This window comes from Mesorhizobium captivum (assembly GCF_033977165.1).
In the GTDB taxonomy this organism is placed as follows: domain Bacteria; phylum Pseudomonadota; class Alphaproteobacteria; order Rhizobiales; family Rhizobiaceae; genus Mesorhizobium; species Mesorhizobium captivum.
In genome coordinates, this window is sequence record NZ_JAVIJB010000020.1 from 1 (window position 1) to 57,209 (window position 57,209).

Sequence of the window (57,209 nt, forward strand, 5' to 3'; positions counted from 1 at the left end):
AAAGCGGCCCGCATCTGACCCTGCCTCTGTCAACCAAGGACAGCCGTGCGGTGCTCGTGACGCTTACGCACGATCTCGCCGCCCGACTGGGCATTTCAGAAGCGGAACTGATCGCTGCGCATTGCGGTCTGGGCGCGATTCGTGTCGAGCCGCGCGTCAATGATCTGCTGACCGGCCTCAAAGCGGTCGGCGAAGTGGTGGCGCATACTCGCAATGAAAGTGCGGTGCACGAAAAGATCGGCGTCTACGACAAGGTGGTCACCGGCAACAAGCATGCTCTGGTACTTGGCGACGAGATCGACTTGCGCATCTTCCCGAAAGTTTGGGCGCATGGCTTTGCTGTCGAGAAGCGCGATGGCAAGGACATTAGCCATAGCCTGCAATTCTTTGATGCCGCCGGCAAGGCGATGCACAAGGTGCAACTCGGGCCCGCCTCAAATCTCGATGCTTATCAGAAGCTGGTGGCTGAGCTGGAATCCTCGAACCAGGAGCCGATCGTAGTATTCAAGGCGAGCGGAGCCAACGACGACGCAGAGGTTCCTGAACAAGCCGCCACGGTGGAGGATCTACGCGAGTGCTGGAGCCAGCTGACGGACGTGCATCAGTTCTTCGACATGTTGAAGAGACTGAAGCTCAGCCGCCGCGAGGCGGTGCGTATGGTCGGCGAGGTTTACGCTTGGGCGCTCGAAAAGGACGCCATCGGCGCCATGTTTCAACAGGCGGCCGAAGACGAAATGCCGATCATGTGCTTTGTAGGCAATCGTGGCTGCATCCAGATCCATTCCGGTCCGATCAAGTGGGTCAAAACAATCGGCCCGTGGATTAATGTGCTCGACGAGACCTTCCACCTGCATCTCGGGACCCACCACATCCGCGAGGTCTGGGCCGTTCGCAAGCCGACCAAGGACGGTCACGTCACCTCGCTCGAAGCCTACGGCGCCGATGGCAAGATGATCATCCAGTTCTTTGGCAAGCGTCGCGAAGGCGAGGGCGAGCGCGAGGACTGGCGGTTTCTGGCCGAGACCCTGCCACGCATTCCCGGTCCGACCGCTGCATGAGGCGAGACCAATTGCATGTTGTTTTCCGGTTTCGCTCGGCACCCGTCGCCGGGGCTCGGCATTCTGCTGGCCATCGCTTTGCCTGCGGAGCGAGTGAGCGCCTAGCTATTGCTTCCCGTGCTGTCACGGATCGCTCGATCGTCGCAATCGCCTGCGCGCTTGGCGAGGAAAGACATCTCACCGCTCGAAATTCGACGAGCTACTACCCGAATTCCGCTGAAGGTTGACCGATGTCGGCCACATGCGTCAGCTGTCGGCGAAGGTTGTTTTGTCGGTCAGTCAGTCCAACTTTGCGGCCGTGCTCCAAAACGAGGCCCATGCTTCCTTCAAGTAGCCGTCCTCAAAGTACTAAGATCCTTCGTTGGGCATTGCTTGCTTGTGATCTGATCCGCAGACGGAACAACTCTTAATCTGGCGACAGCACCCGTGGGCAGATGGAGGTGACCTCTGCCGCGAATCGAAATGCCCCGGCCGCTTGCCGCGCGCTCAGGAGTGCCGCGCCGGATTGCTTTGCTCAGGCATTCAACCACCTTGCGTCAAACAAACGGCAAGCAAGGACCAACGATCATTCTGCCCCTGCTTCCACCGCGGGAGGCTCCGGCTTCAATATGGTCCTACTCAATGACCGTATTCCTGGAAAGCAATTTTCCAATCACGTTTCTCCGATATCAAAGCGTTAGACATCCACTCGCGACCGGGAGAGCAGGACGCCCGCAGGCCGCGCGTGTTCTTCCGGCATCCGCGCCTCCCGTCATTGCGCGCACGACCCGGAGGCGCTCATGGCGCACCCGAGGATGACACACATCCATCGCGTAAATATGTTGAATCGGAACAATCAATTTTGCCAATAATCTGAAGAGAGATATGAAAAGGTTCAGGTGGCGTGGGGACGCAGGATAAGGAGTGTCTCTGATGGCTATCCATGGTAGTCCGCGCGACAACGCCCTCTTCGGCACCAACGGTGAGAATGTGATCACAGATCCCGACGGTAATGACTGGATTGACGCTCTTGCCGGTAACGATTCCATTTCGGCGGGGCCCGGCAATGACCGAGTCTTCGGTGGCACAGGTAATGATCATGTCTTTGGCGAGGAGGGCAATGACTACCTCTACGGCGACAGCGGGCGAGACGGACCGCGCATCGCTGCTGAGGATAATGACAAGCTCTATGGGGGTCCGGGTAACGACACCCTCTTTGTTGGTGACGGCAGGGATTATCTGACCGGGGGGACAGGCAACGACACGTTCGTGTTCCAATTCCACAACCCGATCCCTGGATATGACCCGCGTTTCGGGCCGGACCCGGATAATACCTCGATCTTGGATTTCAACCCGGCGGATGACACTTTGGCCTTCGATGCGGTTGGCCTCGGTAGCGACGGCTTTGGCGCCAACTTCGTCAACCACGCCAGCTCGCGGTCTGGCCATCCAGTTGACACCTTCTACAGCGGCGACGCCGCGGGCGCGAACGGCGAGCATGTCGTCGTGCTCACCAACTCGTTCAGCAACGGCTCCCAGGCTGCGGATGCGATCTCCAATGAGCGTATCGGCGACGTTATCGTTTACTATAACCCGTTAACCCATTCAGGGAATCTGGCCTATGTCACCTCCGATAACCATGCCGACGATTTTGCTCATCTCGGTAATGTCCACAGCGTCGCGGATCTGGCCGGGCTTGGGTTGAGCGCGTGGGACTTTACCTTCGTCTGATCCGCGGGAACCTTGGATCGGATAGGACGAGATGCGCTACCGCGTAGATACACCGCCGCTTTCGCCGAGGGCGATACTCACCGCGACCGAGACGCGTCGGAGACGACAAGCTTGACGTCTCTGAAGCCGCGGCGCGTCAGTTTGCGCAGGAGCTCCGTCCAGGTCGGCTTGGCCACGGAGATGCCGACCTCATGCCAAGCACCTCGCGGCAATGGTCGACGCCGACGGCGATAATCACCGCGACCGAGACGACGCGGCCGCTGCGGCGCACCTTCAGATAGTTCGCGCACATCCACACCTATAGCCAATCGTCCTCGATCGGCCATTCAATCAAGGCCTTGAGCATCCCGTCGGTCTGCGAGGGAGAAAGCCGAATGGCTGCGGTACTCGGCGACGACCGCAATGCTTGGCGCATCGGCCACCAAAGACTCTCAACATTATGCCAAGTTGGCAGAAAAGCCTCAGAAAGAGTGTCCTGCATACTGTTAAATTGGTCTGAACCAAGGTTTGGCAGGAGCCAAGCCGAACAGTCCCCGTGTCGCGGACGCGACAAAGCTGACCGCAGGTGTCGGTTGTCGGACGTTTTGCCGGGACGACATGTGGTCATCCAATGAGCGGCGGTCCCGGTGGTGGCTGAGCATAGATCGGTTCAGCACCATCGATACGGTCGATCCGGCACGCAACTTGCTTAGAAGATTTCGGGGCGCCAGCAGCAGTGCGTCACGGAGCTCAGCGATGATTGACCAGTCTCACAAACTTCAATGGGGATAACCAGTGGGTTACGCTTTAGAACCGCAGCACGAAGCAGATGCCTCTGCTGCTTGAATGCGCGACCGATCTCTTGCGCTGGTGCGCAGTTTGGCTGCATCGCGCAACACAATCACGACGCGCTAGAGCTGGGACTTACCGGGTGCTGGCCAATCGACCTTGAGATCGGCCGGCAATCTCAATCGAGCGCATGAACGCCTGGCGTTCAGGAGAAGAGGCCAAATGGCGACAAATCCGGTTCCAGATCATGTCCCGCCCGAAATGGTGAGGGAGTTCAGCCTGTTCACTTCGCCCGGCATGTCACCGACTCCCAACGGGGATCCCCACGCGGCAGTCGCTTGCGTCCATTCCGGCCCGCCTATCTTTTATTCACCCCTCAACACACGCGACGGCAGGGGCACCTGGGTGATCACCCGCGCCAGCGACCAGCGCCGGGTGCTGCAGGACAGCGAAACTTTTTCCAGCCATCGCAGCATCTTTGCCTCCGCCCTGGGCGAAAGCTGGCCGATGATCCCACTTGAACTGGATCCTCCTGCCCATGGCGCCTTTCGCTCACTGCTCAATCCGCTGTTTTCGCCAAAGCGGGTGGCGGCATTGGAGCCGGCTGTCCGCGAGCGGGCAATCAGGCTCATCGACGGGATCGCCGCATCGGGCACAAGCTGCGACGTCATGAAGGATTTCGCATTTCCGTTCACGGTAAACATCTTCCTTCATCTCCTAGGGCTACCGGATGACCGAATCGACACATTTGTTGGATGGGGGAGAGATCTGCTCCACGGCGACGATGTGAAACGGCCGGCCGCGGCCCGGACGATCGTATCGTTCATTGATGAACTTGCAGCCGTCCGCCGCAAGGACCTGGTTGATGATTTCATGACTTTCGTCGTGCAGGCACAGGTCGAGGGCCGCCGCCTGACGAAACAGGAAGTACGCGGCGTCGGCGTGCTTGTCTTTGTTGCCGGGCTAGACACTGTTGCAGCAGCCATAGGCTTTGACCTGGCCTATCTCGCACGCAACCTCAAGGATCAGGAATTGCTGCGCGGCGAACCAGGCCGGATCGTGGCCGCGGCCGAAGAATTGCTGCGCGCCTATCCGACCGTTCAGTTGATCCGCGTGGCAACGAAAGATATCGACTTCGAAGGCGCGCCGATCCGCAAGGGAGATTATGTTTCCTGCGCCACGATGATCGCCAACCGGGACCCGGCGGAATTCGAATGCCCCAACACGGTCGATCTGGCGCGAGAGGACAACCGCCATGCCACCTTTGGCTATGGTCCCCACCGTTGCCTTGGCTCACACCTTGCCCGGCGCGAGATCGTCATTGGCCTGGAGGAGTGGTTGGCGCGCATCCCCGCCTTCAGGATCAAGAAGGGTACGGCACCCATCACCTCTGGCGGCCATGTGTTCGGGATCGAAAATCTGATTCTAGACTGGTCCTGACCAAGCCCCGCCCCCGAGCCGAGGTGCAAAGACAATGGAGGCAGCGCCATGCGCATCATCGTCCAAAATGCCAAATGCCAGGGTCACGCGCGATGCGCGGCGCACGCGCCACACATCTTCAAGCTCGATGACGCCGGTTACATCCTGGCCGGTAACATCGAAGTTGCGGAAGGGGAGGAACTGACTGCATCGCGAGGTGCGCGATCCTGTCCCGAACGTGCACTTAAACTCGACCGTGAACCCTGCAGCACGAGTTGAACCGGACGTCATTCACCGAGAGTCCGGCGGGCATGAAAGGGATCGACCAAGTGGCCCATACGGGAACTGAGGCACGCGCCTTCTGTTCCACCACCGTCCTCGTCCAACTGCGCAGGGGCACCTGCGGCATCGAGAAGCCCCCCTGATGCACAAACGCCAAGGTGCGGTTCGCGAAACACCTCTTCCGATCACAGAATTTGTGGCAGAGCCGATGGAACAGACGAAAATTGCCCAACTAATCGACCGTGAGGCGATCCGGGACTGCCTCTATCGGTACTGCCGCGGGATCGACCGCGCCGATGAAGCGGCGCTACGCAGCGCGTACTGGCCCGATGCGCATGACAATCACGGCGCCTATTGCGGCCCTGCAGAGGGGTTCATCGAGTTTGCACTCGGTGTCTTCAAGACCGGACCCCGTAACATCCACCAGATCACCAACATCCTGATCGAGTTCATCAGCTCGGCAGAGGCTGCGGTCGAGAGCTATTTCACCGCGCTGCAACGCGCACCGGACAAAGACGGAGACGTACGCCAGACGCTCCTGTGCGGCCGTTACTGCGATCTGTTTCACAAGAGGGAAGGGGAGTGGCGGATTGCCGAACGGACAGTTGTCTACGATTGGATAGAGGAGCAGATCCCACCAGCGATCGTTGAGGCAGAACGGTTCGGCCCGCGCCGGCCGATCGGAGCACCGCATCCGGACGATCCGGTCTACAAGCTCGGAAAGCGTTGCATTCCTTCTCGCCATGACTCTTCGGAGGCTTCGAACGACACAGCCGCATCGGCCGAGGAGAATCAAGGCCATGACAACTTTGCGATGCTACAGCGATCCCGGCGAAAGACAGCCCGGTGAAGGTGCGCCAAATTGGATTGCCTTTCTGCCCGCGACGGCGTGAGCGATCGGCTCTGTCCCACGAGCCCGCCGACGACACTGGTTGTGCCCAAATGTACGGGTCCTTGGCAGCGCCGATCATCACGGCAAGCTCCTGTCCTTGGCCGGTCCCTCAGCAGCCTCGGCTACCAAATCGGAAGTTGGATCGCTGCCGGATCGCTGCGTCGTCTTTCCGGGTCCGCAACTGGCCATCGCCAGGACGCGCTGCTTTAGCGCGACGCATCTTTTGCCGCTCAAAATTGATTGGATGAAATCGCCGAAGGAAGTCCTCAACATGCAGACAGGACGCATCGTCATCATTACGGGCGCCGCGGGTGGGATCGGCCGTGCGCTGGTCGAGGTTCTTGCCAGCGATGGTGACACTGTCGTTGCGGTAGACCTTCCTGGCAGTGGCGTCATTGAACTGGCCCGTGGTCTCGGCCAGCCGCATCTCGGCCTCGAGTGCGACGTCTCGCGGGAGGAGGATGTGCTCGCGCTTTACGGTCGCGTCGAAGCACAGTTCGCCCAGATCAGCGTCCTCATCAACAACGCCGGGATGGGCCCCACCATGGCTGCGAGCGTCGATACTGGTGTCGACGCCTTCCGCCTCGCCCTGGCGGTAAACTTGATTGGACCGTTCGTCATGGCCCGCGAAGCGGCGAGGCGCATGAGGCGGGGCGGTGCCATCGTCAACGTCGCTTCGATGGCAGGCGTCGTAGGCAATCCCAAGCGCAACGCCTATGCGGCCTCGAAGGCGGGCCTGATCTCGTTGACGAAGTCGCTTGCATGTGAGTGGGCTTCTCGCGGCATTCGCGTGACGGCGGTAGCGCCCGGCTATGTGCGCACGCCGATGGTGGCAGAACTGGAACGCGCGGGCAAAGTGGACTTAGCGGCCGTGCGCCGCCGCGTGCCGCTGGGGCGTTTGGCGCATCCGGACGAGATCGCTCTCGCCGTGCGTTTTCTGACCAGCTCGCAGGCGCGCTACATCACCGGTTCAGTGCTGGCGGTCGACGGAGGCTGGATGTCATTCAACCAGCCGGGGGATGCGCACCCGCAGGTGGATGGGATACCCCAAGCCGAACTCTGCTGTCCGGCCGAACGCACCGACGCGCGTATCGTGCTCGTCACCGGCGGCGCGAACGGCATAGGCGCGGCCGTGGTTCGCCGCTTTGCAGCAAACGGCGATACCGTTGTGATTGCTGATAGAGATGGCGCTGCAGCGGCAGAACTCGCTGCGTGGCTCCGCGGCAAGAACCCGGCCAAATGCGTGGATGTGGCCGTCGAGAGCGAGGTGGTTGCGCTATTCGAGGAGATGCGGGCGAGCTTCGGGCGCATCGATGTGCTCGTCAACAGTGCTGGTGCCGCCGACATTTTGTCGTTGGGAATCGAACAAATACCGGAACACATCCAACACGTCCTGGATGTCAATCTTACCGGGGCCTTCACCTGCGCTCGCGAAGCGATCAAGACGATGCGCGCTGGCGGCGTGATCCTCAACGTCGGATCGATCAACAGCTTTCTGCCGTTCGCGCCGCGCCATGCCTACGGTGCCTCCCAGGCGGGGCTGGACATTCTGACCCGATGCCTGGCGGCCGAACTCGGACCGGTCGGCATACGGACGGCCACCGTCGCTCCTGGCTTCATTTGCACGCCTGGCGTTGCTCAGTTGGCGAAGGTCGGCCGCATCGATATGAAAACGATCGCACGACGCATCCCGATGGGCAGGCTGGGACAGCCGAAAGACGTGGCTGACGCAGCGTTCTTCCTGGCTTCATCCGCCGCCTCGTACGTCAACGGCTCCATCCTGTACGTGGACGGCGGCTGGACCTCTTTCGGTGATGCGGGAAACGCCAGTGAACTCGATAACGAGTATTTTGCGGAGGCCGCGTGTTGATCGTCGACTATTCGCCAGGCGACAGGCCGCTGCTCATCGAGGCCGAGTTCGTCCAAGGGGTTCATGGTCCGGTCGGGCGCCGCGTCCGCACTGCTGTGACCGAAGACGTCATCCTCGGCGAGACGAAACGTCCGTCCTCATCGCTGTCGAAGCAGTTGCAACCGCTCGGTGCGCCTGCAACCGCCGAACGGCTTGCGGCCTGACCACGCCGCCGCCAAGGGCGAGATCGAGGCCGCGGCCAAGGCGCCTCGCGCGCACCCAGAACATCTCCCGATGGCTAGCTCCGTTCTGTAAACAGGGAAACACCATGGAATTCGCAACCTTTATCCTGGCCGCCCAGCGCGGATATCACCAATCGTGCGAGAGCGTTATCCTCAACTCCATCGAACAGGCCGTCGTTTCGGAGCAGGCCGGCTTCGATACCGCGTGGTTCGCGGAGCACCACTTCAACAATTATAGCCTCATTCCCTCGCCCTTGATGATGGTGGCGCACTGCGCCGGCGTGACGAGTACCATTCGCCTTGGCACTGCCGTGTGCGTGCTGCCGCTCTATCAACCGCAGCGCCTGCTTTCCGAGATCGGCTTCGCCGACATTGTTGCGAATGGCCGCCTCGAGCTTGGCGTCGGCTCGGGATACCAGCAATTCGAGTTCGAGCGCTTCGGCGTCAATATCGATGAGGCGCCAGCGGTCTTTTCGGAATACTTGGACATCCTTCAAAAGGGCCTCAACCAGAACATCTTCGAGCACGACGGTCAGTATGAGAACATACCCCCCACGGCGATTTCGGTGCGCACCGTCCAGAAGCCGACCCCGCCGATCTGGATCGCCGCCGGGACGGCCCGCCTGGGCCGGGCCTATCGTGAGGGACACAATCTTTTTGTGACGGCATTCCATAACGGATTAGAAACTTTGCGCGTCCTGCGCGAAGCCATCGAGAAGGCCGCGGCTGCCGAAGGCAAGAATGTCACGGACGCCAAGATATCTTTGCTACGTTGCTGCTATGCCAGCGACGACGAGGCAGAGATCAATAGCTATCTCGACAACGCCCGCTTCCAGCGCCGGCTGTCTGAAGCACTGCATCAGCGTCGCCAGCAGAGCCTGGACGGCTATCTGCTAAAAGAAACGCCAACGCAGCAAGATTTGTCATTCGCGACGATGCGCCGGAACCTGCCGATCGGCAGCGTGAATCGAGTGGTCGATCGCCTGTTGGAAGAGATCGATATCTTAAAACCCAACCAGATCGCAATTCAGACCCAGTTGGGGGATTTCGACCAAAAGACGATGCTGCGCCAGATCGAGCTCTGGGGAGACAAGATCATCCCGGCGGTGAACAAGTCGCTCGCTCATCAGGGCGGTTGATGGGACAAAACATCGCCCACCACTGTGGCTGCCTCTGCGCCGGCCAATCGCCGCGGTTCAAGCTGGAGTTTGATCAGCATGTGCTTGCCTGCGTGCTTTCGTGTGCACTCGAGGAAGTCGAGGCCGGCGAGGCGACGGCGACGGAGGCAACCGGTCTTTCGCGCGCCGAGCTGCGCGATGTCCTGGCCAGCAGCTTCCCCACTTTCCCCTTCAAGGCCTTCGCCCTGGAAGAGATGGGCGAGCCCGAGCCGGACCCGGAGGAGGAACTTTTGCGCGAGCTGCTCCTGGCCCATGCCCTGCCGGGCGACCCGGCAAGCGCCCAGTTTGCCAAGATCATCGCCCGGCGCGCCATGCGCAATGACCATCTCTGGCAGGACCTTGGCCTTTTCAATCGCACCGAGCTCAGCCGCCTGCTTGCCATGCATTTTCCGACGCTGGCGGCCGGCAACACCCAAAACATGAAATGGAAGAAGTACTTTTACCGCAAGCTCTGTGAGGCCGAAGGGTTTTCGCTATGCACCGCGCCCAGTTGCCGGGAATGCAATGATTTCGCAGGCTGCTTCGGTCCGGAGGAAGGCGAAAATCGCCTTGCACGAATCAAAAATGGATTTGCATTGGATTAAGAGCCGCTTTCGTCAGTGTTATGAGGCAGCCAACCTTGATCGCCATCGAGCCGTAGGCACTTTTCCCGGCGACGTTACACGGGAGGAGGGGACCTTCATCGCATGATCGCGGTGAGCGATGGTCGATTCGACTCGGGTCGAGATCTTCTTGTTTCGGAAGCAGGGGCGATCATATTTGACTAACCAAACGAACGGGCGCATGACCTGTTCCTAGCACTATCGGGTCACATCTAGTCTCTTAGAGACATTAGCACCCCATAGAATCACAGACCTAAGGACGGCCTGTCTCCACAAGGAGCCGGCCGCGACGCCGAGCATGACGACAACGTGCGCAGCCTGCCACAACGGGACGTGCCGTTGGTGCTGGGCGCCTGCCCATCGCAAATTACACGAAGGGGGCGCAAATCCGGACTTGGCGGGACTTGCAGCCGTTGCGGACAGGGCGCGGCCGACTATTGGGGTCAGCCCAGGCGCCTGGCAGGAGGCGGCGGAGGTCATGGGTTCACAGAATGCGTCGATTACCCTGGCTGCGATCCTGCAACGGGCCGAACGCATCCGCAGTTGTGGCGGCTATCTGCAGGATCTCACGGAAAAAGCGCGGGCGCAGAAATTCTCTGTGTGGCCCATGGTCACCGCGTTGCTCAACGCCAGAGTCGGGGCGCTGGAGAAGGCTGCTGCCGGAAAAGGTGCGGAGGAATCCTCAGCAGCGCAGGAGCGCGGCGGGTGCCGTGGGGCAGCTCGCTGGATATCAGCGACGCGCTGCGCGACAGCATGAAGAAAAAGGGCTGGTGATGATGTCCCGGGCTGGATCGCCGATGCCGCCATTGGCAATGAGCTCGGAACGGAGAGCGTGCGGTCGATCAGGTCCTTGACCCAGAATGGCCGCTCGGCCGGCCTGTTCGACCTTTCAGCCGGTTCGTCTGAGGCCTTGCTGATATACGACTATGACTGTTCGCCTAGCAGCGATGCCAGTTGTGTGAGCCCGACAGCTTCTATTTTCGGGGCCATCGGATAGGACTCGGTTCCGGCGTACACGACGAAAGTGCGGTCGGGCTGAACATCTTCCAAGGCCATATGCAGACCCTTTCCCAGCGAAGGAGACAGGCTGCGTTTTATTTCGATTGCCCAGACGCCGCGATTGGCTGGAAGCTGGAGGACAAGATCGATCTCGGCTCCGGCCGCGGTGCGGAAGAAGCTTGCGAGGGTCCCTTCGGGCGCCACCGATACAAGATTCTCCAGAACGAAGCCTTCCCAACTCGCGCCGACGACCGGGTGGCCGGCGAGGCTGTCGGCCGTCTCTATGCCAAGCAGGGCATGTACGAGCCCGCTGTCGCGGACGTACACTTTCGGTGTTTTGACGAGGCGTTTGCCCGTATTGGCGTGCAACGGCGGCAGCCGACGGATCAACAGCAGGTCCACAAGCAGATCAACATAGGACGAAATGGTCGGCGCGCTGACCGAAAGGTTGGCCGCCAGGCGTGACGCATTCAGCAGGCCCGCCTGATTGTGGGCAAGCATGGTCCACAGCCGTTCGAGGGTTTGCGCCGGAATCCGCGGGCCGAATTGCGGCACGTCGCGCTCGAGATAAGTGCGGATGAAATTGCGTCGATACGCGAAGCTGTTGGCTTCCGAATGTGCAAGAAAACTGTCCGGGAACCCGCCACGCAGCCAGAGACTTTCAACCGACAGCTTTTCAGAAGCGATCTCGAGCGCGTCCAGCGGTGTCATCTCGACATATTCGATGCGGCCGGCCAGGCTTTCGCCCGATTGACGCAGCAGATCCATCGAGGCTGATCCCAGAAGCAGGAAACGACCGGTGCGGCGTCCGCGCCGGCGTCCGGCGTCGATCAACCCTCGAAGCTCCTGGAACAACTCTGGCATTCGATGGATCTCGTCCAGGATGACCAGACGGTCCTCGTAGGCGCGCAGGAACAGTGCTGGATCCGACAACTTGTTCCTGTCCTCGCGGGACTCCAGATCGAGATAGAGTGCATCCAGGTCTTCACCAATCTGCAAGGCGAGCGTTGTCTTGCCGACCTGGCGTGGGCCGATGAGGGCCACAGCAGCTTGACGGGCAAGCGCCTGACGAACTTGAGGTAGCACACGGCGGCCTATCATCCATGCAAATTAAAAGGCGCGTTTTAAGATTGCAAGGATAAAGAGCTGGATACCGCACAACGGAGGCGCGCAGCAAGCCGTGTTCCGATCACTCCGCACGGTCACGCCGGAAATGGGACCGGATGGCGCGCGCGATCGATACGTCGGCGGCAGTCAGACATTGACTTTCATCCTTTCCGCTTCCATGTAGTAACCCATTGGGTTATATGACTGCATCCAGACAGTTGCCGAGACACCATTGTTCATCAAGCAGGCAGCTGAGCTGTTCAGTGAGGATGAGCGAAAGGAACTGATCGACTTTCTGGCCGCCAATCCGAAGGTTGGTGATGAGATTCCCGGAACCGGCGGTGTGCGAAAGGTGCGGTTCGGCGCCAAAGGCAAGGGCAAGCGCGGCGCGGCACGCGTCATCTATTATTGGTACAGCGATGACGCGCCGATCTACGCGCTGTTGGCGTACGGAAAGAACGAGAAAGTCGATCTAGAGCCCGACGAAGCCAAGGCGGTCGCGGCATTCGCCAAAGCGATCAAGGCAGCTAACAAGGAGCAGGACATGAGCGAGATGACGAAGTTCGGCGCCGATCTGATCCAGGCGATGTCGGAAGCTTTGGCTCACGCGCAAGGCAAGGACGTTCCCGGCATCAAGGTCCACAGCGTGGACGTTGGCGTTGTGGACGCAAAAGCAATCCGCAAGAAGCTCGATCTTACACAGGACGAGATGGCAACCGTCCTGGGGACCAGCCCATCCGGCTACAAGAAATGGGAGCAGGGGAAAAGGCAGCCGAGTGGCGCTGCGCGCACCTTGCTTCGCATCATGAAGAAAGAGCCCGAGGCCGTGTTGCGAGCCCTGTCGTCCGAGAAGGAGACGACCAAAGAACTTCATGGTGCATCGCACTGAGCAGGGGAGGGGCTTTTTCTACAGCCCGGACGCCTTGGTTAGTTGGTCGCGCCGCCGCTGATACTTTCGCGTCATTTCGGCTGAGGCACAGCCGAGCTGTTTTTGCACATGCGGTTCACGCAGCTCTGCCAATTGATTATCCGTCCAGATTGCGATCTGTATGTCGGGATGCGACGGGGCCGTAGGATAGCGAGTGCCATCAGGGTAGGCCCCGAAATCCCCTCGGTAATCTCTCCCATGCGTTTGACAAGAAGCAGTCGCGGCACACTCTTGCATTGGACGTCGCGTGACATACGTGATATGAGTGTGCTCATACGCAATCTCACGTGATGTCTTGTCCGACGCTCTCTTCTCATCTTTCCTCATGGTCGATCGACCGCATGCGCCGATCGGCGGACGGCGCACGTCGGGCGGCGCTAGGGCGCAGGAGCGCCCTAGCCGCACCGTCTCCGACGATCGCGAGCTTCTTGTCGGGGCGATCCGTCGCGCGCTTCAAGAAACAGCGCCCGCGTTGGCGGCGCCAGCAACTGCGACCTCGACAGGATTCGTGGATCTCGCTGCCGCGGCCGCCGACATCGCCCTGGGGCACTCCGTCGTCCTTCAACTCAAGCCCGACCTAGACCAAGGACGCCGAAGCGCGGTTCGCTCCTTCCTTGAAATAGTCGTCCGCGTGAGTGCCACGCTTGACGAAACACGCCTCGAGTCGGCGATCAGCAAGCTCGCGGAGGTCCTCCTGCCCGATGAGCTCGCCGACGCGCGCGGAGCATTGGCCTCGGACAACCTCGAGCTCCGTGATCGATTCGTCTCGGAGGTTCCTCAGCTCACGAGCGCCGAGATCGGAGCGCAGGCGGGGCTGAGGACCAAGAACCCCTATGCGACCGCAGCGCGCTGGAAAAAGGCTGGCAACATCTTCTCGGTCCAGCACCGAGGCAAAGAGTATTTCCCGGCTTTCCAGTTCCGCGAGGGACGGCCGCACCCGACGATCAAGAAGGCGCTCGGGGCACTCCCTCCCCGGCTGTCTGCGTGGCAACGTGCCTTCTGGTTCATGTCGACGAATGGCTGGCTGGCCGACAAGGCACCCGCCGATATGCTCGACAGTCCGCAGTCAATCCTCGCAGCCGCTGAACGAGAGGGCCAAGAGGTGGTTGGGTGAGCGTTTCAAGCGTACGCCCGCCGCCTTCTTCCTTTCCGAGCATTAACACCCAAAAGGTCACGAAAGGCATTGTCCTCCATCGCACGCACGGCTCCAGCTTCCGGCCGGCGCAGTTCAACCCATGCATGGGTCAGCCGACGCGTTCGCTCCTTTTCCAGACTCCGCAGGCGCATGCGTACCGACGCTCTACGCGGCGACATCGCGGGAGGCAGCGGCTTTCGAGTCGATCTTTCACGACATCGAGCCTACTGCCGTCTTCAAGACAGTCCGCCTCGACGTCATCGAATCGCGCAGCGTAAGCCGCATTGCACCGAAGCGCGATCTGCTCCTGGCCGGCCTGTTCGCGCCGGATCTCAAGGTGTGGGGCATAAGCCGCAGCGATCTCATCGAGACGCCGAAATCGACCTACCGTCAGACTGTTCTTTGGGCTCAAGCGATTCACAGCGCCAGAGCGGACGTTGACGGCCTGCTTTGGACATCTCGACAGTGCGACCCGGACCGATGCGTAATACTATTCGAGGATCGTGTCAGCGAGGGAGATTTCGAGGTTCACGACAGCATCGAGGTCGGCGCCGACGCGGACCTGTTGCTCGAGATCCGAGCTTTCGGCATGCGCGCCGGCATTACCATCGTTTCTTAGGCATGCGTTGATGTCGAGAACACATGCTCCGCGGCCGGTTGGCCCTCCCCACGAGACGTATGTTTCTCGATACCGAAGTCCATAGACGAGCTAGGGGGCGCGGGCATCCCGAAAAATGCCTACGCTCGATCAGGGCGAGATCGATAACCTTGCTTGGGGAGCTTTTGTCGAGCAGCTCGTTAGCGAATTGAAGGGGGCATTCAATCGCTGCCTGGAAGTCCCCGCTGGCAGGTGTTTAAGGTGATTTCGCGGGTCGCGCGCCGTTTGGCGCGCGCAACGGCAAAGAATTCCCGACGAGTCGAGGACGAGGAATTTCCCACCGCTGTCACCACGATTCTCTGCCATTCGTTCCAGCGGTCGTCGTGTTTCGTGCTGACGGCTTCGAGTTGTTTTGCCAGCGGTCGGGAGTCTCCTTCGGAATGCCGGCTTTGCGGCCCAGGCTCTTGAAGGGTTCGCCTGAGGTCTCGGCTCGTCGCATAGGGATCACGCCGCGGGTCCCGTTGCCGTCACACGGAGAAAAACGCCGTGACTGACCGAGTTTCAACAAGTCCTTTGGAGACGCGAAGAAACGCCCATAGTCATTCGGTGATGGACTCGTCGTTTTGGCCGCAACCGGCTCGGAGGAAGGCAAATGCAGCCTCGCAAGGATCAAGAACGGGATCGCGTTGGACTAAGATCCGTCTTCGTCACCAGTATGAGGCGGCCAATCTTGATCGCCATCGAGCCGTAGGCGATTTTCCCGGCGTCACACGGGAGGAGGGGATGTGCACCGCCCTGATCTGGTGAGCGGTCAATGACGCGCCCGGCCGGCAACAGGGGTTGACCGGGTGACGGAGGACTGTAGCAATGATGCGGTCGGGCGAAGAGCGGCAACTCCCAATAGTCGAGCGGAACGCGTCTCAACCATGGCGGATCGGTCCCGGAACAGAAGTGCCGTGGCGACGCATTCGCGACGATATTGCAAAGAAGGATATCCAGTGGTTAGAAAGCGAGGCCCAAAGCAAGTGAGAGCCTCTGCAGAGCCTGGTTGATTGAACCGCGCCCTGCTGCCCGGCTGACAATTCTAGCTTGTCGCTGATCAAAGATGGATGGCGCTTTTGAAGAGCTGACACGTGCGACCGAAGACTCAAGCGACCGCCCATCCGTGCCAACCTTTTTGGTGGCCAGCACCATTTCCTTCCCCTGAGATGACATGAGCAGATACAAGGATTACCGCAAGCCCCGTCGGCGTCGAGATGACGACGGCCCGTTTCCTTTTCCAGAAGAGGACCTCGTCCCAAGCTTCTTTCATCAAACGTCACCTGCGACGGCAAAGCCGGTAGAAGCAGAGGTCAAGTGGTTCAACGCAAGCAAAGGTTTTGGCTTCGTCAGAATCTCGGACGGAAGGGATGCCTACCTGCATATTCGGGCATTGGAAGCGGTTGGAAGGAGCAGTGTCCCAGAGGGAGTGCGGCTCAAGGTCACCTTGGAGGAGACGCGAAAAGGCCATCAGGTCGCGCAAGTCCTGGAGATTGCACGGGAGACGGCCAACACTTCGACATCCGCGCCGGAAAGCGCCGGCACCGTCAAATGGTATAACGCCGAGAAAGGCTTTGGCTTCATTGCTCCTGAAGCCGGCGGAAAGGACGTATTCGTCCACGCCTCAACGTTGGCCCGCTGTGGAGTGAGCGAGCTCGTGGAGGGACAAAAGGTTTTTATCGAGTGCGCGCAGGGCAAGAAAGGTTTGGAGGTGCAAAGCATTCGTGCAGTTCCTTGACGACGGCCCAGCCCTTTTGTTGAACGCGCAATGGTGAGCCATTCACTGCGCATAAGCACATCAGAAAGGCGCGTTTGTCGCGGTGCTCGATCCTCATTTTTGACGAGGGCCGATATGGTTCACATCGTGCTCACCGTCCTTGGCATGGTCGTTCAAATTGAGGCTGCGGTTCATCACGGAACGCAGCCGCGACGGAAATCGAACAACGTAACAGCACCTATAAGGTGGCAAACAGCGGCTTGACAGGGATTATCATGGTACTGCTTGCCGACGGCCTCGGCCCAGCAGGAATTGCCAAACTGGTCGGCTGCTGCAAATGCAGTTTTATCGGATCATTCAAGCCTTCAATGAATCTTCTGCTGCGATAGCCAGAAGTGGTGGACTAACGCCGACATAAGCAGATCATGCTGGCCTTCCCCGACAAAGCCGGTAAAAGAGTTCCCCGTGTTGTCACGGAATAGGAGTAATTGAATGCACGAGGACACCGCAAATAGCCGAGGCCTGTTGATTGAACTTACGGCAGATATTGTATCTGCCTATGTCAGCAAAAACGCCGTTCCCCCCGCGTCACTGCCAGAGCTTATCGCAAGCGTGAATTCGTCATTGTCGAATCTTGGGCAGGCGGTCGAGCCAGAGAAGCCAGCCCAAGCGCCTGCGGTTAATCCGAAGCGGTCGGTGTTTCCCGACCACATCATCTGCCTAGAGGACGGCAAGAAATTCAAATCGCTTAAGCGTCATCTCAACGTCCACTACGGCCTGACGCCCAACGAATATCGCGAGAAATGGGGATTGAAGTCCGACTACCCCATGGTGGCGCCGAACTATGCGGCCCATCGGTCGGCGCTGGCGAAGTCGAGCGGTCTCGGCCACAAGGCTGTCAGCAATCCCGAAAGGAAGTCGGCGGCACGCAAATCTAGGTAGTGGGCGCAATGCCTCCCCCAGGTCGATGCGCCATACGGTGGAATTGACCGGCCAAACCTGTAAGGCCTTCAAATCCGACATAGCCCTGCGCACAGCCGAAGCAAACTCGGAGGCGACAAGGACGCCGGCAATCCTTTCGTAGCAAGTCCTGCTACGGCTAAGTGATCGCCGGCTGGTCCTGTGCAATCGCGGCCGATCGCGTCACAGCGGCTGCCTGGCTGCTTGAGCTGCGCGGCCAGATCGCTAGGCTCGACTGAGACGCGAACTCTCTCGCAGGGGTTCCTTGGAAGGTCTGCGCGGCCTTGAAGACCGCTTCGATTTCGCAGGCGAAGTCCAGATAAAATTGCCGGGGAGGGCTTTCAAGACGAAGCCGAGGCGGTATTGCGGCAGCGGCTCCGGTCCTCGCCGCCATCGACGTCATAACCGAGTGTACAGATAACTCCGCAGCCCCAGGCGGCAGACTTAGAGTTCGACGCGGCTGATGAATAGACACCCGCGCCCGCCGTGATTAGGAGCGCCGGTCGCCGCACAAACTCCCGACTTTTCCGCTGTCGATTTTGTCGGATTGGCGACAACTGTAGCTCGACCGAGACAGGGTCTTCGAGCGTAACCCCGCTGCAAGTTTGAGAAAAAATCTCGGTTGGCCTGAAATGGCATGATCCTTGTTGTTTTCCATTCGATGTGATCGCCGCGGGCAAGAAGCGCGACGGGTCCGCTCGCAAAACCCAAATGGAGAAAAAGGATGATACGACCGGAAGAGACTCAATCTTTGGTCAGCCTCAGATTCGCCTTAAGGGGCGCGAGGGCTTCGCCCGGAGGGTCCCCGTCTTGGGCATTCATGCAATTCAGGAATGACTTCCAACTCTAGTTGCGAAGACGCGGTCCGGGCGCTGCGGTAGTTCGCTTGAATCCCTAGAAAGCTTCATCAAAGCAATAGTGGGTACTTACGTCGATGGGCTTCGTGAAGACATTTATTGTCTCCTTCTTCCGCTTGGCGGCGGGATTGGCGTTTCTATGTGCTGCACTCACAGGCTGCCTGCTTGCCTCCGCAGCCATGGGGCAGGACAACCTGCTGGATGTTGCGAGATCGCTGTTTAGCCCCATTCCCAAGCGTGCTGCAGACCTGGACGGCAATCCGGCGACCTTAGAGAAGCTCGAGTTGGGCAAGATGCTCTATTTCGAACCGCGGCTCTCGCAAGCTCACAACATCAGCTGCAACACCTGCCATCAAATCGGCCGTGCTGGCGGCGATGGCCGTTCCACCTCTATTGGCCATAACTGGCAGCGCGGCGGCCGCAATGCGCCAACTGTATTCAACGCTGTGTTCAACATCGCTCAGTTTTGGGACGGACGGGCAGCGGATCTGACGGAGCAGGCCGGCGGCCCGATCTCCAACCCGACGGAGATGGGGACCACTCCCGGGCACGCCGTCGAAGAGCTCAAGGGCATTCCTGGGTACGTTGAGGCGTTCGGCAAAGCGTTCCCTGATGAAGTCGATCCCCTCAGATATGACAACATCGCGAGAGCCATCGCCGTGTTCGAGGCGACGCTGATCACGCCTAACGCACCCTTCGACAGGTATCTCGAGGGTAACGAAAACGCACTCACCACTGAACAGAAGGAGGGGCTCAGGCTTTTCACCGACAAAGGATGCTCGTCTTGCCACAACGGCATCAACCTCGGTGGGAGCATGTACGCTCCTTTTGGGGTGGTCGAAAAGCCCGGCTGGGACTTCCTGCCGCCTGACGACAAGGGACGCGTCGAGGTGACACGGAAGGTGGATGACGACTATGTCTTCAAGGTCCCTACCTTGAGGAACGTCGCACTCACCGCCCCCTATTTTCACAGCGGCCATGCATGGGATCTAGAGCAAGCCGTGGCGGTGATGGGCACGACCCAGCTTGGTACGCAGCTGAGCCCTGAGGAAGTCGACAAGATCACCGCTTTCCTACAGGCGCTCACCGGGGACCAGCCGAAGGTAACCTATCCAACCTTGCCGCCGAGCGTCGCGACGACACCTCGGCCGGCGCCGTGACCGCATAATCCTGCGAGGGCGGCTAATAGACGCCGAGAAGGGGCCGGACGCCTGCTTCAACTTTGATCGCCAATGAGCCATAGCCGCTTTTCCCGGCGCCGTCGTACGGAGGAGGGGATGTTCATCGCCTCGCGATATTTTGTGACGGTGCGGCGCGCAACATTGATGCCGGTTTCCTTCAGCCGGACGGCGATGTCGTCGTCGGAAAGCACGTCATCGGGCGATTCTTGAGCAATTATCGCTTTGATCCGATGGCGGACAGCTTCGGCGGAGTGCGCGTCACCGCCTTGGCAGGAGGCAATCGCGACGGTGAAAAAATACTTCAGTTCGAAAACCCCGCGTGGGGTAAGCATATACTTGTTCGAGGTCACCCGGCTCACCGTCGATTCATGCACGTTGATCGCCTCAGCGACAGTCCTGAGATTGAGAGGCCGCAGATGGGCCACGCCATGTTGGAAAAAGGCATCCTGTTGGCGCACGATTTCAGTCGCAACCTTGAGAATCGTCTTGGCCCGCTGATCCAGGCTGCGGATTAACCAATTCGCGTTTTGCAGACATTCGTTCAGAAATGCCTGATCTTTCGAATTCTGGACGGCGTGTCGCGAAACTTCTGCGAAATAGGTTTGGTTGATCAAAACTTTGGGCAATGCGTCCGGATCAAGTTCGATCTGCCATCCACCTCCGGGTGAGGGCGTGACCCAGACGTCGGGTATGATGGATTCGGGCGCTCCGGATTGGAATCGGTTGCCAGGCTTGGGATCGAGCGCACGGATTTCATGCAACATCTCGAGAAGGTCTTCTTCATCGACGCAGCAGTGCTGCTTCAACGCCTGAAAATCGCGTCTGGCAACCATCTCAAGGTTCGAAACCAACGCGGCCATCGCCGGGTCGAACCGGTCTCGCTGACGCAACTGGATCTCGAGACATTCGCTGAGAGTACGAGCAAAAATTCCAGGTGGATCAAACTGCTGCAAGGTTGCGAGAACCCGTTCCACATCCGTCTCGCGGGCGTTCAGTTTGCCGGCCAGTTCCACGAGGTCCACCCGAAGATAGCCCGTATCTTCCAGATGGGCTGCGAGCTCGCCGGCAATCAACCGCTCCTGTGGTGTGAATGCAGTGAGCGCGATCTGACCAGCGACGCGGTCGTGCAAGGTTTCGGTGCAGGCGGCAAACTCGTCCAGGGCAGGGCGACTATCCGCAGGGGTATTCGTCGTATTGCGCAGCGATTTCCATTCCCCCAGTCGCTCGGCGGCCGCCGCGCTCGTCGGCCTATCCGTGTCTTTTTCGCGTGCGCCGGTGGACTGGTCTGCCGAAATCGGCACGTCGCCTAGAGCCTCACCGTCGTTTGAAGCTGGCTCCAAAAGCGGATTTTTCTCGAGTTCCTGCTCCACAAATTGATGCAGTTCGGCGCGAGCCAGTTGCAACAGGCGAATCGACTCAATGAGCTGAGGCGATGCCACCATAGATTGCTTCTGGCGTTGAAGCAGCCTTGCCGAGGACAGCATGTTGAACGCGAAACTCCGATCGAGGAGGCTCTTGGCCGTGCGTTAATGGGATTGCCAGACGCTCACTTGATCATGCGGCGGCCTGCAGTGTTTCAAGAACGTTCTGCGGGGATGAGACGGCATAGGGATCGGTCTCGCAGTTGTCGGAGAATCCTTCTTCCTCGAACCATTGCTCCACCGCACCGTCGTTGATCAGGGCGGCGTAGCGCCAGGAGCGCATTCCGAAGCCGAGATTGTCCTTCGCAACCAGCATACCCATTTTGCGCGTGAACTCGCCTGAGCCGTCCGGGATAAGCTCGACCTTCTGCAGCCCCAAGGACTTGCCCCACGCATTCATGACGAAGGCATCGTTGACAGAGATGCAATAGATTGCGTCAATTCCTTCCTTCTTGAACTCGTCATAGAGCTTTTCGAAATTGGGCAGTTGGTAGGTCGAGCAGGTCGGGGTGAAGGCGCCAGGCAGCGAGAACAGGATGACGCGCTTGCCATCGAAATAGTCGTCGGATGTCTTGTCTTGCCACCGGTATGGATTTGGCCCCTCGACGGACTCATCGCGAACACGCGTGCGAAAAGTAACGAAGGGGACCTTCTTCGTGATGGTCATCAAGTTGCTCCTTTTAGAAGAAACCTGGCATGGCTTCTCGGTTTGGGCCGACGCAACGTCGACTCGGCAGGCATGCCGGACATGAGATGAAGGCCTTCGCGGCTTCCAAATCGCTCTTCCATCCGGTGGTACGGGAAGGCCTTGGGCCCACCCTCTTCGTCATCCGAATGGCCTGGCCAATATGAGTGATTTGGGCGGGATCGAGCAACCCTTTTGCGGCAAGTGGCGCTGGAAGGGATGTGGATGACTGGCTGCTTGTCGTCGAGGAGAAAGTGGTGGTGATCGACAGTGTCAATCTCGAAATAGCCGTGTGGCGCCGCAACGTTGAGGTCGCGCAAGAGTCTCGCTTCACGAAAGTGGTTCTGCGTATTGTAGATGGTTGCCAGTGGCGCGCCGACGTCGGTTGGAGTGACCCCTCGATGCAGTGCTTCGGCATTCACATGCTGATGAGGACCGGCAAGCAGCAATTGGGCGCATGCCGCGCTGTTGGATGTCGGCCTCCGACCACACCTGCGCAGAAAAGCTAGCGAGCACTGACGCCTGGAGGGGACGACCTCCCGATGTTTATCCGCGATAGTCACCGTCGCCTCAAGCGCTTGTACGGAGTCACCAATGATTCACTCGTCGCTTTGTTTGTGGTTCGATGGTTCTAATGAGCTGTCGCAAATGCCGTGCCATCTGACTTGCAGCAGGGATGGAAGCGATTTTTACCTTGAGTAGAGGGACCTGCTTTCGGGGTCGCCATGGAGGAAAGGCTTCCGTCTAAGACGGCGATCTCATCGGGCTGAACTTGTAACACCTCAAGCAGCTAATGCTCGGGAAACATACAAGGCGTTTCCACGTGCGACGAACCTTCTTGTGTCAGAAGGTGGACGAAAATGTCGGAAGCTCTACCAAGGGCAGGGCTGGGCCGCGAGAAGGGAGAAGTGGTGGAACGGAGACGATACTCATGCTGAACCGAAGCGCAGCTTCGTCCGCGCGTAGCCGAATGGGAAAGGGCCGGACTAAGTTCGTTCATGTCAATGAACTCTGCGCTCTCTTCGGCACGTCGGTAAGAACTCGCGGCGGCAGCCAGAGCACTTGAAAGCGCGCCTGCGGAGCGCGTAGCAGCCGAGAAGGCCGCAATGCGGGCAGACGGGCTCGCCATTCGTCTTTGGCCAGCGGAAATGGCAGAAGGTCGTGTAGGCTTCCTCCTCGTCAATCCGACGAGATCCTGGATGGGCATGTCCCGGCATGCCAGGGACATCAGGAAATGCCGCCCGTTCGGTATTTCACAACCCCGCGTTTCGTTCTCGGATCGCGATGGCTATCTTCGAACCACACCGGACGCTCCAAAATCCTGGGGGTCAGGCGGTGCGAGGGAGAATTAGAGGCCTGGGGTTCAGGTTCAGGCGCCTGGACTGGGCAGTCGTCGATACGCAATGGGCGAAGCGCCGGCCGTGGGAGGCCCTCGAAATCAGCGTCGTATGCTTATCCCCTCAACATGGGGCGGCCCTTGGTGGATCTTTCCGCGGGAGTCGATCGGTTCCTTACATTAGGGCTGACAGGCGGAACGGGTCGTTGTGCCGCGGTGAATTCTATTATGAGGCGCGATGCCAAATTGCCCGTGGGTCGACTCTGTCGGGCGAAAGAACTAAATACCCAGCATGGTTCGCGCGATTACGAAAACCCATATCATTAGCGCTGCTGAAGGCTTTTCAGCAGTGGACGGGCTTGTATTGGCTACGGTCAACGCGCCCTACAAGCGGGATATCAGCGTAGCGGCGCTGCGGGAGTGTATTGCCAAGGCCAAACTGGACGACTGGCCCGTTCATGTCGCCACTTTCTTCACAGACGTGGAGCCTTTTCTCGTTTTTCAATTTGCAAGCGCTCACGATATCTCTAAATCCAAGCTCGCCAAGGCTTACATGGCAATGAAGGCCGCGACGGGCGAGTACAATCCGGATTTGGAGAGCGAACTTGTCTCGCTGGCTCCTTCTCCTCGATAGAGCAGTAGCAGGCCTCGATCGACTCCGCGCGAAAGGGCAACCCGTCCCCGATTGGGTGCTCGGGGGCGGTACCGCTCTGATGGTCCACACTGGTCATCGCCTGAGCACATCGACGCTTTCATCGATGACCCCCAGTATTTGTCGATCCTTTCACCCGATTGGGTGGCGAAGGCATCTGGGATCATCAGGCATATGATGAGGCGGCAAACTACCTCAAACTCATCTACCCAGAAGGCGAGATCGATTTTATCGTCGCTTCTTACACTACTAATGTGCCAACGGCGCAAAATCATTGACTTGAGTGAGTTTAGTAAGGCAGCCTTGGAGAGAAAAGGTCCGCTGCCGGGAGGAGGTGGCAACGGGCCCGATTCGAAAACGGCACTAGAGGGGGTGTGCCGCATTCAAGATCGGCATCGCATCGAGAGAGTTGATGGCCGACACCCTCATAGTAGCTTCCGCGTCAGATATTGCAACGCACAAATGTCATCCCGCAATGCAATAAAAGCATCGGCCTAGCGAAAAAGCACTTCGAAGTGCTATGTCGACAGGTCGACACCTCCGCGCCCAGGCTGATCCGCTGCCGTGGCAGCCGATCGATCCGTAACGATTTCGAGAGCCGTGATCCGCCCGTGGAGCAAAGCAAGTCCGAGCTTTATGTCCAAGGGCCGCCGGCCGGCCAATGACGCTCGAAACCGTCGCCTAAGGCTGCAGCCTGGAGCGGCGGAAAAACGAACTCGCCAATCGCGACGATCGCGGCTGGGAGATTCGGTGGCTGCAAGAGAAGCGGTTCCCTTCCGACGAACGCCGTCCATTGCCTTGCCTTCTCGCTGTCCTCGGCAAAAGCGGTACTGAGTCCAAGCGGAGTCTCCGTTGGCAGTAGCGTGTCACGGCGTTCAAATGTCGCTCGGATTGCCTGGACCAGCGATCCACCTTCGAACGCGAACAGCCGCGACAGCGCCAGCAGGTCGTAAAAATCCTTCGTGCGACTGTTCGCCTGGCCAAGCATGACGATTGCCTGGAGTTTTTCGGCAACCACGGTTTCCCTGGGATAGGCTCTCAGTCGAGGACCCTCGGCCGACAGAAGCGACGGAAACTCCAGTTCCTGCGCCGTCGGCGTAACAGCGTCACCAAAGCCGATGTCGACTTGTACCGGGATCCGGGTCCTCCCGAGAAACGCTGTCGTCTGCACCCTGACGCCGCCATATTGCTGGCCTTCACGGATCACCTCGACGCTCAGGCCGTTCGCATCGTACACCAGTCCGTCTCTTTCGGCCTCGATCCGGCAAATTGTTTCGAAAACGGATCGGATCGCCGTTACGGCTGGATTGCCGAATCCAAGAAGATCGAGGTCCTGCGTAGGGCGAAACGGATCGTTGAGCCACGCTGTGAAGAGCATCGCGCCCTTCAGGATGAACTGATCTCGATGCGGGGAGATGCTCAGCCGATAAAGCAGCCTCTCGATGGCGTATCTTCTCAGGATGAGCTGATTGTCCGTCTGCTTGTCCCGCGCGATGTTGCGGAGCCGAGCAAGAATCGATGCTGGAAGATTCGCCGGCCTATCCTTCATCAGCAACTGTGCTTTCAAGATAAGGACGAACGACACTCCAGATGCGCAGCGCCTGCGCATATCGGGCAATGTCGTCGGGCCTGGCCTTTCTGGACCGCCAGCCCATGCGGAGCGCTTCCATTGCAACGTCGAGGCCGACGGCATTGCGGAAGCGGAAGCAGTCCACGATCGACTTGGCCGGATCAAAGATCCGGACAGGCACCGAATCGATGGTGTAGGTCTTGACGCCAATGGTGAGCGCCTTTTCGCCGAAGCGAGCAACCCGGATCGGCGGATAGTCGATCGTCGGCTTGCGGTCCTTGGAGCCGATTGCGATCCAGACGCTGCGCGGAAGCTGCAGCGTGATCTCATGAAACTGGAGCGCCGATACGAGGCAGATCACGCCTTTCGGAACTCGGGTTGCGATCTCGGCCAGGGAATGAGAAATGTCGACGTCGGCATCCGCGCGTTCGTAGAGCCCACGTGAGGGGCGATGGAGGATGCCCTCGTCTACCAGACGCGCAAGTGTAGCCGGATTGATGCCTCGGCGTTTCAGATCCGACAGGCGCATGATCCCGTGGTGCTCAATCAGACTGACGGCAAGGTCGCGCTGAGAGGTTTCAAGGGATCCGGTCATGTATCAAACTGTCGGCAATTACAGGTAAGTTCCGACATTCTATTACACCGGAGAGGGGAAGTCGGCAAGCAGCCCTTCCACCGTTCTGTAAACGTGGCGCGAGACATCGGCGCGTCAGCATCGTAGCGCGATGGAAGAACATAGCGTGAGTTCCCGGCGCATGTCCTGAGTGCGATCATGATATCGACGGATTGGCGCGACAGATAAACATTATGAGGCTTGGAGCGCTTCATGCGCTCTTTGGGAATGCTCCACACGGCAAATCGACTTCATCCCAGACCGCATCCTGCAATTCGCTTTTTCGAACCATGGTCAGCAGTATGAGTCGCAGGCCCAAGCGGATCGTCGCGCCATGCAGGATCACGAACGCGAAGATCTGCTTGACGATGTCGCGGACGTGGATAGCCGTTGCCGGTGCTCCTCGATCCTTCACTTTCTTGCAAAGCCCCCGGCGATCGTCCGGCGAGATCTCCTTGAGGAGCCGGTTTCTCCAGGTCGGCACAATGTCGCGGTCGAAGATCGCCCGGCGCATGGCGCGTGTACTGTCAGCCATACGCGCTTCCTGAACCAACGCTCCCCGAACTCACCGAAACTCTTGGCTTCCTTCAAGCGGCGCTTCTGTCGCTGCTTCTCCTGCGCAGGCGAGATTCCCTCCCCGACCATGCGACGCGCATCGAGACACCACTCTCTCGCGCGGGCGAGGGTTACATATATCTTCTCTTGAAATCAGTGACGTAGAGCGGGTTAGCGATAGTTAGCGATAATCCGCGAATGACCAAAAATCACTCGACTTGCGCCATCAGGGTGCGTTCAACGGAGATATCTGGGCGCACCTTGACTAAAGGTTCACTTCCGCCAGATCGGCGACAGCAACCGTGGCGTTCTCGACTATTGCCAGAAGACAGGTGCGTCATCCAGGATTGAAGTTGTGACGGCGCAAATTGGCCGGGGAGGCGTGCCACTCACGAGGAGTGGACGACAGCGTTTGTGCCTTTCGGTCCCGGCGTGAGGTATGGCTGTCATATTTACGCTCTCCGACAGGTTTCGTTGGTCTTGTCAGGTTCGCGACACGGGCTCGGTTAGCCATTCCCTTATTTTGCTCAGGTCAAATAACTGAAAAGGAAGAACAAAAAACTTTCTTCGATCGGTCAATAAAATTGGCACGAGTTTTGAACCTTGCATTACGAGGCGGCGAAAAAGCTGCCGACCGGCATTCATGTCGCGGGCAGCCGCGATGAATGGAACGAAGGAAGGAAAGCTACATGTCAGGTCTGCGTCAGATCGCCTTTTACGGCAAGGGCGGCATCGGCAAGTCCACCACCTCCCAAAATACGCTCGCCGCCCTTGTCGATCTCGGGCAGAGGATACTCATCGTCGGCTGCGATCCCAAGGCCGACTCCACCCGCCTGATCCTGAACTCGAAGGCGCAGGATACCGTGCTGCACCTTGCTGCAAAGGAAGGTTCGGTGGAAGACCTCGAACTCGAAGACGTGCTCAAGATCGGCTACAGAGGCATCAAGTGCGTGGAGTCGGGCGGCCCCGAGCCGGGTGTAGGCTGCGCCGGCCGCGGCGTCATCACCTCGATCAACTTCCTCGAGGAGAACGGCGCCTACGATGATGTCGACTATGTTTCCTACGACGTGCTCGGGGACGTGGTGTGCGGCGGTTTTGCAATGCCGATCCGCGAGAACAAGGCCCAGGAAATCTACATCGTCATGTCCGGCGAGATGATGGCGCTCTATGCCGCCAACAACATCGCCAAGGGCATTTTGAAATACGCCCATTCGGGCGGCGTGCGGCTCGGCGGCCTGATCTGCAACGAGCGCCAAACCGACCGCGAGCTCGACCTCGCCGAGGCACTGGCGTCCAAGCTCAATTCCAAGCTCATCCATTTCGTGCCACGCGACAATATCGTCCAGCACGCCGAGCTCAGGAAGATGTCGGTGATCCAGTATGCGCCGGACTCAAAGCAGGCCGGGGAATACCGTGCGCTGGCCGAGAAGATCCATGCCAATTCGCGCCAGGGCACCATCCCGACCCCAATCACCATGGAGGAGCTCGAGGACATGCTGCTCGACTTCGGCATCATGAAGACAGACGAGCAGATGCTTGCCGAACTCCAAGCCAAGGAAACGGCGAAGGCGGCCGCACTGTAACGAGCGTTGTCGACTTGAGGTGCGGCCTTGACCAAGCGCGCCTTTGTAACGGCGCCTCGCCGGTGAGGCGTCACACGAACCTTGAAAGGGGGTCCCATGAGCCTGGAATACGAAAATGACGGTGCTCTCCATGCGAAGCTTATCGAGGAGGTGTTGTCGCAATATCCCGACAAGACGGCGAAGCGCCGCAAAAAGCACCTCAACGTCGCAAAGAGCGGGGACGAGGCCGGCGAGGAAGGGGAGGTCCTTTCCGAATGTGACGTCAAATCGAATATCAAGTCCATTCCCGGCGTGATGACCATTCGCGGCTGCGCCTATGCCGGCTCAAAAGGCGTGGTGTGGGGTCCGGTCAAGGACATGGTCCATATCTCGCACGGCCCCGTCGGCTGCGGGCAATACTCCTGGTCGCAGCGCCGCAACTACTACGTCGGCACGACCGGCATCGACACGTTCGGGACAATGCAGTTCACCTCCGATTTCCAGGAGAAAGACATTGTTTTCGGCGGCGACAAAAAGCTGGAACAGATCATCGACGAGATTGAAGAACTTTTTCCGTTGAACAAGGGCATCACCGTGCAGTCCGAGTGCCCGATCGGCCTCATAGGCGACGACACCGAAGCGGTTTCGCGCAAGAAGGCCAAGGAGATCGAAAAGACTATCGTGCCGGTGCGCTGCGAGGGCTTCCGCGGCGTCTCGCAATCGCTCGGCCACCACATCGCCAATGATGCGATCCGCGACTGGGTGTTCGAGAAGAGGGACGTCGAGTTCGAGGGTGGCCCGTACGACGTCAACGTGGTCGGCGACTACAATATCGGCGGCGACGCCTGGGCTTCGCGAATCCTGCTTGAGGAGATCGGCCTGCGCGTGGTCGGCAATTGGTCGGGCGACGCCACGCTCGCCGAGATAGAGCGCGCGCCGAAGGCCAAGCTCAATCTCATCCATTGCTACAGGTCTATGAACTACATCTGTCGGCACATGGAGGAAAAGTACGGCATCGCTTGGATGGAGTACAATTTCTTCGGTCCCTCCCAGATCGAAGCCTCCCTGCGCAAGATTGCCAAGCATTTTGGGCCGGAAATCGAGGAGAAGACCGAAAAGGTGATCGCCAAGTATCGCCCCTTGGTCGAAGAGGTAATCGCCAAATACCGACCGCGCCTCGAAGGCAATACGGTGATGCTCTATGTCGGCGGCCTGCGCCCCCGCCACGTCATCACAGCCTACGAGGACCTCGGCATGGTGATCGTCGGCACAGGTTACGAGTTCGGCCACAACGACGATTATCAACGCACTGCTCACTACGTGAAGAACGGCACGCTGATCTATGACGACGTGACCGGTTATGAGTTGGAGAAGTTCATCGAGGGGGTTCGCCCTAATCTCGTAGGCTCGGGGATCAAGGAAAAATACCCCGTGCAAAAGATGGGCATACCGTTCCGTCAGATGCACTCCTGGGATTATTCGGGGCCCTATCATGGCTATGACGGCTTTGCCGTTTTCGCCCGTGATGTGGATCTTGCCATCAACAACCCGGTCTGGGGCCTATTCGAGGCGCCTTGGAAAAGGCGTCCGAGCCGTGGACGGGCGATGGCTGCCGAATAAATGCCAGGCCCTTAGCCTGGTCTTCCCAAGGAGACGATAAACCCCGCGACCCCGTGATACGCGGAAGACCAGAAACGTTTGATGTTCCTGTCCCGCCGTATGGCGCGGTCAGATAGAAAAAGAGGTGACCACCATGCCGCAGTCGGCCGAAAAAATTCTCGACCATGCGCCCCTCTTCCGCGAGCCGGAATACAGGCAGATGCTGGCCGAGAAGAAGCTGAATTTCGAATGTCCGCACCAGGATCAGGTCGTTACCGATCAACGCGAGTTCACCGAGACCTGGGAATACCGGGAAAAAAACTTCGCTCGCGAAGCGCTTGTTATCAACCCCGCCAAGGCCTGCCAGCCGCTCGGCGCGGTGTTCGCGGCCACGGGCTTCGAGCGAACCATGCCCTTCGTGCACGGTAGTCAGGGTTGCGTGGCTTACTACCGCTCGCACCTGTCGCGCCATTTCAAGGAGCCTGCTTCGGCGGTTTCTTCCTCGATGACCGAGGACGCGGCAGTGTTCGGCGGCCTGAAGAACATGGTCGACGGGCTCGCCAACACGTATCAACTCTATGACCCGAAGATGATCGCCGTGTCGACGACTTGTATGGCCGAGGTCATTGGCGACGACCTGCACAGCTTCATAGAGAACGCCAAGGAAGAAGGCTCGGTCCCGCGCGACTTCGACGTGCCCTTCGCGCACACGCCGGCCTTCGTCGGCAGCCACATCGACGGCTATGATGGTACGGTCAAGGGCATTTTGGAACACTTCTGGAAAGGCCAGGAGCGAACGGAAGCCCCAGGGACGATCAACATCATTCCGGGCTTCGACGGCTTTTGCGTTGGCAACAACCGGGAACTCAAACGCCTGCTCGATCTGATGGGCGTGTCCTACACGTTCATCCAAGATGCCTCTGACCAGTTCGACACACCATCGGACGGCGAATACCGCATGTATGACGGCGGCACGAAAATCCAAGACGTGAGGAACGCACTCAACGCCGAGGCGACACTTTCGCTACAGCATTATAACACCCGAAAGACGCTGGAATATTGCGAGGAGGTCGGCCAGGCCACAGCCTCGTTCCATTACCCGCTGGGCGTCCAGGCGACCGACGAATTCCTCGTGGAGGTCTCCGCGATCTCCGGCAAGGAAATCCCCGAGGCAATCCGGCTGGAGCGCGGCCGACTTGTTGACGCCATGGCGGACAGCCAATCGTGGCTGCACGGCAAGAAATACGCACTCTACGGCGACCCGGACTTTGTCCACGCCATGGCCCGCTTCATCATGGAGACAGGCGGCGAGCCGACTCACTGCCTCGCCACCAACGGCACGAAGGCGTGGGAAGACCAGATGAAGGAGCTGCTTGCATCCTCGCCCTTCGGCAAGGAGGCTCAAGTCTGGGCGGGCAAGGACCTGTGGGCGATGCGATCGCTGCTCTTCACCGAGCCCGTGGACCTGTTGATCGGCAATTCCTATGGCAAGTATCTGGAGCGCGACACCGGCACGCCGCTGATCCGGCTGATGTTTCCGATCTTCGACCGGCACCACCACCATCGCTTTGCGCTCATGGGCTACCAAGGCGGGTTGCGCGTACTGACGACAATCCTCGACAAGATCTTCGACAAACTCGATCGCGAGACAAGCGAGACGGGGGTGACGGACTATTCTTATGACCTCACCCGCTAAGAGCGGCGGCCGGCTTTTACGATCGGTCCGTCTTCTCGATGGACTTTGGAGACCGACGCAATGTCCTCGCTCAATGCCAAAATCCAAGATGTCTTCAACGAGCCTGCCTGCGAAAACAACCGCGGCAAGGATGCCAAGGCGCGCAAGAAGGGCTGCTCCAAGCCGCTGACCCCCGGGGCGGCAGCCGGCGGCTGTGCCTTCGACGGCGCAAAAATCGTGCTGCAGCCGATCACCGATGTCGCGCATCTGGTCCATGCACCGCTCGCCTGCGAGGGCAATTCATGGGACAACCGCGGCACGGCTTCGTCCGGGCCAACGCTATGGCGCACAAGCTTCACGACCGATGTCACCGAACTCGACGTGATGATGGGGCAGGGCGAGCGGAAGCTTTTCAAAGCGATCCGCGAGATCAAGGAAGCTTATGCGCCGCCCGCGATCTTCGTCTATTCGACCTGTGTGACGGCGCTGATCGGCGACGACATCGAGGCCGTGTGCAAACGCGCGGCCGAAAAGTTCGACCTGCCGGTGGTGCCGATCAATGCGCCGGGCTTCGTCGGGTCCAAGAATCTCGGCAACAAGCTTGCCGGCGAGGCGTTGCTCGACCATGTCATCGGCACGGCGGAGCCCGACGATGCCGGCCCTTACGACATCAATATCCTAGGCGAATTCAACCTATCGGGCGAATTTTGGCTGGTGAAGCCGCTTTTTGACCGGCTCGGCATCCGGGTGCGCGCCTCAATTCCGGGCGACGCGCGCTACCTCGACGTTGCATCGGCGCACCGCGCCCGGGCAACCATGATCGTGTGCTCGACCGCCCTCATTAATCTGGCGCGCAAGATGGAGCAGCGCTGGGATATCCCGTTTTTCGAAGGCTCCTTCTACGGCATCACCGACACCTCTGAAGCGCTGCGGCAGATCTCCAGACTGCTCGTGAACAAGGGTGCGGATCCGGAGATCCTCGGCCGCACCGAGGCATTGATTGCTGAAGAGGAGGCGATTGCCTGGAAGAAGCTCGCGGCCTACCGGCCGAGGCTCGAAGGCAAGCGCGTGCTTCTCAACACTGGCGGTGTGAAGTCCTGGTCGGTCGTCCACGCACTCATGGAGATCGGCATCGAGATCGTCGGCACCTCGGTCAAGAAATCAACGCCCGAAGACAAGGAGCGCATCAAGAAGATACTCAAGGACGAAAACCACATGTTCGAGGCCATGGCACCGCGCGAGCTTTACGCCATGCTCTCAAAACACGAGGCCGACATCATGCTGTCGGGCGGGCGCACGCAGTTTATCGCACTGAAGGCCAAGGTACCCTGGCTCGATATCAACCAGGAGCGTCACCAGCCCTATGCCGGTTATGACGGCATGGTGGAACTCGTGCGCCAAATCGACCTCGCCATCCACAACCCGATCTGGCGCCAGGTGCGGGAGCCGCCGCCGTGGGAGTGCCAGCTCGCCGCGGGGGACGAACCGCCGAGCACGAAGAGTGAGACCGCGACCGTCCGGGGTTTCAAGAAATTCGCCGGCACGACGGCCGACGATTTCGGCGAGTGTTGAGGAAGCCGATGGTCCGCATCCTTCCCCAGACAAAAGCCGCGGCCGTCAATCCACTGAAGTCGTCGCAGCCGCTGGGTGCAGCCTTGGCCTTTCTTGGGATCGGTGGTGCGATGCCGTTGTTCCACGGCAGCCAGGGGTGCACCAGCTTCGCGCTCGTGCTCTTCGTGCGGCATTTCAAGGAAGCCATCCCCCTGCAGACTACCGCGATGGACGAAGTGGCGACGATCCTTGGCGGGGCGGATCATCTGGAAGAGGCGATCCTCAATCTCAAGAGTCGCACAAAGCCAAAGCTGATCGGGGTCTGCACGACGGCGCTAACGGAAACCCGAGGCGAGGATTTCGCAGCGGATATCGCCAATATCAGGCAGAAGCGCGCGGAAGAACTCGCGGGTACGGAGGTCGTGCTGGCCAACACGCCGGATTTCGAGGGGGCGATCGAAGAGGGTTGGGCCAAGGCGGTCACGGCGATGATCGGAAGGATCACGCGGCCCGGCGAGCAGGCGCGGCAATCGAAGAAGATCGCGATCCTGCCCGGCTGGAATCTCACCGTGGCCGATATCGAGCATTTGCGTGACATGGTCGAAAGCTTTGGGCTCGAGCCGGTGATTGTGCCGGACGTCTCCGGCTCGCTCGACGGTACAGTGCCAGACCGCTGGGTCACGACCACCTATGGCGGTACCAGCGTCGAGGACATCCGCGAGCTTGGCACGGCCGTGCAATGCATTGTCATCGGTGAGCATATGCGCCGCCCGGCCGAGCTGCTGCACAGGTTGACCGGCGTGCCTTACACGATGTTCCAGTCACTGGCTGGATTGAAGGCCGCAGACCGGTTCGTCTCGCTGCTATCTGCGATTTCGGGCGCGCCGGTGCCGGCCGAGGTGCGCCGGCGCCGGGCGCAGTTGCAGGACGCGTTGCTCGACGGACATTTCCATTTCGGAGGCAAGAAAATTGCGATCGCTGCCGAACCAGACCAGCTCTACCAACTCGCGACTTTCTTCGTCGGCATGGGCTCCGAAATCGCGGCGGCGGTCACCACGACCAATATGTCGAAAATTCTGGAGAAAGTACCGGCGGACTCGGTTCAGATCGGCGATCTCGGCGATTTGGAAGCTCTTGGCGCTGGCGCTGATCTCCTCGTCACCCATTCCCACGGCCGCCAGGCGGCGCAGCACCTTGGCATCCCGCTCATGCGCGTCGGCTTCCCGATCTTTGACCGGCTCGGCAGCCAGCACAAGCTCACAGTCCTCTATCAGGGGACCCGCGACCTGATCTTCGAGGTTGCCAACATCTTCCAGGCCAATCGACATGCGCCGACGCCTGAGGCGCTTGATCCATTCCGCCACCGAGAAATGCCAGATGAGCTCAGTTCGTCGCCTCTCGCTCGTCTCTGACGAGGTTCACGCATCGATGCCGCTACGGCAAGCCGGCGCTTTGCGCGTGGCGATCGCTACGCAAGACATGAAGAACCTCAATGCCCATTTCGGATCGGCCAAGCGCTTTGCTGTCTACGACGTGACGCGCGAGGAGTGGCAGCTTGTGGAAGCCGTGGCCTTCGACGACGTTTCCGACGAGAGCGGGAAGCATCGCAGCGAGGGCGACGATCGCATCACTCCGAAGGTGGAGGCGCTGAAGGGCTGTCATCTCCTGTTTTGTCTGGCTATTGGCGGACCTTCGGCAGCCAAGGTTATTTCGGCGAAAATCCATCCGATCAAAGTGCCGCAACCCCAAACCATCCAAGAGGTGCTGTTGCGCACGCAGACGATGCTCAGGAAGGCTCCTCCGCCCTGGCTGCGCAAGGTGCTGGCGGAGGCAGGCGTTGCCAAAAAGAAACGGCCCTTCGAGGACGAGGACTTCAAATGAGGAGTAGGCGAAATGTTTGACGCCGTGGTCAGTCCTGATGTCGCCGAGGACGAGGCGGCCCTTGCCACCCCGTTCGTCAAATGCCTCGTGCGGCTGATCCGTGCCCAGGATTCCTACGGAACATGGGAAGGCAAATCGGACGCCGAGCTCCTGGGCGACTTCATCATCACAAAGGAACAGCGCCGTGCGATCCCGATTATCGGCGATCCCGATCCTGACGTCCTGTGGAGGCTCGACATGTTTTACACCGCCGTCGGGCTCGCGATCGAAGAGCGTTCCGGCCTGATGGCATCGCCGATGATGGAGATGAGCCATGAGGGCTTCGGGCGCGTGCTCTTCACGGCCGGGCGGTTGGTCGTTCTGTCGAAGACCCTGCGCGACGTCCACCGCTTCGGCTTCGAGACGTTCTGGAAACTCGCAGCGGCGGGTACGAAACTGGCCGGTGATGCGATCGCGGCCATTGAAGCCTATCCCGAGGTGGCGCGGGCGTGATGAAAGCGATTTTCGAGCAAGGGGATCATGCCAGGCGTTGAAGACATGCCATGGCCCGACCACCCAACCGGGGCGGTCGAGGCCGATTTGCTTCTTGGGGTAGCGCCGATGAAGCCATTGGTCCTGATCTGTTCGCAAGATGCGGAGTTGTATTTGTTCCTCAGTCACATTCTGGGGGTGGACGGCTTCACGAGTGAGCCGGCAGGCGGCGTGAAGGAAGCACTTGCAGCGGCCGATGAACGAGAGCTCCAGGCGGTCGTGCTGGATTGCGGGCCAGCGAGCGCGACGGCCTCCACAATTTGCGCCAGGCTCAAGAGGGAGCCCCGGACCGGCGACCTTCCCGTGATTGCCCTGATCGCCCACGGCGCCGAGAACCAGCAGTTCGATCTCTTGCAGGCAGGTATTGACGAGAGCTTTGTCCGGCCGATCGCGCCAGCCACGCTGCTGGACTGTCTGCGCACGAAGCTGGCGCTGCCCAAGCCGGGTTCAAACGGGACCGAAAACGGCAGCTGGCTCTGCTGCGGCAGCCTTGAGATGAAGCTCGATGCCTACCGAGTTCGCGGTAATGGCCATGACATCCATCTCGGACCGCTCGAGTTCAACCTGCTGCGCCATTTGCTTGAAGCTCCCGGCAAGGTCTTCAGCCGAGACGAGCTGATCGACGCGGCCTGGCCAGACAATATCCATATCGGTGCACGCACCGTCGACGTCCATATCAGCCGGATCAGAAAGGCGCTCAAGGCGGCCTCGCCCGATAGCGTCATTCGTACCGTCAGATCGGCAGGTTACTCGCTGGAGAAGCCGGATGGCTGAATGGCAAGCCGGTTTGCCATTTCCCATCTCCCTCGCGAGGGCAAGTCTTGCGGCTTCGAAACGCCCGCGGGCACAACATACTCGAAAAGAAGCAGTCCATGGCCTTCAAAAGCGTACTCAGTGTGACGGGAGCTCACCACTCCGATAAGGACGTCACAATAGCTGCCGGCTTGTGTGCTGAGGGCGGTGCGAACCTTTCGGTACTTATTATCGGGTCTCCGCCGCTATGCGGTTCCATCCCCGAGTGGCCAAAACGACATGCAGCGGCCATTGCCAGACTGGAAAAGCGGTACAGGCAAATCGAGAAATTTTCACACGAGATGGCCATTCTGGAAAAGACGTCCAGGGATATTCAAAAACTGCTGGGAGGCCTGTGGGCTTGCTATGACGTCGATACTGAATGCTGCGACCAGGCCAGCGTCGGCGACGCGGTGCGACAGCGGGCGCTCTGCAGTGACCTGACCATCGTCGGCCCCGCACTTCTCAACGACATCGATCTCGGACCTCTTGTTATCAACGGCAGCTTGTTCGATACCGGAAAGCCGGTGCTCGTCGTACCGAAGGGTGCCAAGGCGACTCTCTCGCCGCGGCGCGTGCTGGTCGGCTGGGATTCGCGCGTGGAGGCGTCCCGTGCGGTTCGGGAAGCGCTGGATTTGCTGTCCGGAGCCGAGGAAGTTCGGCTCACATTGGTCGATCCGGAGGTGACCTGCACAGGAAACGGCACCGAGCCGGGAGCCGACGTCGCTGCCTATCTCACCCGGCATGGTGCTCGGGTATCGGTCGACCGGCTGCCGAGCGCCGGCAAGCCGGCGGCAACGGTGCTCGCGCAGCACGCAATCGACACGTCTGCCAACATGATTGTCATGGGCGCTTATGGAAGCCGGCGGCTGCGCGAGCGGCTCTTCGGTGGCGTGAGGAGATGGATAGAAGCAAAGCCGCCATTGCCGCTGTTTTTGGCGCGGTGACGGTTCCGAAGACGCACATAACTGTTCGAAGCTCTGCTTCGCTGGTCGCCGATCCTGATGCCAAGTCGGCCAAGGTCGCGGCAAACGCGCAGGTTTTCGCGGAGCGCCTCGATACAATTTACAAGCGCCTCGGCCCGAGGCAGTCTCCAGTGTGCCCTCAGGATGGCTTCTGCTCGCCCGAGATGATCCGTGAGCGGAACTCAACGGCCGCGCCGACGTACTGGGCTTCTCAATGCAGTCAAACTCAAGGGTTCGCAGGTCGGCGTCAGGTCGAAAAAGAGAATCCTTTCGAAGCGGCACGCCGTTCGGACCCGCATCGGCACCCGCGTGGGCGAAATCAGGGATCGCCCTCACTATTGGGGTGGGGCTGAACAACGCAATCATAGTACCGCGCGGCCAAGACCCTCGATTCGAGTCTGGACAGTCGGGCCCTTGCCGGATTGGGCGGCAAGCGATGGCAGCAATCATAATGTCATTGGCTGAGATGGTAGAGCGGCGAGGACGGCCGCATCTCCAGTGTATTCAGTCGGTCCGGCCGGACCCGCGTGGCGGTCGAATGCTCTTGGGCTGATCAAATCCGACAATGTTCGCATTCGCACCCGGGCGGACGCTGTAGCGCCCGGGCGCCGGAACACAAGGTAACACAAAGCAGGAATCCCGCAGAGTTCACCGGCCGGCACCAGCACTCCTGGCCGGTCCGCCACGATCGTCATAGTCAATCTGACAATGGCGGCGTTGGCGATGGCGGTAGTGGCGGGCCGCAGCTGGACCGGCGTCGTCGTGGAGGACGCCCACGTCACCAGCCGGGAAATTCAATCGCAAGGCGGAAGGGGGGCACAGCGGCACGCGCATGGAGCGGCCCTTGCGATCACAAATGCCGAGTTCCGCTACCGCCTGAGGGACCGTAACGGCACAAAGCTCCCCCCAATGGGCGCGAAGCGGACGATGATGACGAGCCTGGCGATAGCCGACGTAGTCATGATGTCCATCTGCTCGTCGTTGGCCGGCATACATGTTGAGTGGTCCGCGGCCAGGCTCTTCTGGCGGCGCGCAGCGCGTGATGCATGTCCAAAACCTGACAACGGCGGCAAACATGTCGGGTTCAATACAACCGGCCATCTTCGTCGCATGGTGGGTTTTCAAGCGAAACCACCCCTTACTGCACGCCGAGCCCACTGGCACAGCCTTTGCAAGTGGAGATTCGGCAACACTGGATGCCGGCAAGACTGAGTAAACGCTCGCTCCGCGCAGACGCGCGAGATGAGTGATGCTCGCTTTCCTTGAACCCGTGTGCCCCTCGCTTAGTGGGAAACAAGCTCGCGAGCAAAGTCGCGCAACATTTGGCAATAGCCTTGGAGAGCAACATGGCATTGCAGATGGAGTCACAGGCTCCCCCGATCAAGGTCGAGACCTGGCTGCGTGGCGAGCCGCTTGCGAGTTTCCAGGCCGGCAAAGTGTACGTCGTCGAGTTTTGGGCGACTTGGTGCGGACCATGTGCGGCGGCGGCGCTCCAACTGGTGCAACTGCAGGAGAAATACAAGGACGCCGGACTTGAGGTCGTCGGAGTCGCGGCCGATGAAGACGCTTCCTTGCCCGTTGAGGCCCGAGCCAAGTTGGGCGCGTGGTTGGCCGAAAAGTGCCCGGATCTGAACTATCGGATCGCGTTCGACCCTACAGACGAAATGAACAAGCTTTGGAGGGAGCCCAGCTTTTCGATCGGAATTCCGACCTCGTTCGTGGTCGACCGGGACGGTCACATCGCCTTTATCGGTCATCCGAGGCAACTCGACGAGGTTTTGCCGAAGGTGCTGAACGGCAGTTGGCGCGCCAGCGATGAAGCGAAGGCCGCCGATACGACGCGGATCGCCAGAAGCGGCGCAATAGCGCGCGAACAGGCGTTGAAGAAGCCGATCAATGACAGATTCTGGGCGGCGATAAAGATAGAGGATTGGAAGACGGCGCTCTCCGCGATCGAAGAGGGCATCGCCTTGGTGCCGGACGATATCAATTTTCGCCTGGCTCATGTGCATCTGTTACTTCACAGAATGCACGACATGCAAAAAGGCATGCCCGTCATCCGCCAATTGGTTCGCGACGCAATCGACAGAGACTCCGAGAACTGGATGCTTGCAGCGCTAGGTCAGCTCTTCGGTCCGGCGCACGACCATTCGCACTTTCCATCTGCTGAGCGCTTCGCGATGGGCAAAAGGCTGTCCGAACACATCCTGGCACTCAATCCCCCGCAAGGCGACGGCCCTAAGTTCCGGTCCTATCCGGCGGTCGCTAGGTACTATTACGACAGCGGCAATAAGGATCGCGCGATCGAGTTGCTTAGGATGGCACTGAAGTCGCTTGACGGTCCGGAGCTTACTCCGGACGCCCTGAAACAGCACCTTCTACCCGATTTGCTGCAGGCCCTAGCCAGCTACAAGGGTGGGAGGGCCGTTACAGCGCTCTCTACGCGGCTTCGTAAAGCATTTTCCCGACGGTACCAACGCGCGATCGGCCGGGGAAAATACATAAAAAGGGGCGTCAATCTGAATGTTTACTGGCCAATTCGTCCGTTTCCTTGGCGTGACCGCAGCAAGTAGGCCCCATGCTGCACCGGGTGGATCGTTTGCGGCAGGTTCAAAGCTCGAATTTTGCGATGACCCGCGGCCGCGGAGCGGCGCAAGTGATGTTGGACGCGAATTCTCGCCGTGGTGGAAGGCCTCGCGGTCGAAGACGCGTCCAAGGCCGCTCACCGGGACATCGATTGCTTGGAATTGCCCGCTCCGAGCCGGGCGTCGGCCACGCACATGTGCCCGAACTAGGCGTTGCCGAAAAAAGAAATTCGAGGAAGAGGCCTGAAACGGGGAGAATATGAAATTGCCCGAAGCCGCGACCTGCGCTGCTATCGACGAGGACGAGGCGGCCCTTGCCACCCCGTTCGTCAAATGCCTCGTGCGGCTGATCCGTGCTGAGGAGTCCTACTGCTTATGGGAAGGCAAATCGGACGCAGCGCTGCTGGCCGGCTTCATCGTCACCAGAAATAGGCGCCGCGCGATCCCTGGCATGGGCTATCCCGATCCCCACGCGCTGTGGAGGCTCGACATGTTTTACAGCGCCGTCGGGCTTGCGATCGCGGAGCGTTTCCGCCCGGTGACACCAATTGTGGAGGCCAAACCCGTGAGGCCTCTGGGCGCGGGCTTGTCGGTGCCAGGCGTTGGGTCGTTCTGTCCGGACATCCACCGGTTCGGCTTCGAGACGTTCCGACAACTGGCGGAGGCCGGTACGAAACTGGTCGACGATGCGACCGCAGACACCGAAGTCAGTCCCGACGTCGCGCTGGCGTGATGGAAGCCATTTTCGAGGAAGGATTAATGTCAAACCGTGAAGAGCTGCAGAAGAAGGTCCGCAAGCTGCAGTCGCGTGCGGGAACCGCGAAGATGGAATTGCACGACCTTGCCGAAGACCTCCCGGTCAACTGGACCGAGATCAAGGTGATTGCCGAGAGAACGTTCGCCGTTTTTGCCGAGTTAGACGCTGCCAAGAGAGATCTCGCTGCATCGGAGAATGCGCGATGACGAGCGCCTTCGTCACCCGCGACGGCTCCAACTGGATGCCGCAATATCTCACCGCTATCGATGGCACGACCTGCATAGGCTGCGGACGCTGTTTTAAGGTTTGCTCGCGCGAGGTCATGCACCTTTACGGCGTCGATGACGCAGGCGAAATCCTCGGCCCCTGCAACGATGAAGACGACGACTTCGATGGCGAGCTCAATCGCATGATCATGGTCGTCGACCATGCAGGCCGCTGCGTCGGCTGCGGAGCCTGCGCCCGCGTCTGCCCGAAGAACTGCCAGACACATGTTGCCGCCGACAAGGTCGCTGCATGATGTGGCGAGAAAACCAGGAGAACGGCGTTGCCCTTCAGAATATTTTATCGCGTTTTTTGGCTGGTCCTGTGCAGCAACGCTTTGGCTGTCTACTTTGCTTCTCATTCCATCCGCACAGTAGTCGTCACAACGCTGGCTTGTTCGCTGCTCCTCCAGGTAGCCTATTTCGCAAGTGTGCTCTTTCTGATCTGGCGGTCTGGCTGCGCTAGCAGATCTGGCCAAAGGGCCGAACATTTCGGAGTTGCGACGCAGTTGGAATGTCAGCCGCCAGATGATGATGAGGTGGTGAGGAATAAATCTTCCAATGTGCCTCCGGTCTTTCCGATGGGCGGCATATCGCTGCTCCACTGAGGCGCGATGACGAGATCAAAGTCAGTTTCACGCCACTTCGGATCAACCCTGAACATCGGGTGGATCTTTCAAGGAATGCTATGCTTGGTGCCGTCGACGGCGACCGCATTCCGTCGTTCCAATCCCGGCGACGCAGTTTTCGGCGCGACAGGCATTGGTGGGGACGCCGACGTTGCCGTTGCGTGTCGGGACGGCGAATGAGGCGCTGGAATGTGACGAAGCTCTTCCAAGACGTCGGACAGCGCAGCTGACCTCAGACCAAACACGCCCCTTAAGCTGATGTGCATAGCTAGTCTTGGCTCATTCACGCATCGCCGGAGAGAACATGCTGGAAAAGTTCGAACGCTATCCGCTTACCTTTGGACCGACGCACATCGAGAAGCTCGACCGGCTCAGCAAGCATCTAGGTGGAAAGGTGGAAATCTACGCCAAACGCGAGGACTGCAACTCCGGACTCGCGTTTGGCGGAAACAAGCTGCGCAAGCTCGAATACATCATCCCCGACGCCATCGCCTCAGATGCCGATACGCTTGTCTCCATCGGCGGCGTCCAGTCCAACCACACGCGAATGGTCGCTGCGGTCGCCGCCAGGATTGGCATGAAATGCCTCCTAGTTCAGGAGAGCTGGGTTCCACATGAGGATGCCGTCTACGATCGGGTCGGCAACATTCTCTTAAGCCGCATCATGGGAGCAGAAGTGCATCTGGTCGACGAGGGCTTTGACATAGGCATCCGCCACAGTTGGGAAAAGGCGCTCTACGAGGTCAAGGCGAGGGGCGGCATACCCTATGCGATACCAGCTGGCGCGTCCGTTCACCCGTATGGTGGCCTCGGCTACGTGGGGTTCGCAGAGGAGTTGCGCGCCCAGGAGAAACAGCTCGGGTTTGCATTTGACTTCATCGTCGTTTGCACGGTCACGGGCTCGACGCATGCCGGCATGATCGTCGGATTTGCCAATGACGGTCGACATCGCAACGTCATCGGTATCGATGCCTCTGCCACTCCCTCGCAAACCAAGGCGCAAGTGCTGGATATTGCCCGAAATACAGCGGAGCTCGTCGATCTCGGAATGGAACTGGTCGAGGATGATGTGGTGTTGCTCGAGGAGTACGCCTACCCATATTATGGCATACCGTCCCCGGAAACCAAGGACGCCATCCGTCTGTGCGCGCGGCTCGAAGGTATGATCATCGATCCCGTTTACGAAGGCAAATCGATGCAAGGAATGATCGACCTGGTCCAGAAAGGCTTTTTTGCCGAGGGATCGAGGGTTCTTTTCACGCATCTCGGCGGTGCGCCGGCGATCAACGGCTACGGTTACACCTTTCGAAACGGCTGACCCGTACGGGCCGCGTTAGCAGCGACCCGACTGGCAGTCGCGGCGACACCTGCCGGCCGTGTAGAACTTGTTCCATAGTGCTTCCATTCAGCAGAAAAGATCGCACCATCAAAGATCCCATGACCGGTGGTGGATAGCGACCTGCGCTCTGGCAGAGTGGGGTTGCTGACCAACAACTCTGTGGAGGCCAATCATGCATGTTGCAGCCGATCAAGCCGCGGCGCCTGCCGCTATCCGCACCGATCTTGGCGCGATCTTCGTTTCTCTGGAACTCAGTAAATCGACCTGGTTGATCACTTCACTGTCGCCGGGCAGTGGGGAGAAGATGTCGAAACATGCGATACGCGGCGGCGATATCGCGGGACTGCTGGCACGCTTTGCCCTGCTCCAGGACAAGGCACAGGCGCGCACCGGCCGGCACTTTGCTCTTGTGGTCATTCAGGAGGCGGGTCTCGACGGCTTCTGGATACATCGGATCCTGGAGGCCGAGGGGATCGAAAGCCATGTCGTCGACGCAGCTTCGATCGCTACCTCACGCCGACGGCGTCGTGCCAAGACCGACAAGATCGATGGTGAGGCACTGGTGCGCGCGCTGCTCGCCTACAAGCGGGGCGAGCCGCGCGTGTGCGCGATGGTCAGGGTGCCGGGCGTCAAAGACGAGGACCGCCGCCGGATCGGCCGTGAACGCAAGGTTCTGGTTGGTGAGCGGACCTGCCATGTCAACCGGATCAAGGGCCTGCTGTTTGCTCAGGGCATCACCGGTTACGAGCCGCTGCGGCGTGACCGGCGACATCGGCTTGAGGAATTGAGGACCGGCGACGGCCGCGCGCTGCCTGAACATCTGAAGGGACAAATCCGTCGCGAGCTCGACCGGCTCGAACTGGTGATAGCCCAGATCAAGGAGGTGCAGGCCGAGCGCGACGCTCTGCTGGCAGTCGAAGTCGCCGAAACTCCAGCAGCGACATTGCTCGATCTCAAGGGTATGGGGCCCGAGTGTGCGGCCATCCTCTACGCGGAAGGGCTGTTCCGGCACTTCGATAATCGCCGGCAGGTCGCGGCCTATGCCGGCCTCGCGCCGACACCCTGGCAGAGCGGATCGGTCCAACACGAGCAAGGCGTCTCGAAGGCCGGCAACTCCCGGCTGCGAACGACGATGATCGAGTTGGCCTGGCTGTGGCTGCGCAATCAACCGGCTTCAGCGCTTACCCGCTGGTTCCACGAACGCGTGATACGCAATAAGGGGCGCCTCAAAAAGACAACCATCGTCGCCCTTGCAAGGAAGCTGCTCGTGGCGCTGTGGAAATACGTGACCGCAGGCGTCGTCATCGAAGGTGCCGTCATGAAGGCTGTCTGACGAGATACAACAATACACCGATCCCTCGAGGCCTGATCAGCCTCGGCGGATCCAGGAGGCGAACCGAGATCCCAGCTGGCTGAAATGCCGTATCAAAGACGGGTCTCGCCTTTTGGGCCCCCCTGCCGCCGCAAGCGGGAAATTGGTGCAGCCGTCCTCAAGCGGCGACCGTATGTGAGTTTGACCAGGCTCGATTCATCGAGCCGTGTCACGCAATCGGGCCCAGCTCTGGATTCCGCAGCCATTGGAGGAACACGATGCCGCTCTAACGCCCCTCTTGACCCCAGCATCGTCATGTGAGCCTGGGATCAAAATTCTGGGGCGTTCATGAAAGCGATCTGTTCTCCGGGTTTCCATCGCCGGGGTGCGAGGTGGAGGATCGAAGCGGATCAATGCCATGTGGGAAATCCAGCGCCAGCCAGTGCTGGAGAGTTCGCTGTGTGGCCCACATCGTCAACGCCTTCGCTGTCCCAGACGATCTCCTTTCTGCATTCGCGTGAAGGCAGCTCGACAAGCTGCGACCGACTGTGTCTCGCCAGTCGTGAGCACAAAATCGTTAGGTCGTGATGCTGTAGATGCGCCACATGCCCTCGACGTAGAGATGCCCGAGCCCCAGTCGCGCTTTGCATCGAGGTTATCGGGGTAGAAGCAGTCCTGTCGTGATCGCAGCTACAGCACGCCTCGCCTTGCGCGTGACGAAGGTTTCGCCGCGAGTCGCACCCTCGCCATTGAACAGTGTCCTGGTGAGCCCGTATTCACAGCGCGGCAAGGACGATGACGTGCAAATCGGCGGCAGGTGCAGGGTGCAAGCTTTCCCCCTTGAATGTCGGACACCCGACATGATGACAAACCTGCTGCCGTTGCTTTGATGACACTTTCCTTTTGGCACGTTCGATGCAGCGGTACCTTACGAATAAACCTGCCGAATATCGTCCCATGATTACTATTAGATGCTCGTCGCTGAATACTGTGCAGATCGTGCCGGACCAACAGCTCTTTCGAGGTCAAGTGCTTTCTTCGTTGAGGAGGGACAGCAAAGCCTTGCACACCACCAGCGCAACGCACCGCAGAATAACGTCACCGCCTGCAAGCCATGGAGGGCCCTCAGCGACACAAGCTGACCAGGGCCCGAGTGCCTTACTGGGGTGCTCGACCAAACCAAAAGGAGGCTTTCCGCATGTTGACTGACACACAAAAAGACAAGTGGCACAAAGATGGATACGTCAGGCTCGAACGGTTCTTCGATCCCGTGGCTGTTGAGCGTATCTCCGGTTTTGTCGACAATGTTTCACGCTGGGACGTCAGCGATGACAAATGGATGCTGTGGTTCGAGAAGACGACGGACAATCGAAAGATAACCTCAAAAGCCGAGAATTTTCTCGACTTCCATGACCCCTTGCGGAACTTGCTCCTGGAAGATCAGCGCATCACGTCCTGTGTTGAGGAACTGCTTGACGAAGAGTCCCGCAGGCTCAAGGAACTGCTGATTTTCCACTATCCCGACAGCGGCGGCTACCGTCCGCACCAGGACATCTATCACATTCCACACAAGCTATCCGACCGGATGGTTCATGCGGTCGTTGCCATAGGGATCGACGACTCTGACCCGGACAATGGCGGGCTTTTCTTCAGCCCCGGCAATCACAAGAAGGGGGTCTTTCCCATGGATGCCGGAGGGGTGATCGATCCGGCGGTCGCCGAAACACTCTACTGGGAACCCATATCATGGAAGGCCGGCGACGTCTTCATTTTCGACGATTACGCACCGCATTACTCGAGGCCCAACAAAAGCAATCGTTCGCGGCGGACGCTCTATTTGGTGTTCCAGCGGGCTTCAACCGGTGGACCGAGCCGCGCTGAATATAACGTTCTTAAGCGCGCCCTTAACCCGCCAGAGGGCAAAGTTGCCGATCTCGACAACCTCAAGCCCCCAAACGGCATTTTCTATCGCGATTAAGCTCGCGGAACGAGGCGAGGCGTGCACACGAAACTGATCGACCGCTCAAATAATGCTAGGAGGGTATGGCGTTCTGATTTGCCGGCTACTGGAGCATAGCCAGCTTCCCGTTGCGACGCCTCGGCACCTCGATTGTGGAGGTGGTCGCCGCGCGGCCTTCTGTGACGCCGACTACAGCATTACTGGCGCGCCCGTCGTCGCTCGCCTGAAGAGCCGGATTGTTCGGGCGGAGGCCGCCAACGGGTCTGCCTACCGCGTCTCTCCGCAACTTGCAGCAGAGGCTGTTATGCAGACGGCCGAAGATACCACTGCTCCAACAGCTGAGGTTCGTCATGCGCAAATCCACGTTTTCTCGAACGGAGCTGTCGCGGGCGTTCGGCATCGACATGGCCACGCTTGGAACGGGGGGCGCTGGCACCGGGTTTTCATTCGGAAAGGTCGGACCGGGCGTGACATCCCAGCCCCATCGGCACGACGAAATCGAGGCCTTCGTGGTCCTGTCTGGAGCGGGCAAGGTCAGGACCGACCGTGGGGAAATCTCGGTCAAGGCCGGCGACGTCGTTCTGTTCCACCCTTTTGAAGCGCATGTGCTGAGCAACGATGGGGACGAAGATCTAAACTTCGTCGATGTCTACTGGCGTGACGGCAAGGCCGCCCTTGATGCCGCTACACAGACCCCGACTCCGCGCGGACCGATCTTCATTTTCTCGACGCCGCCGACGCCCAATGGCGATCTGCATCTGGGGCATCTTTCAGGCCCTTATTTTGGCGCCGACGTGTACACACGTTTCCTGCGCATGAAAGGGGCCGAAGCCTACCACTTGACTGGGAGCGATGATTACCAGAGCTACGTCGCGAGGCGTGCCGATGCCGATCAAGCGACGCCCGCAAAGGTGGCGCGCCACTACGCCGACGAGATCAGAGCCACGCTTGCACTTCTCGACTGTGAGGTCCACAGCTTCCTATCCACGTTCGGCGATGACGCCTATGCAGAGTTTCAAGCCGCGTGTTTCCGTGGTCTTCTGAGCAGCACGGCGGTAGATCTGCGCGAGAGCCCTGCGCTCTTCGATGCTGTTTCGGGCGACTACCTTTACGAACCGGATGTAAGCGGCCTCTGCCCCGATTGCGGCGGCTCCGTCGGCGGAAACATCTGCGAGGAATGCGGCGCGCCGAACCTGTGTCATGACTTAGGTGCAGCCCGGTCGCGGCACTCGGCCGAGGCGCCGGTGGTTGACTACGTGCGCCGTGCCCAACTTGCGCTGGATCGGTGCTACGCCAATATCGACCGGCATCTAAGGTCATCAGGCGCCCCCGTTCGGATCATGGACCTCTTCGCGCGTCTACGCCAACGTGGCGACTTTTCGCTGCCCATTACCCACCCGTCGGCCTGGGGCCTGCCGGCCGAAGGGCTCCCGGGGCAGGTGATCTGGATTTGGCCGGAGATGGCTTTCGGTTTTCTTTACAACATCCAGGCGCTAGCTCGCTCACTGGGTCGCGACTGGAATGCGGCCAAGCCCAGCGATGACTGGCAGATTGTGCATTTCTTCGGTTTCGACAATTCCTTCTACCACGCGCTACTCTACCCCGCTCTTTATTCCGAGGTGTTCTCCCACTGGACGCCGCGCATTCGCTATCACGTGAACGAGTTTTACCTGCTCGACGGCCAGAAGTTCTCGACCAGCCGCGGCCATGCGGTCTGGGGCAAGGACGTTCTGGATCCAAAGACAGTCGACGTCGTGCGTCTCCATTTGGCCCTGACACGCCCGGAAGGTCAGCGGACGAACTTCACGCTGGACGCGCTGCGCCGCACTGGGAACGAGATATTTCAGGGTATCTGGCTGAATTGGCTTGATGCGCTGCACAGGGACATCCAGCGGGACTTTAGCGGCCGTGTGCCCGACGCAGGCGACTGGGCTTCGGCCGACCGCGCCTTTTTTGCTCAGATAGATACTCATCGCACGGCGATGGAACGCGCCTATTCGGACGAGGGCTTCTCGCTCCGTCGCGCGGCCGCTCAGGCCTGCGATTTCGTGCGCGATTGCCTGATCTACCATCAGGCGCAAGACTATGCAGCGGCGCGACGTCTCTATCCCGCCCGCACCCGGACTTCACTCGCGCTTCAGGCTACAGCCGCTGCGATCCTGGCGCAGACACTCGCACCGCTGATGCCCCGATTTGCCAGCACGCTGGCGAGAGGCATCGGCGTCTCAACCGAAAAATGGCCTGCGTCCGTCCGGCGCCTTCCACCAGGGACGATCTTTGATATCGGACCCGTACTAGGGTTCTACGCGAAATCCGACAGTCCTATTCTCAATGACCAGAGGGCCTGTGAGCCACACGAATCTTGACGAGACCTGCGCGGCATAAGCCGACAACTTTACGGGCCGCTATGAACAACAGGTTCGCTTTGATGTCGTGCCGCGCCAGGGAGCCCGCCTCGCATGACCAGCATCGCGACCAACTCGTGAGGTATTGTCTCGTTCATCCTCTGCCAATGGGTCGGGGATAGCTCTCGCGTGCTTTCGGTCGTTAGTCCGTTTGTGCAAAACACGACAATATCGGCTCGAAACACGACAATATCAGCTCCGAGGCACGAGTGTGTCGGAAGCGAGTCTTGCGGTTTCTCAATGTCTCTTTTCGTTGGCACGACAAATGCAGTGCTCTTCGCAGAGCGTCTGTATCAGCGCGTGATGAGAAATCACCCCGCGCGCGCAAACGACAGAGTCTACGGTTATCAGATACCAGGAGAGAACATGATGACAAAAGTGCGGATGATTGCGGCGCAGGGTGCGATGGCGCTCATCGTCCTTATGGGGGTGGGTCAGCAGGCTTTGGCAGCAGACCCTGCGCAACGTTACATCGCACAGGACCAGGGAACAGTGGAGGCGTCGAGCCCGTGGCAGATCCGCGTGCGCGCCTTGGGAGTGAAAACCAACGATTCAGGTTACGTCGGCGGGATCGCCGGTTCCAATCTCTCCTATTCAGACACCGTGACGCCAGAATTCGACATCTCCTATTTTTTCACCGAAAACATTGCTGCCGAACTCATACTCGCCACTACCTACGCCAACATTGATGGCAGCGGAGCAATCGGCGCGCTGGGGAATGTCGGCAAGGTATGGATACTGCCACCCACGCTCACGCTGCAGTATCATATCACCGACCTCGGGGCCTTCCGACCCTATGTCGGCGCCGGCCTGAACTACACCGTCTTTTACAATCAAAGCGTCGGCAGCGCCGATGCTCTCCATGTGAAGAACACGTTTGGTGCCGCGCTGCAGGTCGGCTTCGACTACATGCTGGATCAGCACTGGGGGGTCAACGTCGATGTCAAGAAGCTTTTCCTGGAACCAGATTTTACCGTCAAAGTGGCCGGCACCGATCTGAAAGGCAAGGCCAAGCTAGACCCCTGGTTGATTGGTGCGGGCGTCACATACCGCTTCTAACAGAAAGGCGATTGAACCCTCGGCATTTAGAAGCGCCGAAAGCGCCCAATGAAAGACTTGAGGGCAGACCGGATCCCGTCCAGGCTGTTGCTCAATCTTACGCCGTGCAATATGGGCGAGCACCTCATTCGTAGGTGCTCGGCCCGGCCTGCATGCTCGGCCTTCGACATGCATTTGATGCAGACCATATTGCGGCAATAGACAATGTCGTGCGCAAGCTCACACAAGGCAAACATCCATTTTCGGTCGGCTTCTTCTTTTTGCTGGACCATTCCAGCATCGTCGTTCTTGGTTATGTGGTCATCGCAGCCGCCGGGAACCAGCTTCACGTCTTCCACGACATTGGCGGCGTCATCGGCACATCGATTTCTGCACTGTTCCTGCTGATGATGGATTTGACAACCTGCTTGTCCTGAGAGGCATTTGGGCGGCGTTCTCGCGAGCGCGTCAGCCACACGCATATCTCCTTCACAGCCAGCCAGCACTAAGAATGAGGAAACATGCCCGCGGATGATTTGATCCTGGCCAATGCCAGGATGCTTGACGGAAACGGCTTCGCCGGGGCGTCGGAATCGTGGCTGCGCATCGCGGATGGCGTGATCGCGGAGATCTCCGGGAAGCCGATCTCCTCAAAGGCGGCGCGCACCATCGACCTGAAGGGCCGCACCCTGATGCCAGGGCTTATCGACTGCCACGTCCATGTGACGGCGATCACCGTCGACCCTGGCCGCACGGCGATGCTTCCGGACGTGACGGTTGCCTTCGGCGCGGCGCGCATCATGAAGCAGATGCTGATGCGCGGCTTCACGACGGTGCGTGACGTCGGCGGGGCGACGCGGCCGCTGGCCCAGGCTGAGGAAGCCGGCCATATCGAGGGACCGCGTCTCGTCTTCTGCGGCAAGGCGCTCTCCCAAACCGGCGGTCACAGCGACTATCGCGGCTTCGTCGACAACCGCAGCGCCGAGTCCCAGACGTACCGTCTCGGCGCGATGGGCCGGGTCTGCGACGGCGTCGACGCCGTTCGTCACGCTGCCCGCGACGAAATCCGCCAGGGGGCTCAGTTCATTAAGGCGATGGCTAATGGCGGCGTGTCGTCGCCCACGGATCCCATCAACTTCCAGCAGTTCTCGATACCAGAGCTGGAGGCCATCGTCGAAGAGGCGGCGAACGCTCAGACCTATGTCTCCGCGCATCTCTACACCGACGAGGCGATCTCGCGTGCCGTGCGGTGCGGTGTGCGCTCGGTTGAACATGCCAACTTGATCGAGCCGGCGACAGCGCGCCTCATGAAGGTACGCGGCGCTATCGCCTGCCCCACTCTGGTCGCCTACGAAGCGCTGCACAAGGACGCCAAGGCGCTGGGCCTGCCGGACGTGTCCCTCGCGAAGAACGACGACGTCCGGCTGCGCAGCCGGGGCTCGCTCGAAATTCTCCAAAGGGCCGGGGTGACGATGGCGTTCGGCACCGATCTCCTGGGCGAACTGCACAAGTACCAATCCGACGAATTCACCATACGCGCCGAGGTGCTGCCGCCGATCGAGGTGATCAGGTCCACGACGTGCTATGCGGCCGAGTTGCTGCGCATGACCGGCAAGGTCGGATCGCTCCAGGTCGGCGTCTTCGCCGACCTTATCGCCGTCGACGGTGACCCGCTGGAGAACATGTCGCTGCTCGGCGGCCAGGGCGACCACCTATCCCTCATCGTGAGGGCCGGACGCGTGGTTAAGAACACCATCGACGACAATGGCTGTCCCGAGTAGAACCGGCTGGCCGTTGACAACATTCCAAGCCCAGATCCAGGCCACGATAGTTGCGATGATCAGAAGACCGTAAACGGTGGCGATTTTTGCCTTGGCGCGAAAAGTTGGTCGTCGAAAAGACTGCGGGAGAGAGCTCCCTGAGCTCCTGGATAAATTCACAGTCGGACCATGCAACGGCCGAACCCTCGTCAGCCATTCGGAGCGGCTGCGGTTCGCCGGATCATATTCAAAACACGAAATGCGGCACATGCCGCGCCGTACCCGTTGTCGATGTTTACGACCGTAAGTCCAGGTGCGCACGAAGCCAGCGCCGCGTGAAGGGCGGTTTGTCCTCCGTTCGAAACGCCATACCCGGTCGAGGTGGGCAAGCAGATGACCACGCCGGGCACGAGCCCACCCAAGACGCTTGGAAGGGCGCCATCCATGCCGGCGACGGCCACGATGACGGGAAATGTTCTTAATTCGTCGACACGGTCCAGCAGCCGCCACAGGCCGGCCACGCCGATGTCGATGAATTGCTTTGTCGAGGCGCCGAGATAGGTGAGCGTTCGCGTGACTTCGGCCGCCTGAGGCATGTCCGAGCTGCCGGCCGACACCACCGCGATCCGAGGCGGTTCCAGTTCGCCAGCAGAGATCCAGTTCAGGTAAGCCGTCCTAGATACGGGATCGTAATCCAGCCTTTCGCGATGAGTGGTCGCCATGCGGGCAAAAACTTCGGGATCGAGGCGGGTCATCAGGCATCGCGTGCCGTGCGCCAACACCCGGTCCATGATCGCGGTAAGCTGGGCATCAGACTTCCGAGCGCAAAGGATGGCCTCATCAACGTCCAGCCGCTCAGGACGCTGAAAGTCCAATCTAATCTGTTCGTTCATGCGCTTTGTTCACGCAAGAAGGCGCTGCCCCGGACATAAGCCTGGAAATGGATGGGCGGCTGCCCGTCGAAAGCATCAGCGATTTTGCGAGCGAGTTCCACCCGATCGGCGTCTGACAGCCGCGACAGCGTAGTTTCATCCAGTTCGACAACGACCGCGGTCTGACGGACGCGGCAACGAACCGTGTCCGGCGAGAGCTCGCCCCGGATCAGCGTCTCGACTCGATCGACGGCGCGCAGGATTTGGGGCTCGATCCTGAGAGCCGTCTCGATGCGGCTCGAGAGGCAGGGCGCTGAGGGCAATTCGGCGAGGTCGTGCAAACCATGCGCTGCCGCCATCGCCCTCACGTCGGCCTTGGACATGCCGGCCTCGACAAAGGGGTGGCGCACGCTATTGGCCTCGGCTGCTTTGAGACCGGGCCGCCAGTCGCCCAGATCGTCCGTATTCGTGCCGGATGAGCTGCGCTTTCGAGAGGGACGACAGTGTGCCGTACAAATTCGATTTACAAAAGAAGCATCGATTTGAGGGGTTGGCCAGATAGCGTTCGTCGGCAAATTCCCCTGCATCGATGACCCGCAGGTCCCAACCATGTCGCGCCGCATAATCCCTGACCCGTTCGGTCGCGCAGAGCGGAACGGCGGCCGAGGCGGCGTGGAACATGGTCAGGTCTGCGCCCAGCCTAAGGTGCGCCACGAAGGCCAGAGTCATGCTGTCGACGCCACCGGAGATGGCCACAGCCGCGGGACGGGCGCTGTCGAACACCGCGTCGAGACGGCCCAGGAACGCTTCAATGGTGGTCATGGCTTTTCTCCAGCGCCTCTGCCTCCGCGCTGCGGCGCAACTCAGACCGGGCTTTGTGGCTCTGACGAAAGGCTTTCACGTCATCCATCTCTGCCTTGGCGGTCGGCCCGCCGGGGCGCTCGGCTAGCTTCACGCGTACTCCATCGCCGGTCGTGACCGCCTGCCGCGGCAGGATGGTGCGCGCCTCCGTACGGCTTCGCAGGCCAAGCGTCGTGGTCTGTCGGAAGCAGAGCGTGCCGATTGCCTCTATCGCGTCGGGGCGGGTGAGAACTTGCACGGAGGCCATCATCCGTCCCTTCTTGCCGAAGACCGGCGACTGGGTCACGTCGACGACGCCTTCGGCTGCACGAATATGATCAAGGGCGACAGCCAATTCCTCGCCCGTCTGATCGTCGATTTCGAACTGGATGACACCGATCCTTTCCTGCACTGCGGCTTCATTGGTGAATGCGAGGACGCGAAGCATGTTGCTCATGCCGGGGAAGCGTCGCGTGCCAAAGCCGATTCCGGAGCGATCGAGCACATGCGTTGAGGGGCCGATACCGCTCGAGGGAGAGAGATAGCGCAGGATCGCCGCTCCCGTCGGCGTGATGCGTTCGCCAGCGCGTCCGTCGTCATGAAAGGTAAATCCGCGCAGCAGTAAAGTCGTGGCAGGAGCTGGAACGGGCAGCCGGCCATGGTCGGTTTCCACCCAGCCGCGTCCGAGCGGGAGTGAGCCGACCGACCAGCTTGCTTCGCCCACCGCCTCGATCAATGTCGCCGCGGCCACGATGTCAGCGATCGAATCCCAGTTGCCGACTTCATGAAAGGTCACGTCATCGACATGCCTGCCGTGCACAGCGGCTTCGGCCAGGGCGAGCTCATGGAAGATTGCTATGGCTGCGCGCTTAACAGCCTCGTCCAAGCTGCTTCCCTCAAGCATCGCACGAAGGTCGCGCCAATGGGTGTGATGATGGTGGCGGTGGTGCGCGTCATGGACGTGCTGATGGTGATGTTGGCTATGCCGCTGGTCGTGGTCATCATGTTCGTGGGCATGCCCATGAGCATGGTGACCGCCATGAGGTCGGATGGCCTCCTGTTCGGAGCCCATCTTCGTGACATCGAAGCGGCTGCCGGTCAGCACGCCGTCGTCATGCGGCTGCACCACAGCCTGCACGTCGTCTTCCAGACCGGCAAGACGAAGGTTTTGTTGCACCACCGCAGTGAGATCGGGCCAAGCGTTCAGCATCGAGGCGACGAACATGTCGCCGGCAACGCCGCCCAAGACATCAAGATGAATATGCATCGGGCCTTCCATCCTCTATCGATCCGCAAGCTGCAGACCGGACAGATCGACGCGCAAGGTCTCGCCCGGCTCAGTCGATCCAATGGTGGTCTCAATCGCTGCCTTCAGCACTGCGACCGAGACCGGCAGAAGGTTTCTCATCTGTGCGGATATAACGACAAGATCGTCGTGTTCGGCCTTTGCCCGCATGAACACGCCATCGTTGAGCATGCGTTTGAGGCGCAGCGGAAAACTCCTCCCGCCTCCCGCCCATTTCAGTTCGAGTTGCGTCTTGTAGCGCTGGATGTCGAAGTGCTTGTGCTGCGATTCGAGGACCCGATAACCCCAAATCCCCAGATCGCCAGCGAGAACGGAGGCGAATTCCTGCTCGTCCTCGGCGTTGATGTCGACCAACAGCACGTAGGCTGGACGGCCTTTCTTGCCGAGACTGGAAAGGAGCTGGACATTCTTGGCGCCCATCTCGGTCATCTTGTCGATGACATGGGCGAGCAACTCGCCAGGCGCATCATCGATCTGGGCCATAAGGAGAATGACGCCGTCTGCCATCAAAGCCTCATGGATTCGACCGCGACCAGGGCGGCGGCCTCGGCTTTAGCTTTCGTGCCCGGAATGCCGGCGGAAATCAGGCCTGCCGATTGGGCCTCGCTGGCGGCGTCCGAAGCGGTCATTTTGCCCATCGCGGCAGCGACCACGGCGGGGATTGTGACGTTCATGATCACATTGCCAGCGAGCAGCAGTTCGCTTGCGATCGGCGCGAGCGCCGTCAGGAACGGCGCGCGTTCCTTGCCGATCCCCTGCGCCACTTCCGGAATGACCGCATTGATGATGCCTTCCATGTGGATCGTTTCGTCGCCGACGGTCACTTCGGCATCTAGCGCCGGATCGAAGGCAAGCCAACGCGCAGCCATCTTGCTCGATCGCCGTGCTCCCTTGCCGATCTTGGTAAAATGGACCTTGATATTGGTACCCCTCACTTTGCTCAGGAATTCAGAGCCGCGCGCTTCCACCAGAAGCTGACGCTCTTCGTCCATCGCACGGACGATTTCGCCGACGCTCCTGCCGGCCATGAGATCGTCATAGCTGCGCGCCGCACGGGCATGCAGGGCCTTGGTGACCATAGGGGTGGAGGACATGATCAGCGCTTCGGTCACCGGCCCGTTGCAAATCTGGGTAGCCTTTCGGGCAACGATGTTCATCGCCACCATTGCGGTCTCCGGGTCGAAGCTGAAGCCGAGCCGCCGATCGCGCAAAGCCCGCGCCACGCTCTGTTCCGTCGATCCGTCTTGCAACAGGCACATCAGCGCAATGACCGCATCGCCGCAGACGTGGCCGAGCGGCGGATTGACCGGACCCGCGCCGGCGCCGCAAATCCCCTCTTCGAAGACCGAGATGATTTCATCGAGCGCCATTATGCCGATCACGGTGGGACCGCCGATATCCTTGAGGATCAGACCAAGATCGCCAATCAGCCTTGCGGTCTCGACTTCCTTGCCGGTGATGCGGACATGCACTTTCTCCGGCAGGCCGGCAGTGCGAACGGCCGATCGTCCGGCCACAAACGCACTGGTGACCTTGCCGTAGGGACCGTACTCCTCCGCCACGTCGGCATCCGGGTGGATGATCTCCAGGATCGCTGCCGCGCCGAAAAGTGCTGACAGGAATTTCTGGCTGGGCATGCCGGCACCGGACATGGCATCCATCATTGCCTTGGTTCCGATAGCCGCGCCCCTTTCGGCCATGCCGGGGAAGATGAAATCCTCGCCGAGGGCTCCGTGGCCGACCATCACCCCGCCGCCAACGCCTTCCGGAATGTCCCGGCCTTGAATCGGGGAGAGTTCTCCCTTCATCATCGCATCGTAAACCGCGGCAACAGCCGCGAATCCCGAGATCTTGTTGTTCATCTTGGCCGTTGGCACTGCCGCAAGGCCGGAACGGCTGACCCCCGCAATCATCCGCGCAGAAGAGCCGAGCTTTCGGTTGCCTGCTGGGATGCCAACCTGTGCATTGGCTCCGCACAGATAGAGGAGCGTTGCTGCGATCAGCGCTGCATTCGCGCCGTCAGCACCCCCTGCCTTTGCAACCGCAATGCTCTTCGCCAGGAGGTCGTCGATAGGTTGGCGAACCGCATCGGCGAATTTGACCTCTGGGCTCACGCCACGGCGAAGTTCGGCGGCGATGACGTTGCATACAGCAACGACCGGAATGTTGAGCATTCCGTGTCCGCCGGTCAGCGCCTCGACCCGGTCGCTGGTCAGCCAGCCGGGATTGGCGTTCGCGGCCATAACTGAAGCCAGGATAATTTTTTCCCTTTGCGCAGACGCATCCGTCATTGTTTGGTCTCTCCCTTATGAGCGGGCCGGACGAGTAGCTGTCACGGGCCTTTGCAAGCTGGCAACTCGAACCGATTGGGAGCTCCGTTTGGTCCAGAAGGACCATCCGCTCACCGTGCCACTGCCGCTCGACACATTGCACTTGGCATCGCCGGTGATTATGCGGCGTTGCCAAGAAGAGATATCACGGCCGCGTTATGATCTTAAGCGGCAATATTTCATGGGTGCGTGAGCAATATTCATAATGGTTGCGCGTTGCCCTCGTGACGGCGCGCATCGCTCTCGACATGGCGGGCGCAGCGCCAATGGTGATGCGCAGCACTGGTGCAGGAGGCGAGCAAGCGCGCATGTGAGGTGCGCTATTGAATGACGCCTTCTCATGCATCCGTGAAAACATACCATTTCTGCTCGTGAAGCTTCACGGATATGCCTGCACCGCTGCGGGCGGTATCTGCACGTTTTGCTTGGAAATTGCCTGGTCGCGCGGTCCCGATTTCATGGAGAAGTTTCGAATGCTCGAGTGGGCAAAATACCGGAAGCAACTGTCGTCGCGGGTGAGTGAGTTGGGGCGCCTATCCCCTGCAACCCTTGAGGGCGTTCGAACTCTCGGCGGCGCGGGGCAGAAGACCGGCCGCCTGGACGCCAGGACCCGCGAGTTGATAGCGCTTGCAGTCGCGGTCACGACGCGTTGCGACGGCTGTATCGCCAGCCACACGGCCGAAGCTGCAAAAGCTGGCGCAACGCGGGAGGAAATCGCTGAAGCGCTTGGTGTTGCCATCGCTTTGAACGCGGGAGCAGCCCTGGTCTATTCCTCGCGTGTCCTTGACGCCTTCGACACCGTGAACGGCTGATAGCCTCAGCTCGAAAACAGGCGGGGAAGGACGCAGACTGTCCTTCCCCGCCAGTATCTGCGGGAGTTCACCCGAAGTCGCAGTCACCGAAG

General features: G+C 59.8%; 51 protein-coding genes and 4 pseudogenes. 39 read left to right on the plus strand and 16 right to left on the minus strand.

The window, feature by feature from the left end:
* Positions 1 to 14: 14 nt before the first annotated feature.
* Positions 15 to 1,058: a hemin-degrading factor gene (locus RFM40_RS17865; protein WP_320277955.1), complete on the plus strand. Its 1,044-nt coding sequence runs from the start codon at positions 15 to 17 to the stop codon at positions 1,056 to 1,058.
* A 912-nt stretch (positions 1,059 to 1,970) separates the two neighbouring features.
* Positions 1,971 to 2,768: a calcium-binding protein gene (locus RFM40_RS17870; protein WP_320277886.1), complete on the plus strand. Its 798-nt coding sequence runs from the start codon at positions 1,971 to 1,973 to the stop codon at positions 2,766 to 2,768.
* A 92-nt stretch (positions 2,769 to 2,860) separates the two neighbouring features.
* On the opposite strand, the pseudogene RFM40_RS17875 reads toward RFM40_RS17870, so the two are convergent.
* Positions 2,861 to 3,096: pseudogene (locus RFM40_RS17875) on the minus strand (transposase); the annotation flags it as partial.
* Between the two features lie 662 nt (positions 3,097 to 3,758).
* On the opposite strand from RFM40_RS17875, the gene RFM40_RS17880 reads away from it, so the two are divergent.
* The 8 genes from RFM40_RS17880 (at position 3,759) to repC (ending at position 10,757) form a co-directional block, all read left to right on the plus strand.
* Complete coding sequence (locus RFM40_RS17880; RefSeq protein ID WP_320265613.1) at positions 3,759 to 4,976, plus strand: cytochrome P450; 1,218 nt, start codon at positions 3,759 to 3,761, stop codon at positions 4,974 to 4,976.
* 48 nt (positions 4,977 to 5,024) lie between these two features.
* On the plus strand, positions 5,025 to 5,234 hold the full coding sequence (locus tag RFM40_RS17885; protein WP_320215380.1) for a ferredoxin: 210 nt from the start codon (positions 5,025 to 5,027) through the stop codon (positions 5,232 to 5,234).
* 211 nt (positions 5,235 to 5,445) lie between these two features.
* On the plus strand, positions 5,446 to 6,087 hold the full coding sequence (locus tag RFM40_RS17890) for a nuclear transport factor 2 family protein (protein WP_320277956.1): 642 nt from the start codon (positions 5,446 to 5,448) through the stop codon (positions 6,085 to 6,087).
* Between the two features lie 313 nt (positions 6,088 to 6,400).
* Positions 6,401 to 7,999, plus strand: a complete 1,599-nt coding sequence (locus RFM40_RS17895; protein WP_320277957.1) for an SDR family oxidoreductase — start codon at positions 6,401 to 6,403, stop codon at positions 7,997 to 7,999.
* Positions 7,993 to 8,202 carry a hypothetical protein gene (locus RFM40_RS17900; RefSeq protein ID WP_320277887.1) on the plus strand — a complete coding sequence of 70 codons (210 nt, stop codon included), beginning with the start codon at positions 7,993 to 7,995 and terminating at the stop codon, positions 8,200 to 8,202. Before RFM40_RS17895 ends, RFM40_RS17900 begins: the two co-directional genes overlap by 7 nt.
* Positions 8,203 to 8,306: 104 nt before the next feature.
* Positions 8,307 to 9,359 (plus strand): LLM class flavin-dependent oxidoreductase, encoded by a 1,053-nt coding sequence (locus RFM40_RS17905; RefSeq protein ID WP_320277888.1) that lies wholly within the window; start codon positions 8,307 to 8,309, stop codon positions 9,357 to 9,359.
* Positions 9,359 to 9,982 (plus strand): nitrogen fixation protein NifQ, encoded by a 624-nt coding sequence (locus RFM40_RS17910; RefSeq protein WP_320277889.1) that lies wholly within the window; start codon positions 9,359 to 9,361, stop codon positions 9,980 to 9,982. Before RFM40_RS17905 ends, RFM40_RS17910 begins: the two co-directional genes overlap by 1 nt.
* Before the next feature lie 316 nt (positions 9,983 to 10,298).
* A complete protein-coding gene (gene repC, locus RFM40_RS17915) occupies positions 10,299 to 10,757 on the plus strand; it encodes a replication initiation protein RepC (RefSeq protein ID WP_320277890.1) in 459 nt (152 codons plus the stop codon).
* A 167-nt stretch (positions 10,758 to 10,924) separates the two neighbouring features.
* On the opposite strand, the gene RFM40_RS17920 is transcribed toward repC, so the two are convergent.
* Positions 10,925 to 12,043, minus strand: a complete 1,119-nt coding sequence (locus tag RFM40_RS17920; protein WP_320215374.1) for an ATP-binding protein — start codon at positions 12,041 to 12,043, stop codon at positions 10,925 to 10,927.
* A 295-nt stretch (positions 12,044 to 12,338) separates the two neighbouring features.
* Between RFM40_RS17920 and RFM40_RS17925 the strand changes: the two genes are divergently transcribed.
* A complete protein-coding gene (locus RFM40_RS17925) occupies positions 12,339 to 12,995 on the plus strand; it encodes a helix-turn-helix domain-containing protein (protein WP_320223326.1) in 657 nt (218 codons plus the stop codon).
* 18 nt (positions 12,996 to 13,013) lie between these two features.
* On the opposite strand, the pseudogene RFM40_RS17930 reads toward RFM40_RS17925, so the two are convergent.
* A pseudogene (locus RFM40_RS17930) lies at positions 13,014 to 13,124 on the minus strand (integrase); the annotation flags it as partial.
* Between the two features lie 205 nt (positions 13,125 to 13,329).
* Here RFM40_RS17930 and RFM40_RS17935 point away from each other — a divergent pair.
* The 5 genes from RFM40_RS17935 (at position 13,330) to RFM40_RS17955 (ending at position 19,500) form a co-directional block, all read left to right on the plus strand.
* Positions 13,330 to 14,148 carry a hypothetical protein gene (locus tag RFM40_RS17935; protein ID WP_320277891.1) on the plus strand — a complete coding sequence of 273 codons (819 nt, stop codon included), beginning with the start codon at positions 13,330 to 13,332 and terminating at the stop codon, positions 14,146 to 14,148.
* A gap of 121 nt (positions 14,149 to 14,269) precedes the next feature.
* The gene (locus RFM40_RS17940; RefSeq protein ID WP_320277892.1) at positions 14,270 to 14,788 is read left to right on the plus strand and encodes an RES family NAD+ phosphorylase; all 519 of its coding nucleotides are present in this window, start codon (positions 14,270 to 14,272) and stop codon (positions 14,786 to 14,788) included.
* A gap of 1,192 nt (positions 14,789 to 15,980) precedes the next feature.
* Positions 15,981 to 16,544 carry a cold-shock protein gene (locus tag RFM40_RS17945; RefSeq protein WP_320215371.1) on the plus strand — a complete coding sequence of 188 codons (564 nt, stop codon included), beginning with the start codon at positions 15,981 to 15,983 and terminating at the stop codon, positions 16,542 to 16,544.
* A gap of 471 nt (positions 16,545 to 17,015) precedes the next feature.
* Positions 17,016 to 17,465: a Ros/MucR family transcriptional regulator gene (locus tag RFM40_RS17950; RefSeq protein WP_320277893.1), complete on the plus strand. Its 450-nt coding sequence runs from the start codon at positions 17,016 to 17,018 to the stop codon at positions 17,463 to 17,465.
* Positions 17,466 to 18,417: 952 nt separating this feature from the next.
* The gene (locus tag RFM40_RS17955; RefSeq protein ID WP_320277894.1) at positions 18,418 to 19,500 is read left to right on the plus strand and encodes a cytochrome-c peroxidase; all 1,083 of its coding nucleotides are present in this window, start codon (positions 18,418 to 18,420) and stop codon (positions 19,498 to 19,500) included.
* Between the two features lie 56 nt (positions 19,501 to 19,556).
* On the opposite strand, the gene rpoN is transcribed toward RFM40_RS17955, so the two are convergent.
* The 4 genes from rpoN to RFM40_RS17975 all read right to left on the minus strand — a co-directional run bounded on the left by rpoN (position 19,557) and on the right by RFM40_RS17975 (position 22,844).
* Positions 19,557 to 21,005, minus strand: coding sequence for an RNA polymerase factor sigma-54 (gene rpoN / locus RFM40_RS17960; protein ID WP_320277895.1), 1,449 nt, complete (start codon positions 21,003 to 21,005; stop codon positions 19,557 to 19,559).
* A 70-nt stretch (positions 21,006 to 21,075) separates the two neighbouring features.
* A complete protein-coding gene (locus RFM40_RS17965) occupies positions 21,076 to 21,609 on the minus strand; it encodes a peroxiredoxin (protein ID WP_320277896.1) in 534 nt (177 codons plus the stop codon).
* Entirely contained in the window at positions 21,609 to 22,190 is a 582-nt protein-coding gene (locus RFM40_RS33710; protein WP_430691692.1) for a transcriptional repressor, read from the minus strand. Before RFM40_RS33710 ends, RFM40_RS17965 begins: the two co-directional genes overlap by 1 nt.
* Before the next feature lie 438 nt (positions 22,191 to 22,628).
* Positions 22,629 to 22,844, minus strand: a complete 216-nt coding sequence (locus RFM40_RS17975; protein ID WP_320236504.1) for a transposase — start codon at positions 22,842 to 22,844, stop codon at positions 22,629 to 22,631.
* Positions 22,845 to 23,255: 411 nt separating this feature from the next.
* Here RFM40_RS17975 and RFM40_RS17980 point away from each other — a divergent pair, with 411 nt between their 5' ends.
* Positions 23,256 to 23,597, plus strand: coding sequence for a hypothetical protein (locus RFM40_RS17980; protein ID WP_320277897.1), 342 nt, complete (start codon positions 23,256 to 23,258; stop codon positions 23,595 to 23,597).
* Positions 23,598 to 24,249: 652 nt separating this feature from the next.
* On the opposite strand, the gene RFM40_RS17985 is transcribed toward RFM40_RS17980, so the two are convergent.
* From RFM40_RS17985 to RFM40_RS17995, 3 genes and pseudogenes are all read right to left on the minus strand, one after another.
* Positions 24,250 to 25,164, minus strand: a complete 915-nt coding sequence (locus RFM40_RS17985; protein WP_320277958.1) for a nucleotidyl transferase AbiEii/AbiGii toxin family protein — start codon at positions 25,162 to 25,164, stop codon at positions 24,250 to 24,252.
* Positions 25,154 to 25,780: a type IV toxin-antitoxin system AbiEi family antitoxin domain-containing protein gene (locus tag RFM40_RS17990; protein ID WP_320215364.1), complete on the minus strand. Its 627-nt coding sequence runs from the start codon at positions 25,778 to 25,780 to the stop codon at positions 25,154 to 25,156. The genes RFM40_RS17985 and RFM40_RS17990 overlap by 11 nt, the downstream gene beginning before the upstream one ends.
* A gap of 89 nt (positions 25,781 to 25,869) precedes the next feature.
* A pseudogene (locus tag RFM40_RS17995) lies at positions 25,870 to 26,488 on the minus strand (tyrosine-type recombinase/integrase); the annotation flags it as partial.
* Positions 26,489 to 27,042: 554 nt separating this feature from the next.
* Between RFM40_RS17995 and nifH the strand changes: the two are divergent.
* From nifH to RFM40_RS18100, 21 genes and pseudogenes are all read left to right on the plus strand, one after another.
* Positions 27,043 to 27,936, plus strand: coding sequence for a nitrogenase iron protein (nifH, locus tag RFM40_RS18000; protein ID WP_320215360.1), 894 nt, complete (start codon positions 27,043 to 27,045; stop codon positions 27,934 to 27,936).
* Between the two features lie 96 nt (positions 27,937 to 28,032).
* Positions 28,033 to 29,535, plus strand: a complete 1,503-nt coding sequence (nifD, locus tag RFM40_RS18005) for a nitrogenase molybdenum-iron protein alpha chain (protein WP_320229532.1) — start codon at positions 28,033 to 28,035, stop codon at positions 29,533 to 29,535.
* A 133-nt stretch (positions 29,536 to 29,668) separates the two neighbouring features.
* The gene (nifK, locus tag RFM40_RS18010; protein WP_320229533.1) at positions 29,669 to 31,210 is read left to right on the plus strand and encodes a nitrogenase molybdenum-iron protein subunit beta; all 1,542 of its coding nucleotides are present in this window, start codon (positions 29,669 to 29,671) and stop codon (positions 31,208 to 31,210) included.
* A gap of 60 nt (positions 31,211 to 31,270) precedes the next feature.
* Entirely contained in the window at positions 31,271 to 32,761 is a 1,491-nt protein-coding gene (nifE, locus tag RFM40_RS18015) for a nitrogenase iron-molybdenum cofactor biosynthesis protein NifE (RefSeq protein WP_320277898.1), read from the plus strand.
* Positions 32,762 to 32,769: 8 nt separating this feature from the next.
* Complete coding sequence (gene nifN, locus RFM40_RS18020) at positions 32,770 to 34,152, plus strand: nitrogenase iron-molybdenum cofactor biosynthesis protein NifN (RefSeq protein ID WP_320277899.1); 1,383 nt, start codon at positions 32,770 to 32,772, stop codon at positions 34,150 to 34,152.
* A complete protein-coding gene (gene nifX, locus RFM40_RS18025) occupies positions 34,118 to 34,621 on the plus strand; it encodes a nitrogen fixation protein NifX (protein WP_320229536.1) in 504 nt (167 codons plus the stop codon). Before nifN ends, nifX begins: the two co-directional genes overlap by 35 nt.
* Positions 34,622 to 34,633: 12 nt before the next feature.
* Positions 34,634 to 35,113 carry a NifX-associated nitrogen fixation protein gene (locus tag RFM40_RS18030; protein ID WP_320215356.1) on the plus strand — a complete coding sequence of 160 codons (480 nt, stop codon included), beginning with the start codon at positions 34,634 to 34,636 and terminating at the stop codon, positions 35,111 to 35,113.
* 27 nt (positions 35,114 to 35,140) lie between these two features.
* The gene (locus tag RFM40_RS18035; RefSeq protein ID WP_320277900.1) at positions 35,141 to 35,926 is read left to right on the plus strand and encodes a winged helix-turn-helix transcriptional regulator; all 786 of its coding nucleotides are present in this window, start codon (positions 35,141 to 35,143) and stop codon (positions 35,924 to 35,926) included.
* A 98-nt stretch (positions 35,927 to 36,024) separates the two neighbouring features.
* On the plus strand, positions 36,025 to 36,891 hold the full coding sequence (locus RFM40_RS18040) for a universal stress protein (protein WP_320277901.1): 867 nt from the start codon (positions 36,025 to 36,027) through the stop codon (positions 36,889 to 36,891).
* A gap of 1,364 nt (positions 36,892 to 38,255) precedes the next feature.
* On the plus strand, positions 38,256 to 39,482 hold the full coding sequence (locus tag RFM40_RS18045; RefSeq protein ID WP_320277902.1) for a redoxin family protein: 1,227 nt from the start codon (positions 38,256 to 38,258) through the stop codon (positions 39,480 to 39,482).
* Positions 39,483 to 39,753: 271 nt separating this feature from the next.
* Entirely contained in the window at positions 39,754 to 40,227 is a 474-nt protein-coding gene (locus RFM40_RS18050; protein WP_320277903.1) for a DUF269 domain-containing protein, read from the plus strand.
* Between the two features lie 26 nt (positions 40,228 to 40,253).
* Complete coding sequence (locus tag RFM40_RS18055; RefSeq protein ID WP_320277959.1) at positions 40,254 to 40,457, plus strand: CCE_0567 family metalloprotein; 204 nt, start codon at positions 40,254 to 40,256, stop codon at positions 40,455 to 40,457.
* Positions 40,454 to 40,771 carry a ferredoxin III, nif-specific gene (gene fdxB / locus RFM40_RS18060; RefSeq protein ID WP_320277904.1) on the plus strand — a complete coding sequence of 106 codons (318 nt, stop codon included), beginning with the start codon at positions 40,454 to 40,456 and terminating at the stop codon, positions 40,769 to 40,771. Before RFM40_RS18055 ends, fdxB begins: the two co-directional genes overlap by 4 nt.
* Positions 40,772 to 40,852: 81 nt before the next feature.
* Entirely contained in the window at positions 40,853 to 41,122 is a 270-nt protein-coding gene (locus tag RFM40_RS18065; RefSeq protein WP_320277960.1) for an exopolysaccharide production repressor protein, read from the plus strand.
* Positions 41,123 to 41,447: 325 nt separating this feature from the next.
* Positions 41,448 to 42,461 (plus strand): 1-aminocyclopropane-1-carboxylate deaminase, encoded by a 1,014-nt coding sequence (locus RFM40_RS18070; protein WP_320277905.1) that lies wholly within the window; start codon positions 41,448 to 41,450, stop codon positions 42,459 to 42,461.
* 193 nt (positions 42,462 to 42,654) lie between these two features.
* Entirely contained in the window at positions 42,655 to 43,815 is a 1,161-nt protein-coding gene (locus tag RFM40_RS18075) for an IS110 family RNA-guided transposase (protein WP_320277906.1), read from the plus strand.
* A 1,177-nt stretch (positions 43,816 to 44,992) separates the two neighbouring features.
* Positions 44,993 to 45,772 (plus strand): phytanoyl-CoA dioxygenase family protein, encoded by a 780-nt coding sequence (locus tag RFM40_RS18080; protein ID WP_320229545.1) that lies wholly within the window; start codon positions 44,993 to 44,995, stop codon positions 45,770 to 45,772.
* Positions 45,773 to 46,104: 332 nt separating this feature from the next.
* Positions 46,105 to 48,120, plus strand: a complete 2,016-nt coding sequence (locus tag RFM40_RS18085) for a class I tRNA ligase family protein (protein ID WP_320277907.1) — start codon at positions 46,105 to 46,107, stop codon at positions 48,118 to 48,120.
* Between the two features lie 405 nt (positions 48,121 to 48,525).
* Positions 48,526 to 49,218, plus strand: coding sequence for an OmpW/AlkL family protein (locus tag RFM40_RS18090; RefSeq protein WP_430691693.1), 693 nt, complete (start codon positions 48,526 to 48,528; stop codon positions 49,216 to 49,218).
* Between the two features lie 146 nt (positions 49,219 to 49,364).
* A pseudogene (locus tag RFM40_RS18095) lies at positions 49,365 to 49,669 on the plus strand (HoxN/HupN/NixA family nickel/cobalt transporter); the annotation flags it as partial.
* 49 nt (positions 49,670 to 49,718) lie between these two features.
* Positions 49,719 to 50,978, plus strand: coding sequence for a metal-dependent hydrolase family protein (locus RFM40_RS18100; protein WP_430691694.1), 1,260 nt, complete (start codon positions 49,719 to 49,721; stop codon positions 50,976 to 50,978).
* 188 nt (positions 50,979 to 51,166) lie between these two features.
* Here the strand turns inward: RFM40_RS18100 and larB are convergent, their stop codons facing one another.
* From larB to RFM40_RS18130, 6 genes are read right to left on the minus strand one after another with little or no spacing between them, the layout of a single operon-like run.
* Positions 51,167 to 51,850: a nickel pincer cofactor biosynthesis protein LarB gene (larB, locus tag RFM40_RS18105; RefSeq protein WP_320277909.1), complete on the minus strand. Its 684-nt coding sequence runs from the start codon at positions 51,848 to 51,850 to the stop codon at positions 51,167 to 51,169.
* Positions 51,847 to 52,212, minus strand: a complete 366-nt coding sequence (locus RFM40_RS18110) for an adenine nucleotide alpha-hydrolase family protein (RefSeq protein ID WP_320277910.1) — start codon at positions 52,210 to 52,212, stop codon at positions 51,847 to 51,849. The genes larB and RFM40_RS18110 overlap by 4 nt, the downstream gene beginning before the upstream one ends.
* A gap of 28 nt (positions 52,213 to 52,240) precedes the next feature.
* Positions 52,241 to 52,651 (minus strand): adenine nucleotide alpha-hydrolase family protein, encoded by a 411-nt coding sequence (locus RFM40_RS18115; protein WP_320277911.1) that lies wholly within the window; start codon positions 52,649 to 52,651, stop codon positions 52,241 to 52,243.
* Positions 52,638 to 53,936: a nickel pincer cofactor biosynthesis protein LarC gene (larC, locus tag RFM40_RS18120; protein WP_320277912.1), complete on the minus strand. Its 1,299-nt coding sequence runs from the start codon at positions 53,934 to 53,936 to the stop codon at positions 52,638 to 52,640. Before larC ends, RFM40_RS18115 begins: the two co-directional genes overlap by 14 nt.
* Positions 53,937 to 53,951: 15 nt before the next feature.
* Positions 53,952 to 54,482 (minus strand): nickel pincer cofactor biosynthesis protein LarC2, encoded by a 531-nt coding sequence (gene larC2 / locus RFM40_RS18125; RefSeq protein WP_320277913.1) that lies wholly within the window; start codon positions 54,480 to 54,482, stop codon positions 53,952 to 53,954.
* Positions 54,482 to 56,266, minus strand: coding sequence for a hypothetical protein (locus RFM40_RS18130; protein WP_320277914.1), 1,785 nt, complete (start codon positions 56,264 to 56,266; stop codon positions 54,482 to 54,484). The genes larC2 and RFM40_RS18130 overlap by 1 nt, the downstream gene beginning before the upstream one ends.
* Before the next feature lie 512 nt (positions 56,267 to 56,778).
* On the opposite strand from RFM40_RS18130, the gene RFM40_RS18135 reads away from it, so the two are divergent.
* On the plus strand, positions 56,779 to 57,117 hold the full coding sequence (locus RFM40_RS18135) for a carboxymuconolactone decarboxylase family protein (protein ID WP_320277961.1): 339 nt from the start codon (positions 56,779 to 56,781) through the stop codon (positions 57,115 to 57,117).
* The last annotated feature ends 92 nt before the right edge of the window (positions 57,118 to 57,209 follow it).

What these genes read in the sequence shown, in the direction of transcription:
- RFM40_RS17870 (WP_320277886.1), top strand. Translation starts at nt 1,971, where the DNA reads ATGGCTATCCATGGTAGTCCGCGCGACAACGCCCTCTTCGGCACCAAC.
- RFM40_RS17880 (WP_320265613.1), top strand. Translation starts at nt 3,759, where the DNA reads ATGGCGACAAATCCGGTTCCAGATCATGTCCCGCCCGAAATGGTGAGG.
- RFM40_RS17885 (WP_320215380.1), top strand. Translation starts at nt 5,025, where the DNA reads ATGCGCATCATCGTCCAAAATGCCAAATGCCAGGGTCACGCGCGATGC.
- RFM40_RS17890 (WP_320277956.1), top strand. Translation starts at nt 5,446, where the DNA reads ATGGAACAGACGAAAATTGCCCAACTAATCGACCGTGAGGCGATCCGG.
- RFM40_RS17895 (WP_320277957.1), top strand. Translation starts at nt 6,401, where the DNA reads ATGCAGACAGGACGCATCGTCATCATTACGGGCGCCGCGGGTGGGATC.
- RFM40_RS17905 (WP_320277888.1), top strand. Translation starts at nt 8,307, where the DNA reads ATGGAATTCGCAACCTTTATCCTGGCCGCCCAGCGCGGATATCACCAA.
- RFM40_RS17910 (WP_320277889.1), top strand. Translation starts at nt 9,359, where the DNA reads ATGGGACAAAACATCGCCCACCACTGTGGCTGCCTCTGCGCCGGCCAA.
- repC (WP_320277890.1), top strand. Translation starts at nt 10,299, where the DNA reads ATGACGACAACGTGCGCAGCCTGCCACAACGGGACGTGCCGTTGGTGC.
- RFM40_RS17940 (WP_320277892.1), top strand. Translation starts at nt 14,270, where the DNA reads ATGCATGGGTCAGCCGACGCGTTCGCTCCTTTTCCAGACTCCGCAGGC.
- RFM40_RS17945 (WP_320215371.1), top strand. Translation starts at nt 15,981, where the DNA reads ATGAGCAGATACAAGGATTACCGCAAGCCCCGTCGGCGTCGAGATGAC.
- RFM40_RS17950 (WP_320277893.1), top strand. Translation starts at nt 17,016, where the DNA reads ATGCACGAGGACACCGCAAATAGCCGAGGCCTGTTGATTGAACTTACG.
- RFM40_RS17955 (WP_320277894.1), top strand. Translation starts at nt 18,418, where the DNA reads ATGGGCTTCGTGAAGACATTTATTGTCTCCTTCTTCCGCTTGGCGGCG.
- rpoN (WP_320277895.1), bottom strand. Translation starts at nt 21,005, where the DNA reads ATGCTGTCCTCGGCAAGGCTGCTTCAACGCCAGAAGCAATCTATGGTG.
- RFM40_RS17965 (WP_320277896.1), bottom strand. Translation starts at nt 21,609, where the DNA reads ATGACCATCACGAAGAAGGTCCCCTTCGTTACTTTTCGCACGCGTGTT.
- RFM40_RS17975 (WP_320236504.1), bottom strand. Translation starts at nt 22,844, where the DNA reads ATGCCGGGACATGCCCATCCAGGATCTCGTCGGATTGACGAGGAGGAA.
- RFM40_RS17980 (WP_320277897.1), top strand. Translation starts at nt 23,256, where the DNA reads ATGGTTCGCGCGATTACGAAAACCCATATCATTAGCGCTGCTGAAGGC.
- RFM40_RS17985 (WP_320277958.1), bottom strand. Translation starts at nt 25,164, where the DNA reads ATGAAGGATAGGCCGGCGAATCTTCCAGCATCGATTCTTGCTCGGCTC.
- RFM40_RS17990 (WP_320215364.1), bottom strand. Translation starts at nt 25,780, where the DNA reads ATGACCGGATCCCTTGAAACCTCTCAGCGCGACCTTGCCGTCAGTCTG.
- nifH (WP_320215360.1), top strand. Translation starts at nt 27,043, where the DNA reads ATGTCAGGTCTGCGTCAGATCGCCTTTTACGGCAAGGGCGGCATCGGC.
- nifD (WP_320229532.1), top strand. Translation starts at nt 28,033, where the DNA reads ATGAGCCTGGAATACGAAAATGACGGTGCTCTCCATGCGAAGCTTATC.
- nifK (WP_320229533.1), top strand. Translation starts at nt 29,669, where the DNA reads ATGCCGCAGTCGGCCGAAAAAATTCTCGACCATGCGCCCCTCTTCCGC.
- nifE (WP_320277898.1), top strand. Translation starts at nt 31,271, where the DNA reads ATGTCCTCGCTCAATGCCAAAATCCAAGATGTCTTCAACGAGCCTGCC.
- nifN (WP_320277899.1), top strand. Translation starts at nt 32,770, where the DNA reads ATGGTCCGCATCCTTCCCCAGACAAAAGCCGCGGCCGTCAATCCACTG.
- nifX (WP_320229536.1), top strand. Translation starts at nt 34,118, where the DNA reads ATGAGCTCAGTTCGTCGCCTCTCGCTCGTCTCTGACGAGGTTCACGCA.
- RFM40_RS18030 (WP_320215356.1), top strand. Translation starts at nt 34,634, where the DNA reads ATGTTTGACGCCGTGGTCAGTCCTGATGTCGCCGAGGACGAGGCGGCC.
- RFM40_RS18035 (WP_320277900.1), top strand. Translation starts at nt 35,141, where the DNA reads ATGCCAGGCGTTGAAGACATGCCATGGCCCGACCACCCAACCGGGGCG.
- RFM40_RS18040 (WP_320277901.1), top strand. Translation starts at nt 36,025, where the DNA reads ATGGCCTTCAAAAGCGTACTCAGTGTGACGGGAGCTCACCACTCCGAT.
- RFM40_RS18045 (WP_320277902.1), top strand. Translation starts at nt 38,256, where the DNA reads ATGGCATTGCAGATGGAGTCACAGGCTCCCCCGATCAAGGTCGAGACC.
- RFM40_RS18050 (WP_320277903.1), top strand. Translation starts at nt 39,754, where the DNA reads ATGAAATTGCCCGAAGCCGCGACCTGCGCTGCTATCGACGAGGACGAG.
- RFM40_RS18055 (WP_320277959.1), top strand. Translation starts at nt 40,254, where the DNA reads ATGTCAAACCGTGAAGAGCTGCAGAAGAAGGTCCGCAAGCTGCAGTCG.
- fdxB (WP_320277904.1), top strand. Translation starts at nt 40,454, where the DNA reads ATGACGAGCGCCTTCGTCACCCGCGACGGCTCCAACTGGATGCCGCAA.
- RFM40_RS18070 (WP_320277905.1), top strand. Translation starts at nt 41,448, where the DNA reads ATGCTGGAAAAGTTCGAACGCTATCCGCTTACCTTTGGACCGACGCAC.
- RFM40_RS18075 (WP_320277906.1), top strand. Translation starts at nt 42,655, where the DNA reads ATGCATGTTGCAGCCGATCAAGCCGCGGCGCCTGCCGCTATCCGCACC.
- RFM40_RS18080 (WP_320229545.1), top strand. Translation starts at nt 44,993, where the DNA reads ATGTTGACTGACACACAAAAAGACAAGTGGCACAAAGATGGATACGTC.
- RFM40_RS18085 (WP_320277907.1), top strand. Translation starts at nt 46,105, where the DNA reads ATGCGCAAATCCACGTTTTCTCGAACGGAGCTGTCGCGGGCGTTCGGC.
- RFM40_RS18090 (WP_430691693.1), top strand. Translation starts at nt 48,526, where the DNA reads ATGATGACAAAAGTGCGGATGATTGCGGCGCAGGGTGCGATGGCGCTC.
- RFM40_RS18100 (WP_430691694.1), top strand. Translation starts at nt 49,719, where the DNA reads ATGCCCGCGGATGATTTGATCCTGGCCAATGCCAGGATGCTTGACGGA.
- larB (WP_320277909.1), bottom strand. Translation starts at nt 51,850, where the DNA reads ATGAACGAACAGATTAGATTGGACTTTCAGCGTCCTGAGCGGCTGGAC.
- RFM40_RS18110 (WP_320277910.1), bottom strand. Translation starts at nt 52,212, where the DNA reads ATGTCCAAGGCCGACGTGAGGGCGATGGCGGCAGCGCATGGTTTGCAC.
- RFM40_RS18115 (WP_320277911.1), bottom strand. Translation starts at nt 52,651, where the DNA reads ATGACCACCATTGAAGCGTTCCTGGGCCGTCTCGACGCGGTGTTCGAC.
- larC (WP_320277912.1), bottom strand. Translation starts at nt 53,936, where the DNA reads ATGCATATTCATCTTGATGTCTTGGGCGGCGTTGCCGGCGACATGTTC.
- larC2 (WP_320277913.1), bottom strand. Translation starts at nt 54,482, where the DNA reads ATGGCAGACGGCGTCATTCTCCTTATGGCCCAGATCGATGATGCGCCT.
- RFM40_RS18130 (WP_320277914.1), bottom strand. Translation starts at nt 56,266, where the DNA reads ATGACGGATGCGTCTGCGCAAAGGGAAAAAATTATCCTGGCTTCAGTT.
- RFM40_RS18135 (WP_320277961.1), top strand. Translation starts at nt 56,779, where the DNA reads ATGCTCGAGTGGGCAAAATACCGGAAGCAACTGTCGTCGCGGGTGAGT.